This window comes from Pantoea sp. Ft-CA_14, from assembly GCF_024520875.1.
Taxonomy (GTDB): Bacteria; Pseudomonadota; Gammaproteobacteria; order Enterobacterales; family Enterobacteriaceae; genus Pantoea; species Pantoea agglomerans.
Genome location: NZ_JALNPM010000004.1, coordinates 286,633 through 344,303, shown reverse-complemented (window position 1 = coordinate 344,303; position 57,671 = coordinate 286,633). Strand labels below are relative to the sequence as shown.

At 55.8% G+C, this 57,671-nt stretch carries 51 protein-coding genes and 1 riboswitch (1 of these 52 running past the window's edge); of the genes, 30 read left to right on the top strand and 21 right to left on the bottom strand.

What is annotated here, in order from left to right:
• Positions 1-106: 106 nt before the first annotated feature.
• The 3 genes from aceB (at position 107) to aceK (ending at position 4,835) form a co-directional block, all read left to right on the top strand.
• Positions 107-1,705 carry a malate synthase A gene (aceB, locus tag NR195_RS09425; RefSeq protein ID WP_256844443.1) on the top strand — a complete coding sequence of 533 codons (1,599 nt, stop codon included), beginning with the start codon at positions 107-109 and terminating at the stop codon, positions 1,703-1,705.
• 17 nt (positions 1,706-1,722) lie between these two features.
• Positions 1,723-3,024, top strand: coding sequence for an isocitrate lyase (gene aceA, locus NR195_RS09420; RefSeq protein ID WP_010672196.1), 1,302 nt, complete (start codon positions 1,723-1,725; stop codon positions 3,022-3,024).
• Between the two features lie 62 nt (positions 3,025-3,086).
• Positions 3,087-4,835 carry a bifunctional isocitrate dehydrogenase kinase/phosphatase gene (aceK, locus tag NR195_RS09415; RefSeq protein WP_089414673.1) on the top strand — a complete coding sequence of 583 codons (1,749 nt, stop codon included), beginning with the start codon at positions 3,087-3,089 and terminating at the stop codon, positions 4,833-4,835.
• On the opposite strand, the gene iclR is transcribed toward aceK, so the two are convergent.
• Complete coding sequence (iclR, locus tag NR195_RS09410) at positions 4,810-5,637, bottom strand: glyoxylate bypass operon transcriptional repressor IclR (protein WP_010252683.1); 828 nt, start codon at positions 5,635-5,637, stop codon at positions 4,810-4,812. The genes aceK and iclR overlap by 26 nt on opposite strands.
• A 193-nt stretch (positions 5,638-5,830) precedes the next feature.
• On the opposite strand from iclR, the gene metH reads away from it, so the two are divergent.
• Positions 5,831-9,514: a methionine synthase gene (gene metH / locus NR195_RS09405; RefSeq protein ID WP_256844448.1), complete on the top strand. Its 3,684-nt coding sequence runs from the start codon at positions 5,831-5,833 to the stop codon at positions 9,512-9,514.
• Positions 9,515-9,800: 286 nt separating this feature from the next.
• Here metH and NR195_RS09400 read toward each other — a convergent pair whose 3' ends face one another.
• The 5 genes from NR195_RS09400 to pgi form a co-directional block, all read right to left on the bottom strand.
• Entirely contained in the window at positions 9,801-11,891 is a 2,091-nt protein-coding gene (locus NR195_RS09400) for a YjbH domain-containing protein (protein ID WP_033770826.1), read from the bottom strand.
• Positions 11,891-12,634, bottom strand: a complete 744-nt coding sequence (locus NR195_RS09395) for a capsule biosynthesis GfcC family protein (RefSeq protein ID WP_256844442.1) — start codon at positions 12,632-12,634, stop codon at positions 11,891-11,893. Before NR195_RS09395 ends, NR195_RS09400 begins: the two co-directional genes overlap by 1 nt.
• On the bottom strand, positions 12,631-13,278 hold the full coding sequence (locus NR195_RS09390; protein WP_010672200.1) for a YjbF family lipoprotein: 648 nt from the start codon (positions 13,276-13,278) through the stop codon (positions 12,631-12,633). Before NR195_RS09390 ends, NR195_RS09395 begins: the two co-directional genes overlap by 4 nt.
• A gap of 197 nt (positions 13,279-13,475) precedes the next feature.
• Positions 13,476-13,724, bottom strand: coding sequence for an exopolysaccharide production protein YjbE (yjbE, locus tag NR195_RS09385; protein WP_061901861.1), 249 nt, complete (start codon positions 13,722-13,724; stop codon positions 13,476-13,478).
• 565 nt (positions 13,725-14,289) lie between these two features.
• A complete protein-coding gene (gene pgi / locus NR195_RS09380) occupies positions 14,290-15,936 on the bottom strand; it encodes a glucose-6-phosphate isomerase (RefSeq protein WP_122459479.1) in 1,647 nt (548 codons plus the stop codon).
• Between the two features lie 391 nt (positions 15,937-16,327).
• Positions 16,328-16,520, top strand: a riboswitch (Lysine riboswitch).
• Between the two features lie 113 nt (positions 16,521-16,633).
• Between pgi and lysC the strand changes: the two genes are divergently transcribed.
• The 3 genes from lysC (at position 16,634) to panS (ending at position 20,020) form a co-directional block, all read left to right on the top strand.
• Positions 16,634-17,986, top strand: a complete 1,353-nt coding sequence (gene lysC / locus NR195_RS09375; RefSeq protein ID WP_022625207.1) for a lysine-sensitive aspartokinase 3 — start codon at positions 16,634-16,636, stop codon at positions 17,984-17,986.
• A 240-nt stretch (positions 17,987-18,226) separates the two neighbouring features.
• Positions 18,227-18,919, top strand: a complete 693-nt coding sequence (aqpZ, locus tag NR195_RS09370) for an aquaporin Z (RefSeq protein ID WP_187515195.1) — start codon at positions 18,227-18,229, stop codon at positions 18,917-18,919.
• A gap of 183 nt (positions 18,920-19,102) precedes the next feature.
• Positions 19,103-20,020: a ketopantoate/pantoate/pantothenate transporter PanS gene (panS, locus tag NR195_RS09365; RefSeq protein ID WP_022625209.1), complete on the top strand. Its 918-nt coding sequence runs from the start codon at positions 19,103-19,105 to the stop codon at positions 20,018-20,020.
• A 95-nt stretch (positions 20,021-20,115) separates the two neighbouring features.
• Here panS and NR195_RS09360 read toward each other — a convergent pair whose 3' ends face one another.
• From NR195_RS09360 to NR195_RS09335, 6 genes are all read right to left on the bottom strand, one after another.
• Positions 20,116-21,741, bottom strand: a complete 1,626-nt coding sequence (locus NR195_RS09360; protein WP_010672204.1) for a Na/Pi cotransporter family protein — start codon at positions 21,739-21,741, stop codon at positions 20,116-20,118.
• Positions 21,742-21,849: 108 nt separating this feature from the next.
• Entirely contained in the window at positions 21,850-22,842 is a 993-nt protein-coding gene (locus NR195_RS09355; protein WP_256844441.1) for an ABC transporter ATP-binding protein, read from the bottom strand.
• Positions 22,843-22,844: 2 nt separating this feature from the next.
• Positions 22,845-23,630: an ABC transporter permease gene (locus NR195_RS09350; protein WP_031593877.1), complete on the bottom strand. Its 786-nt coding sequence runs from the start codon at positions 23,628-23,630 to the stop codon at positions 22,845-22,847.
• Positions 23,631-23,641: 11 nt separating this feature from the next.
• Positions 23,642-24,487, bottom strand: coding sequence for an ABC transporter permease subunit (locus NR195_RS09345; protein ID WP_010252254.1), 846 nt, complete (start codon positions 24,485-24,487; stop codon positions 23,642-23,644).
• On the bottom strand, positions 24,484-25,296 hold the full coding sequence (locus tag NR195_RS09340) for an alkaline phosphatase family protein (protein WP_158149653.1): 813 nt from the start codon (positions 25,294-25,296) through the stop codon (positions 24,484-24,486). Before NR195_RS09340 ends, NR195_RS09345 begins: the two co-directional genes overlap by 4 nt.
• A 20-nt stretch (positions 25,297-25,316) precedes the next feature.
• Complete coding sequence (locus NR195_RS09335; RefSeq protein WP_010252250.1) at positions 25,317-26,378, bottom strand: ABC transporter substrate-binding protein; 1,062 nt, start codon at positions 26,376-26,378, stop codon at positions 25,317-25,319.
• 206 nt (positions 26,379-26,584) lie between these two features.
• On the opposite strand from NR195_RS09335, the gene NR195_RS09330 reads away from it, so the two are divergent.
• The 4 genes from NR195_RS09330 to ubiA all read left to right on the top strand — a co-directional run bounded on the left by NR195_RS09330 (position 26,585) and on the right by ubiA (position 29,268).
• Positions 26,585-27,292, top strand: a complete 708-nt coding sequence (locus NR195_RS09330) for a UTRA domain-containing protein (RefSeq protein WP_010672207.1) — start codon at positions 26,585-26,587, stop codon at positions 27,290-27,292.
• A 71-nt stretch (positions 27,293-27,363) separates the two neighbouring features.
• A complete protein-coding gene (gene psiE, locus NR195_RS09325; protein WP_010252246.1) occupies positions 27,364-27,774 on the top strand; it encodes a phosphate-starvation-inducible protein PsiE in 411 nt (136 codons plus the stop codon).
• Positions 27,775-27,860: 86 nt separating this feature from the next.
• Entirely contained in the window at positions 27,861-28,373 is a 513-nt protein-coding gene (ubiC, locus tag NR195_RS09320; RefSeq protein ID WP_010672208.1) for a chorismate lyase, read from the top strand.
• Between the two features lie 10 nt (positions 28,374-28,383).
• Positions 28,384-29,268 (top strand): 4-hydroxybenzoate octaprenyltransferase, encoded by an 885-nt coding sequence (gene ubiA / locus NR195_RS09315; RefSeq protein ID WP_256844440.1) that lies wholly within the window; start codon positions 28,384-28,386, stop codon positions 29,266-29,268.
• A 63-nt stretch (positions 29,269-29,331) separates the two neighbouring features.
• On the opposite strand, the gene plsB is transcribed toward ubiA, so the two are convergent.
• Positions 29,332-31,755, bottom strand: coding sequence for a glycerol-3-phosphate 1-O-acyltransferase PlsB (gene plsB, locus NR195_RS09310; RefSeq protein ID WP_132499376.1), 2,424 nt, complete (start codon positions 31,753-31,755; stop codon positions 29,332-29,334).
• Positions 31,756-31,883: 128 nt separating this feature from the next.
• On the opposite strand from plsB, the gene NR195_RS09305 reads away from it, so the two are divergent.
• The 4 genes from NR195_RS09305 (at position 31,884) to NR195_RS09290 (ending at position 34,775) form a co-directional block, all read left to right on the top strand.
• Positions 31,884-32,252, top strand: a complete 369-nt coding sequence (locus NR195_RS09305; RefSeq protein ID WP_010252234.1) for a diacylglycerol kinase — start codon at positions 31,884-31,886, stop codon at positions 32,250-32,252.
• A gap of 105 nt (positions 32,253-32,357) precedes the next feature.
• On the top strand, positions 32,358-32,972 hold the full coding sequence (gene lexA, locus NR195_RS09300; protein WP_010252231.1) for a transcriptional repressor LexA: 615 nt from the start codon (positions 32,358-32,360) through the stop codon (positions 32,970-32,972).
• Between the two features lie 100 nt (positions 32,973-33,072).
• Positions 33,073-34,395, top strand: a complete 1,323-nt coding sequence (gene dinF, locus NR195_RS09295) for an MATE family efflux transporter DinF (RefSeq protein ID WP_010672211.1) — start codon at positions 33,073-33,075, stop codon at positions 34,393-34,395.
• Positions 34,396-34,562: 167 nt separating this feature from the next.
• Positions 34,563-34,775, top strand: a complete 213-nt coding sequence (locus NR195_RS09290; protein WP_033770834.1) for a CsbD family protein — start codon at positions 34,563-34,565, stop codon at positions 34,773-34,775.
• A gap of 73 nt (positions 34,776-34,848) precedes the next feature.
• Here NR195_RS09290 and zur read toward each other — a convergent pair whose 3' ends face one another.
• Complete coding sequence (gene zur, locus NR195_RS09285) at positions 34,849-35,370, bottom strand: zinc uptake transcriptional repressor Zur (protein ID WP_010252202.1); 522 nt, start codon at positions 35,368-35,370, stop codon at positions 34,849-34,851.
• 450 nt (positions 35,371-35,820) lie between these two features.
• Here zur and NR195_RS09280 point away from each other — a divergent pair, with 450 nt between their 5' ends.
• The 3 genes from NR195_RS09280 to pspG all read left to right on the top strand — a co-directional run bounded on the left by NR195_RS09280 (position 35,821) and on the right by pspG (position 38,614).
• Positions 35,821-37,068: a conjugal transfer protein TraF gene (locus NR195_RS09280; RefSeq protein ID WP_089414667.1), complete on the top strand. Its 1,248-nt coding sequence runs from the start codon at positions 35,821-35,823 to the stop codon at positions 37,066-37,068.
• 107 nt (positions 37,069-37,175) lie between these two features.
• The gene (gene dusA, locus NR195_RS09275; RefSeq protein WP_010672214.1) at positions 37,176-38,168 is read left to right on the top strand and encodes a tRNA dihydrouridine(20/20a) synthase DusA; all 993 of its coding nucleotides are present in this window, start codon (positions 37,176-37,178) and stop codon (positions 38,166-38,168) included.
• A 179-nt stretch (positions 38,169-38,347) separates the two neighbouring features.
• Positions 38,348-38,614 carry an envelope stress response protein PspG gene (pspG, locus tag NR195_RS09270; RefSeq protein WP_010252199.1) on the top strand — a complete coding sequence of 89 codons (267 nt, stop codon included), beginning with the start codon at positions 38,348-38,350 and terminating at the stop codon, positions 38,612-38,614.
• 210 nt (positions 38,615-38,824) lie between these two features.
• Here pspG and NR195_RS09265 read toward each other — a convergent pair whose 3' ends face one another.
• The gene (locus tag NR195_RS09265) at positions 38,825-39,808 is read right to left on the bottom strand and encodes a quinone oxidoreductase (protein ID WP_033787548.1); all 984 of its coding nucleotides are present in this window, start codon (positions 39,806-39,808) and stop codon (positions 38,825-38,827) included.
• Positions 39,809-39,904: 96 nt separating this feature from the next.
• On the opposite strand from NR195_RS09265, the gene dnaB reads away from it, so the two are divergent.
• From dnaB to NR195_RS09235, 6 genes are all read left to right on the top strand, one after another.
• The gene (dnaB, locus tag NR195_RS09260; RefSeq protein ID WP_010252197.1) at positions 39,905-41,311 is read left to right on the top strand and encodes a replicative DNA helicase; all 1,407 of its coding nucleotides are present in this window, start codon (positions 39,905-39,907) and stop codon (positions 41,309-41,311) included.
• Between the two features lie 129 nt (positions 41,312-41,440).
• On the top strand, positions 41,441-41,920 hold the full coding sequence (locus NR195_RS09255) for an Lrp/AsnC family transcriptional regulator (protein WP_010252196.1): 480 nt from the start codon (positions 41,441-41,443) through the stop codon (positions 41,918-41,920).
• A gap of 240 nt (positions 41,921-42,160) precedes the next feature.
• On the top strand, positions 42,161-42,775 hold the full coding sequence (locus NR195_RS09250) for a YitT family protein (RefSeq protein ID WP_003855751.1): 615 nt from the start codon (positions 42,161-42,163) through the stop codon (positions 42,773-42,775).
• Between the two features lie 40 nt (positions 42,776-42,815).
• Positions 42,816-44,009, top strand: coding sequence for an amino acid aminotransferase (locus tag NR195_RS09245; protein WP_010252191.1), 1,194 nt, complete (start codon positions 42,816-42,818; stop codon positions 44,007-44,009).
• Positions 44,010-44,130: 121 nt separating this feature from the next.
• A complete protein-coding gene (locus NR195_RS09240; RefSeq protein ID WP_256844439.1) occupies positions 44,131-44,550 on the top strand; it encodes a secondary thiamine-phosphate synthase enzyme YjbQ in 420 nt (139 codons plus the stop codon).
• Complete coding sequence (locus NR195_RS09235; protein ID WP_010252186.1) at positions 44,550-44,873, top strand: MmcQ/YjbR family DNA-binding protein; 324 nt, start codon at positions 44,550-44,552, stop codon at positions 44,871-44,873. Before NR195_RS09240 ends, NR195_RS09235 begins: the two co-directional genes overlap by 1 nt.
• A 52-nt stretch (positions 44,874-44,925) precedes the next feature.
• Here the strand turns inward: NR195_RS09235 and NR195_RS09230 are convergent, their stop codons facing one another.
• Complete coding sequence (locus NR195_RS09230; RefSeq protein ID WP_003855747.1) at positions 44,926-45,990, bottom strand: NAD(P)-dependent alcohol dehydrogenase; 1,065 nt, start codon at positions 45,988-45,990, stop codon at positions 44,926-44,928.
• A 233-nt stretch (positions 45,991-46,223) separates the two neighbouring features.
• Positions 46,224-49,052 (bottom strand): excinuclease ABC subunit UvrA, encoded by a 2,829-nt coding sequence (gene uvrA, locus NR195_RS09225; RefSeq protein WP_010252182.1) that lies wholly within the window; start codon positions 49,050-49,052, stop codon positions 46,224-46,226.
• A gap of 224 nt (positions 49,053-49,276) precedes the next feature.
• Between uvrA and ssb1 the strand changes: the two genes are divergently transcribed.
• Entirely contained in the window at positions 49,277-49,840 is a 564-nt protein-coding gene (gene ssb1 / locus NR195_RS09220; protein WP_256844438.1) for a single-stranded DNA-binding protein SSB1, read from the top strand.
• 71 nt (positions 49,841-49,911) lie between these two features.
• Here ssb1 and NR195_RS09215 read toward each other — a convergent pair whose 3' ends face one another.
• On the bottom strand, positions 49,912-50,433 hold the full coding sequence (locus NR195_RS09215; RefSeq protein ID WP_256844437.1) for an isochorismatase family protein: 522 nt from the start codon (positions 50,431-50,433) through the stop codon (positions 49,912-49,914).
• A gap of 120 nt (positions 50,434-50,553) precedes the next feature.
• On the opposite strand from NR195_RS09215, the gene NR195_RS09210 reads away from it, so the two are divergent.
• Both NR195_RS09210 and NR195_RS09205 read left to right on the top strand, forming a co-directional pair.
• A complete protein-coding gene (locus tag NR195_RS09210; RefSeq protein WP_187515192.1) occupies positions 50,554-51,381 on the top strand; it encodes an AraC family transcriptional regulator in 828 nt (275 codons plus the stop codon).
• Positions 51,382-51,458: 77 nt separating this feature from the next.
• A complete protein-coding gene (locus NR195_RS09205; RefSeq protein WP_022625222.1) occupies positions 51,459-52,418 on the top strand; it encodes a DMT family transporter in 960 nt (319 codons plus the stop codon).
• A gap of 924 nt (positions 52,419-53,342) precedes the next feature.
• On the opposite strand, the gene NR195_RS09200 is transcribed toward NR195_RS09205, so the two are convergent.
• Positions 53,343-53,738 (bottom strand): transposase, encoded by a 396-nt coding sequence (locus tag NR195_RS09200; protein ID WP_003855733.1) that lies wholly within the window; start codon positions 53,736-53,738, stop codon positions 53,343-53,345.
• A gap of 525 nt (positions 53,739-54,263) precedes the next feature.
• On the opposite strand from NR195_RS09200, the gene NR195_RS09195 reads away from it, so the two are divergent.
• Positions 54,264-55,520, top strand: a complete 1,257-nt coding sequence (locus NR195_RS09195) for an oligosaccharide flippase family protein (RefSeq protein ID WP_010252170.1) — start codon at positions 54,264-54,266, stop codon at positions 55,518-55,520.
• Positions 55,521-55,528: 8 nt separating this feature from the next.
• Entirely contained in the window at positions 55,529-56,479 is a 951-nt protein-coding gene (locus NR195_RS09190) for an ATP-grasp fold amidoligase family protein (RefSeq protein ID WP_010252168.1), read from the top strand.
• 54 nt (positions 56,480-56,533) lie between these two features.
• Here the strand turns inward: NR195_RS09190 and NR195_RS09185 are convergent, their stop codons facing one another.
• Positions 56,534-56,815 (bottom strand): YjcB family protein, encoded by a 282-nt coding sequence (locus NR195_RS09185; RefSeq protein ID WP_010252166.1) that lies wholly within the window; start codon positions 56,813-56,815, stop codon positions 56,534-56,536.
• Positions 56,816-57,069: 254 nt separating this feature from the next.
• Positions 57,070-57,495, bottom strand: coding sequence for a superoxide response transcriptional regulator SoxS (soxS, locus tag NR195_RS09180; protein ID WP_010252163.1), 426 nt, complete (start codon positions 57,493-57,495; stop codon positions 57,070-57,072).
• Between the two features lie 100 nt (positions 57,496-57,595).
• Between soxS and soxR the strand changes: the two genes are divergently transcribed.
• Positions 57,596-57,671, top strand: partial view of a redox-sensitive transcriptional activator SoxR gene (gene soxR, locus NR195_RS09175; RefSeq protein ID WP_256844436.1) — the 5' portion only. It continues 410 nt past the right edge of the window; 76 of the gene's 486 nt are visible here — the first part of the coding sequence; its start codon is at positions 57,596-57,598; the stop codon falls past the right edge of the window.

The window sequence follows — 57,671 nt, the reverse complement described above, 5'->3', positions numbered from 1 at the left end:
TTTTGATTTAAAAAAATAACTGCTTATGCTCTGATCCTGTAGCTCACAAAATAAACACCGTGTGGATCCGCTGCTTTCGATCCTTTGAATACAGGAGAACGCCAGCATGACAGACTCAGTGATCAGACATACCCTGATTTTCGGCCAGCCCTTTAGCCATGCAGAACAGCAACTGTTAACGCCCGAGGCTGTTTCTTTTTTAGAGTCTCTGGTCGCACGCTTTGCACCGCAACGCGAAGAGCTGTTATCGGCTCGCCAGCAGCGTCAGCAGCAATATGACCAGGGCTATCTGCCAGACTTCGATATGGAAACGGCTTCCATAAGAGCCAGTGAATGGCGTATTCAATCTATTCCGGCAGATTTAGAAGATCGTCGGGTCGAGATCACCGGTCCACCCGATCGGAAAATGGTGATTAACGCCCTGAACTCAAACGTTAAAGTCTTTATGGCCGACTTTGAGGATTCGCTCTCTCCGGAGTGGTCAACGTTGATTGAAGGGCAGCTGACACTGCGCGAAGCAGTACAGGGCACCCTGAGTTATACCAGCGACAAAGGCAAAATTTATCAGCTCGGCGCTACCCCTGCGGTACTGATGTGCCGGGTGCGTGGTCTGCATCTGTCAGAAAAACATGTCAGCTGGCAGGGGAAGGCAATTCCGGGCGGGCTGTTTGATTTCGCGCTCTATTTCTTCCACAACGTCCGGCCGTTACTGGCCAAAGGCAGCGGGCCTTATTTCTATCTGCCGAAAACCGAGAGCTGGCAGGAGATCGCCTGGTGGCGTGAGATCTTCAGTTTCAGCGAGGATCAGTTTGATCTGCCGCGTGGCACGATCAAAGCCACTGTCCTGATCGAAACCTTACCCGCCGTGTTTCAGATGGATGAGATCCTGTGGAATCTGCGCGATCACATTGTTGGCCTCAACTGTGGCCGCTGGGATTACATCTTCAGCTATATCAAAACCCTGAAACAGCATGCGGATCGCGTGCTGCCGGATCGCCAGTCCGTCACCATGTCTCAGCCGTTTCTGGACGCTTATTCGCGACTGCTGATTAAAACCTGTCATCGGCGGGGTGCTTTTGCGATGGGCGGGATGTCAGCGCTGATCCCCGCTAAAGATCCCACGCGCAATGCCTGGGTACTGCAGCGCGTGACGGAAGATAAGCAGCGGGAGGCAGGTAACGGGCATGACGGCACCTGGATTGCTCATCCTGGTCTGGCAGAGACCGCGATGGCGGTCTTCAACGCTGCGCTGGGCGACCGGCCAAACCAGCTGCAGGTCATGCGGGAAGAGGATGCGCCGATCACTGCGGAGCAGCTGCTGGCGCCCTGTCAGGGTGAGCGCACCGAAGCCGGTATGCGCGCCAACATCCGTGTTGCGCTGCAATATCTGGAAGCGTGGATCAGCGGTAACGGCTGTGTCCCGATTGACGGACTGATGGAGGATGCCGCCACCGCTGAGATCGCACGCACCTCAATCTGGCAATGGATTCATCATCAGCAAATGCTGAACAACGGCCAGCAGGTCACAGCTGAACTGTTTCTGCGCTGGCTTAACGAAGAGCTGCATCTGCTGCAAAACGCGCTGGGCGAAGCCCACTTCAGCGCCGGTCGCTATGACGACGCGGCGCAGTTGATGGCTCAGATCACCACCGAGCGCGAGCTGGTTTCCTTTCTTACCCTGCCAGGCTATCGCCTGATCCCCTGAACAGAGGAGTTATTGCCATGACACGTACTCAACAGATCGATCAACTGGAACAACTCTGGCAGACCGCACGCTGGCAGGGCATTACCCGCCCTTACAGCGCAGCAGAGGTCGTCAATCTGCGCGGCTCGGTCTTGCCCGCCTGTACGCTGGCAGAGCGCGGTGCGGAAAAATTATGGGCGTTGCTGAATGGCGAGGCGAAGAAAGGGTATATCAATAGCCTGGGTGCGCTGAGCGGCGGGCAGGCACTGCAGCAGGCCAAAGCGGGCATCGAAGCGATCTACCTTTCTGGCTGGCAGGTAGCGGCGGATGCCAACGTGGCGGGGCAGATGTATCCCGATCAGTCCCTCTACCCGGTGAACTCGGTGCCGGAAGTGGTGACGCGCATTAATCAGACCTTTCAGCGCGCCGATCAGATTCAGTGGTCCAGCGGCATTGAAGCGGGGGACAGCCGGCACACCGATTTCTTCCTGCCGATTGTGGCCGATGCTGAAGCTGGTTTTGGCGGCGTGCTGAATGCGTATGAGCTGATGAAGGCGATGATTCAGGCGGGCGCGGCGGCCGTCCACTTCGAAGATCAGCTGGCGGCGGTAAAAAAATGCGGTCACATGGGCGGCAAAGTTCTGGTACCGACTCAGGAAGCCATTCAGAAACTGGTAGCGGCACGGCTGGCTGCCGATGTGATGGGCGTGCCAACCGTGCTGCTGGCACGAACTGATGCCGACGCTGCTGACCTGATTACATCAGATTGCGATGAATACGATCGTCCCTTTATCCAGGGCGACCGGACGGCAGAAGGCTTCTTCCGCACCCACGCCGGCATTGAACAGGCGATCAGTCGCGGGCTGGCCTATGCACCTTATGCTGACATCCTGTGGTGTGAAACCTCAACGCCGGATCTGGCGATGGCGCAGCGCTTTGCCGACGCCATTCATGCGCGTTTCCCCGGCAAGCTGCTGGCCTACAACTGTTCACCGTCGTTCAACTGGAAGAAGAACCTCGATGACCGCACCATCGCGAAGTTTCAGCAGGCGCTCAGCGACATGGGCTATCGCTTCCAGTTCATCACGCTGGCGGGCATCCACAGCATGTGGTTCAACATGTTCGATCTGGCCCACGCCTACGCCCAGGGCGAAGGGATGCGTCACTATGTTGAAAAGGTTCAGCAGCCTGAGTTCGCTGCCCGCGATCGCGGTTACAGCTTCTCTTCGCATCAGCAGGAGGTGGGCACCGGCTATTTTGATCAGGTGACTAATATCATTCAGGGCGGTAAGTCCTCGGTCACCGCGCTCACCGGTTCGACCGAAGAGCATCAGTTCTGACCCTTTTCCTCTGACTGATTTCCCGTCCGCAAACCGCGGGCGGGCGTTTACCGGAGCTGATTATGCCGCCACGCGAATCATTGATCGCCCACACTATCCTGCAGGGTTTTGATGCACAGTATGGTCGCTTTCTCGACATCACTGCTGGCGCGCAGCAGCGATTTGAGCAGGCGGAATGGCAGGCGGTGCAGCATGCCATGAAGGCCCGTATTCACCTCTATGACCATCACGTCAGCCTGGTTGCCGATCAATTGCGGGTGCTGAACGGCGCGGACAGCTGGGATGAGATGTTCTGGCTGCGGGTTAAGGACCACTATCAAAGCCTGCTGCCCGGCTATCCACGGCATGAAATTGCCGAAAGCTTCTTTAATTCCGTCTACTGCCGGTTACATGGACATGCCGATCTGCAGCCGGACCGGCTGTTTATCTTCAGCTCTCAATCCCTGACCGCGCCGGTCACACCTTTGCGCCCGTTATCGCGCCGTTATCAGCCGGAGCGGGGCTGGCTGGCACTGGTGGATCAGGTGTTGAGCGATTTACCGCTGACGTTGCCGTGGCAGCAGCGCGCTCGCGACGTCGGCTGGATTGTCCGCCACCTGCAGTCGCATTTTCCCCGGCTGAACCAGGGCTGGCTCGAGGTTAACAGTGAACTCTTCTATCGTAACAAAACTGCCTGGCTGGTGGCGCGCCTGCATCTGCCGGAGGGCATCTTGCCCTGTCTGCTGCCGATCCAGCGCAGTGAAACGGGCGAACTGTGGATCGACACCTGTCTGACCGATGTGAATGACGCCAGCATTGTGTTTGGTTTTGCCCGCGCCTATTTCATGGTTTATGCGCCGGTGCCTGCGGCGCTGGTTGCCTGGCTGCAACCGATACTGCCTGGCAAAACCCTGGCGGAGCGCTATATGGCGATTGGCTGCCAGAAGCACGGTAAAACCGAGAGCTATCGCGAATATCTTCAGGCGTTGGCAGAAAATGAGACGGCCTTTGAGATCGCACCCGGCGTGCGCGGCATGGTGATGCTGGTCTTCACGCTGCCGGGCTTTGACTGGGTGTTCAAGGTCATCAGGGATCGCTTCGCGCCGCAAAAAGAGGTGACGGAAGCACAGGTCCGCGCCTGTTATCAGCAGGTCAAAGAGCACGATCGCGTGGGACGTATGGCGGATACGCAGGAGTTCGAACAGTTTGCGCTGCCGCTGTCGCGCATCTCTCCGGCGCTGCTGGCAGAACTCCACGCCTGCGTGGCGGAGAAGCTGCATATCGAAGGCGATCGCCTGATTATTCGTCACCTGTGGCTGGAGCGCCGTATGCAGCCGCTCAATCTCTACCTGGCCCAGGCGAATGCCGCAGAGCGACGTCACGCGATTGAAGAGTATGGCAATGCCATCCGACAGCTGGCGGCGGCCAATATCTTTCCCGGAGACATGCTGTTTAAAAACTTCGGCATCACCCGCCATGGCCGGGTGATTTTTTACGATTACGATGAGATTCGCCCGATGCAGGAGCTGCACTTCCGGGATGTGCCCGCGGCGCGCTATGAGGAGGATGAACTCAGCGCCGAGCCCTGGTACAGCGTCGGGCCGGACGATGTCTTCCCGGAAACCTTCCGCTATGCGTTATGCAGTGAAGCCGCTACCGGCGCATTGCTGTTGCAACTGCATCCGGAGATATTCGACGCCCGCTGGTGGCGCGCGCAGCAGCAGCGCATCGCCCAGGGTCATGTGGAAGAGGTGATCGCCTGGCGGCAGACGCAGCGTTTCAGCGTCTGCTACGGCGCAGATAAAGTTAACGACCGCTGTACGCCAGCGTAACCTGGCGCGCTTCGCGGATGACCAGTGCACCTAATTCAGTAATCCGATCGTCTGTCATGCGGGCGATGGGGCCGGAGATGGAGAGCGCGGCAAACGCCTCGCCATGTTCGTCATAGATTGGCGCGGCGACACAGCGTAGTCCAAGCGCATGCTCTTCATCATCAAATGAGAAGCCCGCTTTGCGCACCAGCGCCAGATTCTCTTTCAGACTCTGCGGCGACATCAGGGTTTTCGGCGTGTAGTAATGCAATCCTTTCTGATGCAGCAGGGCGGTGACCTGCTCATCGCCCAGATGGGCCAGAAACGCTTTGCCTGCGCCAGACGCATGCATCGGCAGCTTGCCGCCAATCGGCGCGGACATTCGCATCAGCTGGGTACACTGCACCTGATCAATGATCACCGCCTGGTGATCGCTGAGATCCAGCACCGCCAGATTCACCGTTTCACCGGACTGCTCCATCAGGCTACGCAGCACCGGGTGTACCAGCGCCAGCAGGTTACGGCTCTGCAGGAAACTGCTGCCGACCACGAAGGCGTGTGCGCCGATCGTCCACAGCCCGAGATCGCCCACCTGCCGGACAAAACCCTGCTGCTGCATGGTGCTGAGCAGGCGATGCGTGGTGGAGTTAGGCAAACCTGCCTGCTGCGCCAGCTCGGTCAGCGCTACGCTGCCATGTGAGTCAGCAATCAGCTCCAGCAGCGTCAGGCCGCGGGTCAGCGATTGCACCTGACCGCCCGCGGGTGCGGCGACAGGGGTGCCACGGGGTTTCTTGCCGCGCTTAACAGGAACCGGGGTTGCCATCATTGTTCTCCTTTTACATTGTGGAAATCATTTTCGTTTTAATCGCGCGCTTTGCAAACGCTGGTTTTCTGGTCAGACCTGTACAGCCGTGACCTGAAAATCTCTCAGTCGAGGTTACTTTGTCGCCTGACCAGCTTGTGCCAGAATGAAAAACGGGCTTTTCCGCCAGCAGACTGACGTGAATGGGGCAACAGTGAGCAATAAAATCGACGCGTTAAAACAGCAGCTCGCACAACGCATTATGGTGCTGGATGGGGGGATGGGCACCATGATCCAGAGCTATAAGCTGGAAGAAGAGGATTATCGCGGCAGCCGTTTTGCTGACTGGCCTTGCGATCTCAAAGGCAATAACGATCTGCTGGTGCTGAGTAAACCGGCGGTGATCCGCGAGATCCACGACGCCTATCTGGCGGCGGGTGCGGATATCCTCGAAACCAACACCTTTAACGCCACGTCGATTGCGATGGCGGACTACCAGATGGAACGTTTATCGGCGGAGATCAATTTTGAAGCGGCCCGCCTGGCGCGAGCCTGCGCCGATGCGTGGACGGCGAAAACGCCGGATCGTCCGCGTTATGTTGCGGGTGTGCTCGGCCCGACCAACCGCACCTGCTCGATCTCACCCGACGTCAACGATCCTGCCTACCGTAACGTTACTTTTAATCAGCTGGTGGAGGCGTACCGCGAATCGACCCGCGCGCTGGTGGAGGGCGGTTCCGACATCATCATGATTGAAACGGTGTTCGATACGCTGAATGCCAAGGCGGCTATCTATGCGGTGCAGACCGAGATGGAAGCGCTTGGCGTGGCGCTGCCGCTGATGATCTCCGGCACTATCACCGACGCCTCCGGCCGAACGCTCTCCGGCCAGACCACCGAAGCTTTTTACAACTCGCTGCGTCACGCCGAACCGCTCTCTTTTGGCCTGAACTGCGCACTGGGACCCGACGAACTTCGTCAGTATGTGGCGGAACTGTCGCGCATCGCTGAAGGCTACGTGACCGCCCATCCCAACGCCGGTCTGCCCAATGCCTTTGGCGAATATGATCTGGATGCGGAAGTGATGGCGCAGCAGATTGGTGAATGGGCCACCGCCGGATTCCTGAACATTATCGGCGGCTGCTGTGGCACCACACCGCAACATATCGCTGCCATGGTGGCGGCGGTTGAAGGCGTTGCACCGCGTCAGTTGCCGACGATCCCGGTGGCCTGCCGTCTCTCCGGTCTGGAGCCGCTTAACATCACCGCAGAGTCACTGTTTGTTAACGTCGGTGAGCGCACCAACGTCACCGGCTCGGCAAAATTTAAACGGCTGATCAAAGAAGAGAAGTATAACGAAGCGCTGGAAGTGGCGCTGCAGCAGGTGCAGAGCGGCGCGCAGATCATCGATATCAACATGGATGAAGGCATGCTCGACGCCGAGGCGGCGATGGTACGCTTTCTGAATCTGATTGCTGGCGAACCCGATATTGCCCGCGTGCCGATCATGATCGACTCCTCAAAATGGGAGGTGATTGAGAAAGGGTTGCAGTGCATTCAGGGCAAAGGGATCGTGAACTCAATTTCGATGAAAGAGGGTGAAGCGGCCTTTATTCATCATGCGCGTCAGGTCCGGCGTTACGGCGCGGCGATGGTGGTCATGGCGTTTGACGAAGTGGGTCAGGCGGATACCCGCGCCCGAAAAATTGAGATCTGCCGCCGTGCTTACCGGATCCTCACCGAACAGGTCGGCTTCCCGCCGGAAGATATAATCTTTGACCCCAACATCTTTGCGGTCGCCACCGGCATCGACGAACACAACAACTACGCCATGGATTTCATTGGTGCCTGCGAAGATATCAAGCGCGAGCTGCCCCATGCGATGATCTCCGGCGGCGTCTCAAACGTATCGTTTTCATTCCGTGGCAACGATCCGGTGCGTGAAGCGATACATGCCGTCTTTCTCTATTACGCCATCCGTAAAGGCATGGATATGGGCATCGTCAACGCAGGCCAGCTGGCGATTTATGATGATTTGCCGGCAGAACTGCGCGAGGCGGTAGAGGATGTGATTCTTAACCGGCGGGATGATGGCACCGAGCGGCTGCTGGCGCTGGCGGAGAAATACCGTGGCGGCAAAAGCGATGGCTCGCAGGAAAAACAGCTCGCGGAATGGCGCAGCTGGGACGTGGTGAAACGGCTGGAGTATTCGCTGGTCAAGGGGATCACCGAGTTTATTGAGCAGGATACCGAAGAGGCGCGCCAGCAGGTACCACGGCCGATAGAGGTGATTGAAGGCCCGCTGATGTCCGGCATGAACGTCGTCGGTGACCTGTTCGGTGAGGGCAAGATGTTCCTGCCGCAGGTGGTGAAATCGGCGCGCGTGATGAAGCAGGCGGTGGCGTATCTGGAGCCCTTTATCGAAGCCAGCAAAGAGGCGGGGCGCAGCAACGGTAAAATCGTGCTGGCCACGGTCAAAGGCGACGTACACGACATCGGGAAAAATATTGTCGGCGTGGTGCTGCAGTGTAATAACTACGAAATCATTGACCTTGGCGTGATGGTGCCGGGTGAAAAAATTCTTAAAACGGCGCGCGAAGTGAATGCGGACATCATCGGCTTATCAGGCCTGATTACGCCGTCGCTGGATGAGATGGTCAACATGGCGAAAGAGATGGAGCGTCAGGGCTTTACCTTACCGCTGCTGATTGGCGGCGCGACCACCTCGAAGGCGCATACCGCTGTCAAAATTGAGCAGCATTACAGTGGCCCGACGGTCTACGTGCAGAACGCCTCACGCACCGTTGGCGTGGTGTCGTCGCTGCTTTCCGCCACGTTAAAAGAGGATTTCGTCGCCCGAACCCGCAAAGAGTACGAGACCGTGCGCATTCAGCATGCACGCAAAAAGCCGCGCACGCCGCCGGTCTCGCTGCAGGCGGCGCGCGATAACGCCACCTCAATTGACTGGGAGAGTTACACGCCACCCGTGCCGCATCGTCCCGGGGTCAGTCAGGTGGAGGCCAGCATTGAAACGCTGCGCAACTACATCGACTGGACGCCATTCTTTATGACCTGGTCGCTGGCGGGCAAATATCCCCGCATCATGGAAGATGAGGTGGTGGGTGAAGAGGCGCAGCGTCTGTTTGCCGATGCCAATGCGATGCTCGACAAATTAAGCCAGCAGTCGCTGCTGAAGCCACGTGGCGTGGTCGGTATTTTTCCGGCTAACCGGGTCGGCGATGATATTCATCTCTACAGTGATGAGCGGCGTGATGAGATTTTGTGTGTGAGTCATCACTTACGCCAGCAGACCGAAAAAACCGACTTCGCCAACTACTGTCTGGCGGATTTTGTGGCCCCGAAATTGAGCGGCAAAGCGGACTATCTCGGTGCCTTCGCGGTGACCGGCGGGCTGGAAGAGGATGCGCTGGCGGAGGCGTACGATCGTCAGCATGACGACTACAACAAGATCATGGTGAAAGCGCTGGCTGACCGTCTGGCGGAAGCCTTTGCCGAATATCTGCACGAGCGGGTACGTAAGGTGATCTGGGGCTTCGCGCCTAACGAAAATCTCAGCAATGAAGAGCTGATTCGGGAAAATTATCAGGGGATACGTCCGGCGCCAGGCTATCCGGCCTGCCCGGAGCACACTGAGAAAGCCGCCATCTGGCGTCTGCTGGCGGTGGAAGAACAGACCGGCATGAAGCTCACCGAATCCTTTGCCATGTGGCCGGGCGCGTCAGTCTCTGGCTGGTACTTCAGCCATCCTGACAGCCGCTATTTCGCCGTAGCGCAGATCCAGCGTGACCAGGTGGAAGATTATGCGGTACGCAAAGGGATGTCGTTAACGGAAGTTGAGCGCTGGCTGGCGCCGAATCTCGGCTACGACGCGGACTAAATAAAAAAGCGGCCTGAGGGCCGCTTCAGACTGCTGACAAATCCAGCTCCGGTTAAATCTGGCAGCAATGAAGAAACTCAACGCGCAGGGAACCCGGTCAGAGGAGGAAAGCGTCCCGCGCCAGGGACGGCGCGGGCCGAGCGGCCAGGGATGGCATTAGCGCCTTTCCGATCTGACCGGGTTCCCTGAGCAGGCGCGATCTCATTGCTATGCTTTGCTTCAGGCGTATGCTCCCTGAGCCTGCTTTCTGTTAACCGCATGAAACGGCCCTGAGGCCGCCATCTGCTTAGTTAAAGCGAGCGTCGCGATCGGACGTCAGATCATACAGCTGGTACTTGCGACCCAGCATCTGACCGCCATCACGCGTCAGCGGCACCCAGTTCACCTGCGCGCGACCGCGCGTTGGCGTCACGGTGAACAGATCCATTGGGATGGAGATATAGAAGCCTTTGGTGAAGTCGCCTTCGCCATACTCTTCAGACGAGACGTTGGTTTTGGTGGCATAGACACCCACCATCACGCCGCTGTCGAAGCGCTTCGACACATCGACCGTCACACCTTTATCTTTCGCCAGATACTGACCGACGCTGGTTTTCACCAGTACATCCTGCATGAACCATGGACGCCAGTAACCCGTCAGGTTGCCGGTTGAGGCTTTATAGCGATTGAACTGCATCATGTTGTCCCAGTCACGCTGACGGACATAGTTGGCATCGACGCCCACCGCCCAGTTCGCATCGACCGGACGATAGAGCAGCTCGCCGCCCACGCCGCCGTACATCGTCTCCAGGTACCCGCCGTAAACCTGACCATAGAAGCCGTTACCGAGGTGGCCCATATAGTTTGCCTGCAGATCGTTGACGTAGACGTTGTTCTCAACGTAGTCGCGGATATGGGTACGCACGCGCGGCAGCGAAGAATCCGCCGGTGCGCCGTTGTAGTTGAACTTGTCGTAGTTGTTGGCGAGGTTACCAAACAGACTACCGCCCACCAGCAGGTGATCCGTCAGCCAGTAATCAGCGTTAGCCATTACGCCGACCTGATACATATAGAAGCTTTCCGGGCCGCCCACCGACTGATTCAGTACCGGAGAGAGGCTGTAGTTCAGGCGATCCTGACGGATAAACATACCCTGCTCGGTGCTACCCGGATCGACCGGTTCTTTGCGGGTCTGTTGCAGTGGCTGCTCATGGCCCAGCGGATAGCCTTCCAGATTGTTACGCAGGCTGGCGACCTGTGTCTCAGTCGTCACCTGTGGCATGTTAAAGCGCGACTCGGTGACATTGATGGTGTCGATGCCGTCAGGCAGGTGGTTCATGATGATGCGGTTCGCGCGATCCACCCCTTCACGGGTATCGCGATACTTCGTCTGCTCGCCTGACACATAGATCGTGTGACCCTGAGTCTGAATACGCGGACCATCGAGACCGGCATTGTATTTCAGATCGGTCAGCTGAGTGCCCACCACCGTCGGCTCCAGCAACTTAGGTTGCGGCTGCGGATTGTAGGAAGGCTTCTCGCTGTCGATGTGCGCCTGACGCAGATCGTTGAAGTTGGTGCGAATGGTGACACCAAACATAAAGGTGTTACCGCGTTCGTAGCTGGCGTTGATGTCAGCCCAGTCGGTTACGCGATAAATAGCGCCGACGTTGAGCTTGCTGCGCTGCTCAAGGCGGCCAGCAAAGTCATTCTGGTAGTCGTTGCCCTCATACTCCATTTTAAGGCGCAGCGGCTGCCAGGGCGTCTGATACTCCACGCCGCCAAACAGCGCCGTCGGACCGTGGAACATCTGCGAGCCGTTGATTGAACCCGCTTCGCCCACCTGCGGACGCTGGCAATAGCTGTCGCTGTATGAGCAGAAGGGGTTCTTCACGGTGCCGCTGTTGCCGAGATAGCCCCAGCCAAGCCCCAGGGTAAAGTCGAACGGTCCCCATGCTTTGGTCGCCACCAGGTATTCGCTGTCGAACAGACCGGTACCGCCCAGATCGCGGGTTCCCACCGCCACTTCCGGCAGCCAGAAGCCCTCCTGCCACAGACGGAGTTTCAGGTCGAAGGCTTTATCTTTATAGCTCTGCGTGCCGCTGAATTCTGAGACCGCACTGTACTGACGGGTGCGCACGTCGGTATACCGCACAGTGGTCTCCAGCCAGGGAAAGAGCTGCAGTGACGCGGAGTAGTATCGGTACTGATCGTTGTCGCGCGCGTTGAGGCTGAACTCGCCCTCTTTGGCCATGCGCGCCGTCGGCACCTGCATCAGACCCACGCCGCCGAAATCGGATTGTGAAGGGCCCACCGGCTCGGGCCAGGTGTCAGCCTGCGCCTGACAGGCTGCCGCCACGGAAACAGCCAACAGGCTGAAGAGATAACGTTTTTTCATCAGTCTGGTATCCGGTGAGTCAGTACGGAAAGGATGCGTTCATTAAGGTCTTCATAGCTGCCTGGCAGGCTCCATGACGAAAAGCCGAGCCAGATAATGCTGCCTGGCTCCACTTCCGCGTGGCGATGATTCCAGTAGGCAACCGGCACCTGCTGTGTGGCGCCTGAAGGTGCAATCACGGTGACAAAATTGCGTTCTGCCCCGGAGAGTGCGTCATGACCATCCAGATAGTCGCGTACTGATTTACCCGGCTGCCAGCTCACTTTGCCTGCGCCGCTCAGCGCGCCGAGCAGCAGCACAGAATCTGAGGGGGCCTGCAGATAGAGGTCATAGCTGCCTTCCAGCCGACGGTTGTCAGCCGGATGCAGACGGATCCAGTCCGGTTCGAGCGACGTGAACTGGCGACCTGCTACTTTGATGGCGCTCAGCTGGCGGATCACTTCATCAATGGCCGCCGCCCGATCGCCGCTGCTGTCGGCACGCCACGCACGTAACGCGCCCAGCGTCTGTTGATAGTGCTGCTGTGCCACTGCGCTGGCGCCGCGCTCGGCAATAAAGGTCGCACGCCAGTCAGTGTTGACCTGCAGTGGAGGCAGAGTCACCAGCTGGGAGAGATCCGCGACCTGGCTCAGCTCAGCCTGACCGCCGTTGTGCGGTGCATGAACGATAACCTGCGCAGTTGCCTGCGCTTCTGCGGCGCTGAACAGGCTCAGCCCGGCCAGCAAAAAAGTGATTTTTTTCATGATTTCGCCGGCTTCAGAATAGTGATATCTACAGGGAAGGCGTCTGCCGCCAGCATCTGATGGGCCTGCACCACATCGCCGCTGCTGTTATCGATCCAGAAGGTGTTTTCCCACTCGCGGTTACTGCTGTCGATGCTCACCTGCTCATGCCAGACGCGGCACGGAATGCGGTTGCCCGCCACGGTCAGGACTTCGTCGGTGCCGCGCTGGAAGGTTGAACGCACAGTCGCGCCGCGAACCTTGCCCTGTTCGGTCCACTGCACGATGCGGGTCCAGCCTGCACCGTTGCTGATATGCAGGCTGTCAGCGAGCGGATCCTGTTGCAGATTGCTGACGCTCAGCAGGTTATCCGGCAAGCCCAGGGTTTTAACCAGGCGGCCATGCTGTGTCACCAGCATCGCCTGATCCTGTGTCACCCATTTTTGCTGACCTTTCTCGTTGTAGCCGAGCACTACAAAAATGCGCGGACCTTCATTCAGGCGAGCATAGAGACTGGCATAGGGAAGATTGTTGACCTGTTGATCGGTAACGGTCACGTCGTCCGGACCGTTAACCGCAAGCAGCAGAGTCTGTTCAAGACCTTTTTGCGTTTGTGTACAGGCCTGCAGCAGCAGGCAAGCGAGCAGCAGAGGAAGTTGGCGCACTGTGTGTCCCTGATAAGTCATGCCAAAGTAAAAAATAACCACACAGGCGTGTGGTTATGTTTAAAGGTGCTCTGCCCGTCCCGTTCCGGCTGCAGAAATACAGGTTACGTGGCTCAGCGTCCTCACTCACCGAAGTCAGTGGTTCAGCCTCTGCCCGTTTGCTGCAGATCAGCAATCAGACGGGGGTCGGGCATCCATCAACGAGTGGTGCTCGTCGTGGTCGTGGTTGTTGTACCGGTATTTGCACCGTCACCACCGCCAGAAGCGGCAATGCCGAGCCCGACCAGCGCGCCAAGTGCACCGATACCCACAGCGGTCGACGTGCCAGCAGAGATTGCTCCCGCCTGCGCGCCAGCTGCGGTACCAGCTTCTTCCGGCGCAGCAAATGCGCTGGAAGAGACGGCAACCAAGATCAAGGCTGCACCGGCAACCATAGTTTTTTTCATAACAGCGTTTCCTGCATTGAGTGAATGAAGGATCTCTGTCCGCTGAGGTTGCAACGCAGTCAGACTGCGGCAAAATCGACGGACAGTCCCATTGCGGGCGCGTTCAGTATAGGGCAACAAAATACCAGAGTTCAGCACCGGAAAAACCAGGGTGAATAGCGGGGTGGGCGCGTGATTTAATTAGCTGGATTGGGGATAACTACTTTTTATATCGGAATATTTCGGGCTGATGCCAGATATTTCGCTGCTGGCGAATCAATTGCAAAGCGGAATGTTCTTTTTTATTAATATCTGGTACGGAATAAGAATAATCAGAATTTACTCAGGATTGCTGAAACTGAATATGATTATGAATCAATAGCTAACAATAGAGATTGCCCCATTTCAGGACCATTTTATACTTTATGCTGGCCCGTTCAGCGCATCGATGTTCAGAATTATCTTAGGTTGTTTTAAGACTTTTCCCTGACAACCCATGCTCTCCGACGATATAAACAGCCCATTCAGATGTAAAAACAGACAAAAAAAGGGCGGCAAAGTGGCCGCCCGATGAAATTAACGCCGATTAACGCCAGGCTTTATAGCGGTTAATTAAGGCATTAGTGGAGCTGTCGTGAGTGGTCACTTCGTCCTCGTTTTCCAGTTCCGGCAGAATACGGTTCGCCAGCTGCTTACCTAATTCCACACCCCACTGATCGAAAGTGAAGATATTCAGGATGGCACCCTGAGTGAAGATTTTGTGCTCATACAGGGCAATCAGCGCGCCCAGGCTGTAAGGGGTAATCTCACGCAGCAGGATGGAGTTAGTCGGGCGGTTACCTTCAAACACCTTGAACGGCACGATATGGGCCACAGACTCTGCAGATTTACCGGCATCGGTAAACTCTTTCTCTACGACGTCGCGTGACTTACCAAACGCCAGCGCTTCAGTCTGGGCAAAGAAGTTAGAGAGCAGCTTCGGATGGTGATCCGCGAGCGCATTATGGGTAATAGCCGGCGCAATAAAGTCGCACGGAACCAGCTTGGTACCCTGGTGGATCAGCTGATAAAACGCGTGCTGACCGTTGGTGCCGGGTTCGCCCCAGATGATGGGGCCAGTCTGGTAGTCCACCGGATGACCGGCACGATCCACATACTTGCCGTTTGACTCCATATTGCCCTGCTGGAAATAGGCGGCAAAGCGGTGCATGTACTGGTCGTAAGGCAGAATCGCTTCGGTTTCAGCACCAAAGAAATTGTTGTACCAGATGCCAATCAGCGCCAGCAGTACCGGCAGGTTCTGCTCAGCCGGCGCAGAGGCGAAGTGCTGGTCCATGGCATGTGCGCCGCTCAGCAGCTGCTCGAAGTTATCGAAACCAATCGAGAGAATGATCGACAGGCCGATCGCTGACCACAGTGAATAACGGCCGCCAACCCAGTCCCAGAATTCAAACATGTTGTTGGTGTCGATACCAAATTCGCCCACCGCTTTGGCGTTGGTCGACAGCGCAGCAAAGTGTTTCGCTACGTGCTGCTGGTCGCCCGCCGTTTTCAGGAACCAGTCGCGCGCGCTGTGGGCGTTGGTCATGGTTTCCTGGGTGGTGAAGGTTTTCGATGCCACCAGGAACAGCGTGGTTTCCGGGCTGAGGTCTTTCAGCGTTTCGGCGATGTGGGTGCCGTCAACGTTAGAGACAAAATGCATGTTCAGATGGTTTTTGTACGGGCGCAGCGCTTCAGTCACCATAAACGGGCCGAGGTCAGAGCCGCCGATACCGATATTCACCACGTCGGTGATCGCTTTACCGGTATAGCCTTTCCATTCGCCGCTGATGATGCGCTCAGAGAAGCCTTTCATCTTATCCAGCACCGCGTTGACCTCTGGCATCACATCTTTGCCATCCACCAGAATCGGCGTGTTACTCCGGTTACGCAGCGCGACGTGCAGCACCGCACGATCTTCGGTGCGGTTAATCTTCTCACCCGAGAACATAGACTTAATAGCACCGCTCAGGTCGGTCTCTTTGGCCAGCGCCTGTAACTTATCGAGGGTTTCCTGGGTGATGCGGTTTTTAGAGAAATCCACCAGCATCTGATCATCAAAGGTGGCAGAGAATTTGGCAAAACGATCGGCATCCTGGGCGAACAGATCGGCAATTTCTACCGACTTCATCTGCTCAAAATGCTGTTGCAGCGCTTTCCAGGCTGCGGTTTGTGTCGGATTGATATTTTTCATGGCAACACTCTTGTTGATATTAAGAACCGTCATTCCATCGGAGGCACATCATGCCCGTTTAGCGTTTCAGTATGACCACAGTTGTAACTGAAAGGAAAAATTTTGTCAGCGCGCGCCGGAGAGGCGATCTGAACGCCGCTGTTTATCGCCAGCATTCACTGGCGCGAACAGCCAGCGGACCGCAGAGGCAACGCGCGGTAAAGTGTGACGCGAAAGTCTGCGCAAAACGTTGTGCCGTATCAGGGATTGCTGCATGGGCTGAACCCATTAAGCACTGTAGCCGCTGCGACGCAGAGTCATTTGTTTTCTGATGCGGCGCTCCGGGCATCGCTGACATTGACAGCAGGTCCAGAAAAGGCTAGATCTATGCGCCTACTTGCGCACCTGTGCGCAAGCCAGAAGAGGCGCGTCGCCCAGGCAGTGTGTTGGAGGAACCGTATCCGGTGAAAACACATGATGGGGAGCGACGCCGAGGTGGGTCAGCACGCGGTGTGCTGCCTGTCGGCTACAGGGGCTGAATCCTCTGGGTTGTCACCAGAAACGTCTGCAGTCGACGTTTCGCAAGGTGGGGCGCTTCTGGGTGACTCGTCTATCCGATCTTGTCCGCCCGTTTCTGCTCTTTCCTTGTGCCTGGCTGAAAGAATGTTTCTCGACCCTTTCATCGGCGAGAACAAGATAACCTGACACGAGGTCCTACATGTCTCAAACACTGATAGTGGCAAAATTCGGCGGCACCAGCGTAGCCGATTTTGAAGCGATGAACCGCAGCGCCGATGTGGTGTTGCAGGACGCCAGCACGCGTCTGGTGGTGCTCTCTGCTTCGGCGGGCATTACTAATCTGCTGGTTGCGCTGGCTGAAGGCCAGCAGGCTCCCCAGCGCGCTGTGCTGCTTGATGATATCCGCCGTATCCAGTACGCCATTGTTGATCGCCTGCAGCGTCCGGAAGTGATCCGCGATGAAATTGATCGGATGATTGACAATATCAGCATGCTTTCCGAAGCCGCCTCACTGGCCACCTCGAATGCCCTGACCGATGAACTGGTCAGCCACGGTGAGCTGATGTCATCACTGCTGTTTGTGGAAATTCTGCGTGAACGCCAGGTTAACGCGGAGTGGTTCGATGTCCGCAAGGTAATGCGTACCGACGATCATTTTGGCCGGGCAGTACCGGATGTACAGGTGCTGGCGGAGCAGGCGACGGCGCAGTTACAGCCGCGCATTGAGCAGGCATTGGTCATTACTCAGGGTTTCATCGGCAGTGAAAGCGAAGGGCGCACCACCACCCTGGGTCGCGGCGGCAGTGATTACACCGCCGCGCTGCTGGGCGAAGCGCTGAACGCGGCGCGTGTGGATATCTGGACGGATGTGCCGGGCATCTACACCACCGACCCGCGCGTGGTGCCGACGGCGAAGCGTATTGATGAAATCACTTTTGAAGAAGCCGCTGAAATGGCGACGTTCGGTGCGAAAGTGCTGCACCCGGCGACGCTGCTTCCCGCTGTACGCCGGGGTATTCCGGTATTTGTCGGTTCCAGTAAGGATCCGGCAGCCGGTGGGACCCGCGTCTGCAATGAAACCCGCAACCCGCCGCTGTTTCGGGCGCTTGCGCTACGCCGTAAGCAGACGCTGTTAACGCTGCACAGCCTTAACATGCTGCATACGTTTGGTTTCCTTGCCGAACTCTTCAATATTCTGGCGCGTCATAACGTCTCGGTTGACCTGATCACCACCTCCGAAGTGAGCGTGGCACTGACGCTCGACACCACCGGATCGACCTCAACCAGTGCCAGCCTGCTGACCCAGGCTTTACTGACTGAACTCTCGTCGCTGTGCCGGGTTGAAGTGGAAGAAGATCTGGCGCTGGTGGCGATTATCGGTAACCAGCTGTCAAAAGCGTGCGGCGTCGGCAAAGAGGTGTTTGGTGTGCTCGACCCGTTCAACCTGCGGATGATTTGCTACGGTGCCAGCAGCTACAATCTCTGCTTCCTGGTGCCGGGCAACGATGCGGAAAGCGTGGTACGTACGCTGCATCGCAATCTGTTCGAGTAGGCTTCTGTGGCATTCAGGCCGCGTCAGCGCGGCCTGAAAAGCGGCAAAAAAGGTTCATATCTCCCTCATTACTCCCCGGCACGCGACTTCCGATAAATCCCATTAATACAGAAAGTTACAGCCTGTTATTGCCAAATGGCAATCCCTTTCTCTGCGCATTTCGTGCACCTGCATTGCGCTCCCTTTCTACAGATTTATAATCCCGCCGCTGAATCAATTCACCCAAATTTAGGAAATATCATGAAAAGGTTAGTCGCAGAGGCGCTGGGTACCTTCGTGCTGGTGGCCGGCGGTTGTGGAAGTGCCGTGCTGTCAGCTGCGTTCCCGGAGCTGGGAATTGGCTTCATGGGCGTGGCGCTGGCTTTCGGGCTGAGCGTGCTGGTCATGGCGTATGCGGTCGGTCACATCTCAGGCGGGCACTTTAACCCGGCGGTGACCCTGGGATTAGTGGCAGGCGGACGTTTTCCCGCGTCTCAGGCTATCCCTTACATCATCGCGCAACTGGCTGGCGGCATTGCCGCTGGCGCGGTGCTCTATCTGATCGCCAGCGGTAAAGGCGACTTCAGTGCAGCGGCCAGCGGATTTGCGGCGAATGGCTACGGTGAACACTCGCCGGGCGGCTTCAGCCTGCAGTCAGGTATGATCGCCGAAGGGGTGATGACCGCTATCTTCCTGATTGTGATCATGGGTGCCACCAGCGAGCGCGCGCCGAAAGGCTTTGCACCTATTGCGATTGGCCTGGCGTTAACCCTGATTCATCTGATCAGCATTCCGGTGACGAATACCTCGGTTAACCCGGCACGCAGCACCGCGGCAGCCCTGTTCCAGGGTGACTGGGCGATCTCTCAGCTGTGGATGTTCTGGTTAGTGCCGATTATCGGTGCCGTGATTGGTGGTTTGATCTACCGCGGTTTAGAGGAAAAAGCAGCGTAATTTCGTCAATAATCAGCGGATCGGCAGCAGTCGATCCGCATTTTCCCGCCTCGCCCCATCTTCGCCTTACGCCATGATAATGAAATGTTATGATCCGGCCTTCATCACGGCAGTCGTTCCTGCATGATGACTCTCTATGGCAAATCTGCATAAAACATAACATTCTTATAAGGAAGTCTGGCTATGCTCGCCACGTTAACCCGCCTGTTCCCGCTCTGGGCCGTGCTGTTGTCTGTCGCCGCTTATTACACTCCAGGTACGTTTCTCGGCATCGGACCCTGGGTCACTTATCTGCTGATGCTGATTATGTTCGGCATGGGTGTGACCCTGAATATCGACGATTTTAAACGGGTCCTGACCCGACCTGCGCCGGTGATTGCCGGAACCTTTCTGCACTATCTGGTGATGCCGTTAGCCGCCTGGGGGCTGGCAAAACTGTTTCATATGCCGCCAGATCTGGCTGCCGGTATGATTCTGGTCGGCTCAGTTGCCAGCGGCACCGCCAGCAACGTCATGATCTATCTGGCGAAGGGGGATGTGGCGCTGTCGGTGACCATCTCGTCAGTCTCTGCGCTGGTGGGTGTGTTCGCCACGCCGCTGTTAACCCGCTTTTATGTTGATACCCACATTCAGGTTGACGTGGCTGGCATGCTGCTGAGCATCGTGAAGATCGTCGTGATCCCCATCTCCCTGGGACTGATCATTCATCACAGTATGAACAGCGTGGTTCGCCGGGTGGAACCCTGGCTGCCTGCGTTTTCGATGGTCTGTATTCTGCTGATCATCAGTGCGGTGGTGGCGGGCAGTCAGGCCTTTATTGGATCGGTGGGTCTGATGGTGATCGCGGCGGTGATCCTGCATAACGCGATTGGCCTGCTTGGCGGCTACTGGGGCGGTAAGCTGTTTGGCTTCGATGAGTCAACCTGCCGTACCCTGGCGCTGGAGGTCGGCATGCAAAACTCCGGTCTGGCGGCGACGCTGGGCAAACTCTACTTCTCACCGCTGGCGGCATTGCCAGGCGCGCTGTTCTCGGTGTGGCACAACCTGTCAGGTTCACTGCTGGCGGGTTACTGGTCAGGAAAGCCGATTAAGAAGAAGTAACAGTGGCGGCGCATTATTACACTGCGCCGCATCTCACTGCTGCCGCGCCGGACGATCGCCGCTCCGGCGCGGCAGGTTATTCACTCCGCTCAGTTTTATTCATAGTCACGTTCATCGTCGGGCTGTTCCAGCACCGTGTAGGCCACACTACAAAACAGTGAATTCAGGCGCTTCATGTCGCCCAGTAAACCGAGATGCAGCGAACTGGTCTCAATACTCTGCACGTTCTTCTGGTGCAGGCGGTCAACATGCGCATGAGAGTAGCGGCGGATCATCAGACGGAAGCGATGTTTAGCGCGACGCAGACGTTTAGCGCTGGTGATATCGTGTGACAGAAACACCGACAGACTCATTCTGAGGTTAGCGATCAGCAGCTCATGCAGCTCCTGCAGCTCTTTTAATCCCTCGGCAGAGAACGCGCGGCCCGCTGCCAGCGATTTGTCAGCGACATCGCCGCTCATCCGCTCGATGATGTCCCCGGCCTGCTCCAGATTTAGTGACATTTCAATGATTTCACCCCAGCGACGAGAGTCCTCTTCGGGGAGGTCCTCTTTTGGCATCCGCGCCAGATAGAGTTTGATGGCGGTATAGAGCACATCGACATCATCATCCAGCCTGCGCACCGTGCGTTCCTCGCGGGATTCGCCATGTACCACCTTATTAAACGCCTCCAGCATCTGCTCCAGCACGTCACCCATGCGCAACGCTTCGCGGGCGGCATTCACCAGCGCCAGCGCCGGCGTATCCAGCGCGCTGCGATCGAGGTGCTTCGGCTTGAGGTGCAGCGCGTTATCCACGTCGTCGGCAATCATACGGCGACAGAGGCGCGCCATCAGGTCAGCAAACGGCACCATCGCCACGCAGCGGATCAGGTTGTAAAACACATGGAAGAAAATCACTAACTCTTCATCGTTGACCGGCAGCTTATCCAGCCACTCCGCCACAATATCGACAAACGGCAGGATGAACACGCAGCCGATCAGCTTGAACAGCAGGCTGCCGAGCGCCACGCGCTTGCCCGCGGCATTCGAGCCGCTGGCGTTGATCATCGCCAGCAGGCCGCTACCGAGATTGGCACCAATCACCAGACAGAGCGCCACCTTGAACGAAATCACGCCGGTGGCGGTGAGCGTCGCGGTGATCAGCACCGCGGCCAGGCTGGAGTAACTGATGATGGCGAACACCGCACCCAGCAGCGCATCGAGCATCACGTCGCCGGTCAGGCTGGAGAAAAGCACCTGGACACCGGCGGCCTGGGTAATCGGGCGAGCCGCTTCGACAATCAGCTGCAGCGCCAGCAATATCAGGCCCAGGCCGATACTGGCCCGGCCTAACTGACCCGCACGGGTCTGCTTGCGGCTGAGGAAGAACACCACGCCAAAGAAGATAAACAGCGGTGAGAGCCAGGAGAGATCAAACGTCAGGATACGCGCCATAATCGCGGTGCCGACATCCGCGCCAAGAATCACCACCAGCGCGGGCGTCAGGCTGACCAGATTCTGCGCCACAAAAGAGGTCACCAGCAGCGTGGTGGCGTTGCTGCTCTGCACCAGCGTGGTCACGCCAATGCCCGCCAGAAACGCCATCGGTTTTTTTTCTATGCTGCGACTCAGGACGCGGCGCAGATCGGCACCGTAGACCCGCATGATGCCGGTTCGTACGATATGCGTGCCCCAGACCAGCAGGGCCACCGCAGAGAGTAAATTAAGCAGGGTTAACACGTGGTGTCGCTCCTCGAATGTCAGGCTCAAAGCACAGACTGCCAGCCTGACGGAAGAGAGCAATCTGTGAAGGGGATTGCCGTGCTATGCGTGATTTTTTCCTGTGTTTTAAGCCACCTGGCGCAAAGTCGACATCTCCAATTGTAGACCAATCTTCCTGCCAGCGGGATGCAAATCCGCCGCCGATCGGTTAAGCACATCAACCGAAAGTTCCACATCATGCGCCCGGATACGATAGCGGATCACGTTGCCCAGCAGGCTGTGGCTGAGGATTTCCGCAGGAATGCCCTGGCCCGGCGCGGTGAACAGCATTGATTCCGGGCGAATGGCCACCTGGCTGTGGAAATGCTGACCGGTCAGTCGCGTCGCCTGCTCAGCGCTCAGCAGGTTGTAGTTGCCAATAAATCCGGCGGCGAAGAGATCGACCGGTTGGGTATAGAGCGCTTCGGCATCGCCATTCTGCACGATTTTGCCCCGGTTCATCAGCACGATACGATCGGATAGCGTCAGCGCCTCCTCCTGATCGTGGGTGACGAACAGGGTGGTGAGATTCAGCTCGCGCTGGATGCGCCGGATTTGATCGCGCAGATGGCGGCGAATACGCGCATCCAGCGCCGACAGCGGTTCATCCAGCAGCAGCAGACGCGGACGCGTCACCAGCGAACGTGCCAGTGCCACGCGCTGACACTGCCCGCCTGACAACTGGTGCGGATAACGGCGTGCATAATCATTGAGTTCAACCAGCTCCAGCACCTCCAGCACCCGCTGGCGAATCTGCGCTTCGGGCAGTTTCTGCATCTTCAGGCCAAATGCGACGTTCTTCTCTACCGTCATGTTGGGAAACAGCGCATAGCTCTGAAACACCATACCGATGGCGCGCTTCTGCGGGGCCAGCGGCACGATATCTTTGCCCTCCAGCCTGATTTCACCGCTGTCGACGCCGGTTAATCCCGCCAGACAACGCAGCAGCGTCGATTTACCGCAGCCGCTGGGGCCGAGCAGGGTGACAAATTCCCCTTCAGCGGCGCTGAAATCGATCTGCTCAAAAATGGGCGTGGGTCCATAGGACTTGTTCAGCTCTCTGACCTCAAGGTAACTCATATTCAGCCTCGTTCGGGATTCAGGGCGTTGGCCAGCCAGGTAACCAGCAGCACCACAAAGAAGTAGGAGATCACCAGCGCGCTGGTGAAGTGACCGCTGCCGTTACGCATGTTGAAGAGGTAAACCTGCAGGGTTTCATAGCGGTTGCCGACCAGCAGGTTAGCGAAGACAAATTCGCCAATCAGGAAGGAGAAAGAGAGCAGCACGGCAATCAGCATCCCTTTGCGCAGGTTGGGCAGCACGACCCACAGCGCCGCCTGCCAGGTGCTGGCACCCAGCAACTGCGCGGCATCAATCAGCTCTTTGAGGTTGATCGCCTGCATATTGTTCGCCAGCGCCCGGTAGATAAAGGGTAACGCGATAGTGAAATAACAGCCGATTAAGATCCACGGCGTGCCGGTCAGCATCAGCGGTGACGAAGAGTAGAGTTGCAGTAATCCTACTGACGACACCACCGGTGGCACGGCGAAAGGCATCAGGATCAGGACGTTCATCACCGCATCCAGTCGAGGAAAATAGTAAGCGATTACAAACATGGCAGGCAGCACCAGCACCAGCGAGAACAGCAGCGCACCCAGGCAAATCAGCAGCGAATGGCCCAGCGCCGTCAGAAATCGCGGGTCGCTCCAGAGCTGGATGAACCACTTCAGGCTATAGCCCTGTGGCAGAATGGTGTTACTCCAGTCGGACGACAGTGCATAAAGCAGTGTGGCCAGTAAAGGCAGTGCCAGCAGGGTAAAGAGTAACCCGACCATTATCCGGTGATAGAGGTGCTCAGCACGTGACATGGCGGCTCCTTTCATGGCTGTTTCGCATTGAGATAGCTACGGCGCACCAGATACTGCTGCACCAGGGTGATCAGCGCCATAATCGCCACCAGCAGCATCGCCAGCGCACTACCGGTGTTGGGATCCAGCGAGATATCGCCGGAGACCAGCGCGGCAATGCGCACCGGCACCACGTTGAAATTACCTGTGGTCAGGGCATAAATCGTGGCGTAAGCGCCCAGCGCATTCGCCAGCAGGATCACAAAGGTCCCGAGCAGCGCCGGAAACAGAATCGGCAGGCCGATGTGCCACCAGTAGTGCCAGCGGCTGGCACCCAGCAGCGCAGCGGACTCCTGCCACTCTTTTTTCAGCCCGTCGAACGCCGGGTAGAGCAGCAGCACGCCCAGCGGGATCTGGAACCAGGTGTAGACCAGCACCATGCCATTGCGCGAGAAGAGTCTGAAGCTCTCAACCAGACCATAATGGCGCAACAGCAATGTCAGGCAGCCGTTCAGCCCCAGCAGAATCACAAAGGCAAACGCCAGCGGGACACCGGCAAAGTTGCTGGTCATATTGGTAAAAGCGATGAGAAAGCGCTGCAGTCGCCCGCCCCCGAGCTGATGCAGTGAATAGCCGGTGACCAGTGCAATCAGTAAGCCGTAGACGCTTGACCAGAGTGAGATATCCAGCGAAAAACGAAACGCCTGCTGGTAGAAGGGCGAGGTGAGAATGTCCTGATAGTTATCCCAGCCCCACTGGCTGTTCATCTCACTCCAGAAGCTGTTAATGGCGATCCACAACAGCGGTGCCAGCTGAAAGGCGACCCAGAACAGGGTGAACGGTAACAGCAGCAGCAGCGCGACTCCTTTTCCTCTCATCTCTTCGACTCCGCCAGCAGGCCGCGACAGACCGGCTTGTCATGTGCCACCTCAAGCAGTTCACACAGCGTGCCGCACAGATCGGTCTGCTGCGGTGCCAGGTCAGGCTGCAGCGAGAAAGCCCGGCCAAAGACAAACAGCGGCACCGTGGTCTCTTCCGGCAGAATACCGCCGTGGGAGCGATCGTCATTCATGCCGTGATCGGCGGTCACCATCACCTGATAGCCCTCAGCCAGCCACAAGGGCATCCACTGCGACAGCAGGCCGTCTGCGATGCGTGCCCGGTTGCGGTACTGTGGCGAAGAGAGGCCCGATTTATGACCGGCATCGTCGATATTCATCGGGTGGATTAGCAGAAAATCGGGATCGTGACGCAGCCGCAGGCTCTCTGCATCTTCAAACAGATGCGAGTCGGGATAGCTATCGTCAGAATAAAAATGGCCATACTGAATGGGCAGGTCCGGCGCGTCAGTGTGACGATCGCGCGCCGGAACGAACGGCGTTCGGTTATAAAGCTCACTCACCCAGTGGTAGGCCGCCGCCGCAGTCGTCAGTCCCGCCGCTCGCGCAAAGTGAAAGATGCTACGCTCGCGGCTTAACCGGCTGACGCCATTATGAATAATGCCGCTTCTGACCGGCGGAATACCGGTCAGAATGCACTCATAAAGCGGGCGTGACAGCGAGGGTAATTCACAGGTCATACGGTAATAAAACCCGTTGCCCTGCGAACATTCGGCATGCAGGTAACCCATTGCATGTTGTGCGACCTGATTGCTCAGGCCGTCCAGCACTACCAGAATGGTCTTCATTCCGTTCTCCCTGCCGCGAATTACTGCTGCATGTTGATGATGACGTTTTCCTGCCACAGGCGCGGCAGCATTTTCGACGATTTATCCCAGGCAGCCTGATCCTTCACCGGACGGGCATTTTTATATTCAGATTGCGGCAGCAGGCGAGCCTGAACGTCCGCTGGCAGCGTCAGATGTTCAGCACGGATCGGACGGGCATAGCCCTTCGCCAGATTGATCTGTCCCTGGTCTGAGAAGATATATTCGCGCGTCAGTTTTGCGGCGTTAGGGTGTTTCGCATATTTGTTGATGACGGTGGTGTAGCCGGAGGTCACGGAGCCATCAGACGGGATCACCACTTCGTAGCGGTTTTTGTCGATCTGGTCCCGGTAGTTAAGGGCGTTAAAGTCCCACACCACCGCCATCTGCACTTCGCCTTTTTCGATATTGGCAATCACCGGATCGGTAACGCCAAGACGACCCTGTTTGGCCAGATCGGCAAAGAAAGCCAGCGCCGGTTTCAGGTTCTTCTCATCGCCACCTAAGGCGTAGTTTGCCGCCAGTACGCCGTTAGCCGCCTGAGCTGCCACGCCGACGTCACCGATAGTAACCACATACTTACCTTTTTTCAGATCGGCCCAGCTGTGGGGGATATCTTTAACCTGCTGCTTGTCGATCAGGAAGGCGATGGTGCCGGTATAGGCCAGCGCCCAGTGGCCATCTTTATCTTTTGCCCAGGCCGGAATCTGATCCCAGTGAGTGGGTTTATAGGGCTGGGTCACACCTTTAGCGACAGCGATCGGGCCAAAGGCGGCACCCACGTCACCGATGTCAGCGCTGGCGTTCTCTTTTTCTGCATCGAATTTCGCCAGCTCCTGCGCCGATGACATATCGGTATCGCTGTGCTTAAGGCCATATTTGCTGCTGATGTCGTTCCAGGTATCTTTCCAGTTAGCCCAGCTATCCGGCATCCCGACGCTGTTGACCTGGCCTTCACTGCGTGCCGCTTTTTCCAGTGCGGCAAGGTCGTTATCGGCGGCCTGCGCAACGGGCAGGGTGAGCACTACAGCACTGGCTACTACAGAGGCGATAAACGCTTTCATCTCAGTTGCTCCGGGTGTAAGTTGATGGGCCTGGCTGGTCTAGTCCAGCAAGAACCGAGCCAATGTAGCCCCTGTATATGAACGATTTATGACAGGGCGGCGCTGTGCGGGGGATGGGCGATGAAAGATGTGACCCGTTCGCCTGTCACAGGCGCGTTTACCTGAACAGTAAGAGTGCGGAGTCGCACCAAAATGAGGCTACTGTTGTGGAGTCGATAGCACTCAAAACGGCGGATGCGATCGCCAGCGTCCTGCTGACGCGTATTCAGGCCGGAGAGTTCAGCGCCGGGCGACTGCCGGCGGAGCGTGCCTTAAGCGAAGCGTTCAGCACGACCCGGATTACCCTTCGGGAAGCACTGGGCAAGCTGGAAGCCCAGGGGATGATCTACCGGGAACTGCGTCGCGGCTGGTTTATCGCACCGCCGCGGCTGATCTATAACCCGCTGCATCACAGCCACTTTCATGCCATGGCAATGGAGCAGGGACGGCAGGCGGCTACCGAGGTCATCGCCGCCGAACAGGTCGCGGCGCACGACAGCGTGGCGACGGCGCTGCGGCTGGCATCCGGTTCGGCGGTGTACTGCATCCGCCGTTTGCGGCGCATCGACGGGCGTGCGGTGCTCTATGTTGAACACTACCTCAATCCGCGTTTTTTCCCTGGTCTGCTTGATGAAGATTTGACCCGCTCACTGACCGATCTCTATGACCAGCGCTACGGCATTCGTTACGGCGGCGCGCGCTTCACCATCCTGCCCGGCCCGCTGCCGGAGGTCGCCGCACCCATGCTGAATGTGGCACCGGGCAGCCCTGGTTTGTTGATCACCCGCATCAATCGCAACCAGCAAAAAGAGGTGATTGATTGCGACTGTGAATACTGGCGTTACGATGCGCTCTGTGTTGATGTGGAGGCCTGAGGAGTTATTGTGATTTGCGTCACACTCGCGCATGATACCGCGCGCTAACAACTCCTTTTTTAAGGCGCAACATGAGTGACAAAAATCCTTTGGCCCGCCACCTTGCAACGGTACTGCAATGGGTGCTGAATCTGGGTCTGCTGAGTCTGGCGATCATCCTGATCGTCTTTTTAGGCAAAGAAACTATCCATCTGGCAAACGTACTGTTTAACACCAGCGAGCAGTCATCCTCCTATCTGTTGATTGAGGGGATTGTCATTTATTTCCTCTACTTCGAATTTATTGCGTTGATTGTTAAGTACTTTCAGTCGGGATATCACTTTCCGCTGCGCTATTTTGTCTATATCGGTATCACGGCAATTATCCGCCTGATTATCGTCGACCATAAAAATCCCTTCGATACGCTCTGTTACTCTGCGGCGATTCTGATTCTGGTAATCACTCTGTGGCTGGCAAACAGCAACCGCCTGAAACGCGAGTAATCCTCCTGCCGTCTGTCATGACGGCAGGTGTTCGCATCGCGTCTCTGCGCTAAACTAGCGTCCTGAAAATTATTGGGAGTGGTGCTATGTCGCAAGACGCGCTCAGCTTATTACGTGCGCTCAACTGGCTTTCTCCGTCGCAGGCAACCCTTGCGCCGCCATTGCTCGACTGGCTGATGGAGGAGGATTCAATGACGCGCCGTTTTGAACAACATTGCCAGCGGGTCACGGTTCAGCCGCTGCGTGAAGGCTTTATCGACGCCAGCGAGTTGGGTGATGAAAAGGGCTTGTTGCCAGACGATCAACGCTTCTGGCTGCGTGAAGTGTTGCTGTTCGGCGACGATAAGCCCTGGCTGGCTGGCCGTACGCTGGTGCCGGAAAGCACCCTCAACGGGCCAGAAGCGATGCTGCAGCAGCTGGGCACCCGGCCGCTGGGCCGCTATCTCTTCTCATCTTCAACGCTGACCCGCGATTTTATTGAGCCGGGGCAGGTGGAGGGATTGTGGGGACGACGTTCACGGCTGCGTCTCTCGGGCAAACCGCTGCTGCTGACTGAACTGTTTTTACCGGCATCGCCGCTCTATCGCGATCTGGTCTGAGGATCCTGTGGTGCAAAATAGCTTAAGTATAAATAAATGGCGGGCCTACACGCGCCTGATGCGTATCGATAAGCCGATCGGTACGCTGCTGCTGATGTGGCCAACGCTCTGGGCATTATGGCTGGCTGACATGGCGATCCCGCCGCTGCCGGTGCTGGCGGTGTTTGTTGCCGGTGTCATCGTGATGCGTGCGGCCGGTTGTGTGATCAATGACTACGCCGATCGCAAAGTAGACGGTCATGTCGAACGCACGAAGCATCGGCCACTGGCCAGCGGCGCGGTGAGTGCAAAAGAGGCTAAGCTGCTGTTCGTGATACTGGCTCTGGCGGCTTTTGCGCTGGTGCTGACCATGAACATGATGACGATTATGCTCTCAGTGGTGGGGCTGGCGCTGGCCTGGGTCTATCCCTTTATGAAGCGTTATACCCACCTGCCGCAGGTAGTGCTGGGTGCCGCCTTTGGCTGGGCCATTCCCATGGCATGGTCCGCAGTTAGTGAGTCCTTACCTCTGGTCTGCTGGCTGGTATTCATCGCCAACATCTGCTGGACGGTCGCCTATGACACTCAGTATGCGATGGTGGATCGGGATGATGACCTGAAGATTGGCGTGAAGTCGACCGCGATTCTCTTTGGCCGTTTCGACAAGCTAATCATTGGTCTGCTGCAACTGGCGACGCTGCTACTGATGGCGCTGGTTGGCCTCATGCTGCATCTGAACAGCGCCTTCTACTGGACGCTATTACTGGCCGCCGCGCTGTTTGTTAATCAGCAGAAGCTGATCGCCGGGCGCGAGCGGCAACCCTGTTTCCAGGCTTTTCTCAATAATAACTATGTCGGGATGGTGCTGTTCCTCGGTGTACTGATGAACACCCCGCCGTTCAGCCAGCTGTTCTGACAGGGGATTCAGGCACAAAAAAGGCGACCCCATGAGGTCGCCTTTTTACTATGCGCGCTGGGGTCAGTCGTGCGCCACAGCGGTTTCAATCGTCATACGGACATCGCTGGTGACCAGGTCTGCCAGCATATGCCAGGTCGCCAGGGTCTGCGCAACATCGGCATCACCGCTGTCGCTGATATACCCTTCATCGCGCAGGGTCAGGACCAGTGAGGTAAAGACCGCTTTGTCGAAGAATTCCGGGGCATTGATACCGTGCAGCACCGACAGACGCTGTGCCAGCGTCCGGCTCTCTTTCTCCAGCGTGCCGCGGTTAATCGTCGGCTTGGCGCTGAGAATGGAGAACGTAATGGCATAACGCTGCAGCGTTTCACGCACACCGGCGGCCAGCAGTTGTAGCGTGCGATAGCGCGCTGAGGAAAAGCGTAATTCACCGGCTTCGAACGTAATCAGGCCCTGACGCGCCAGCTCCTGACTCAGTTCGGTCAGCAGTTGCGGCAGTTCATCGGTCTGCCAGCGCAGGAACAGCTCACTCTTCAGCATCGGGTAGATCAGACTCACCTGACGCAGCAGTTCTGCTTCGCTCAGCGTTTGATGCTGCTGAACAATGGCGGCAATCAGCGACGGCATCACCAGCATGTGATGAATATTGTTGCGATAGTAGGTCATCAGTACCGCCTGCTCACGCGGCAGAATGATGATGTCGCCAATGCTGTCCTTTTCACTCTCAAACTTATTCATACCCATGGCGTGATCCAGCAGCGCTTCCGCTGAAAGATCGGGTACGGTCGCATTTGGCGAGTAAGGCACGTTGCGCAGCAACTGGGTATAGCACTCCAGTTGTTCAATCAGCTGTTCACGGGTTAGTGAGCGCTGACGTGACGCCAGTAGGGCGGTGACACAGAGGTTCATGGCGTTAGCGGCGCCCGCTTCATTGATACGCACCATCAGGCTGGCAGCAATATCGTTGACGGTTGGGGTTAACCAGCTGGGACGCTGCGGCTCAATCGGATCGATGGCATCGCGCCATTCCGGCACCCGCTTATTGAGATAGTTGACCAGCGGCAGGGGTTCGCCAAAGTTCACGTAACCCTGACCGAGATTGCGCAGCTTGCGTAAGCCGCGCACCATCTGCATGAAGCCCTCTTTCTCTTTCGCCGCGCCGCGCAGTTCTTTAGCGTAAGTGCCCACTTCCATCACGTGCTCATAGCCGATGTAAATCGGCACCAGCGTGATGGGGCGATTTCCGCCGCGCAGCATCGCCTGCAGCGTCATGGCTAAGGTGCCGGTTTTAGGGTCCAGCAGGCGACCGGTTCGTGAACGGCCTCCTTCGACAAAGTACTCAACCGAATAGCCGCGGGTGAACAGCTCGCCGAGATATTCGCGGAATACCGTGGCGTAGAGCTTGTTGCCTTTAAAGGTACGACGAATAAAGAAAGCGCCCAGGCGACGGAAAATCGGGCCGGCTGGCCAGAAGTTGAGATTGATACCGGCTGCGATGTGCGGCGGCACCAGACCCTGATGATAGAGCACATAGGAGAGCAGCAGATAATCCATGTGGCTGCGATGGCACGGCACATAGACAATCTCGTGGCCATCCTGCGCCAGCTGGCGAACTTTTTCTCCGCCATTGACGTTGATGCCCTGATAGAGCCGACTCCAGAGCCAGCCCATCACGCGGTCAGTTACGCGGATGGCTTCATAGGAGAAGTTTGCCGCAATCTCCTCCATCATCTCGACGGCATTCTGCTGCGCTTTCTCATGGGAGATTTTTTTGCTGCGAGCTTCATCTTCTACTGCTTTTTCAATCGCTTTGGATTGCAGCAGACGAGTAAACAGATCCTGACGCGCCGGCAAGCGCGGGCCAATCGCCGCCAGCCGCTGGCGGGCAAAATGAATGCGCGCCACGCGAGCCAGCTTCTGGGCGATCGACTGATCCGTACCGTGTTCAGTTGCCATGCGGCGCAGCGACACAGTCGGCGAGAAGCGGACAAAACTGTCGCGCCCGTGCCAGATAACGGCAAAGAACTTCTGCACCCCGTTCAGCACCCGCAGGTGTGGCGTTGCTTCGCCCTGGACTTCACGTCCTGGTGCGCGGCCAAACATCACCGTGACCGGCAGCATCTGAATATCCAGCTTAGGGTTATTGCGATGCAGGTCCAGGTAATCGTGAAAAATTTTCACGGATTCAACGCTGGGCACAAAATAGGGGAAGACGCGAGGGCCATTGTGGATAAAGACGTGGCGCGGCAGCAGAGAACCATCAATCTCCAGCGGAGTGAGCGGGTCGGGCAGATGATGCCGCAGACACTGTGCGCGTAAAGTCAGTAAGTCGGCCTTCGAATCGTAAGGCAAAACATACATAATAGGTCGGGTCGGATCCAGACCATGTTCAGACACGGGATCGGCCGGAATGGCCTTACTTTTTACCAAAAACGACAGTGGTAAATTAAGCAGTTTGTAATAGAGTTTACGCCAACCTGACATAGACAACATGAAGCCTCTTGTTAGCAAAGCGCCGCAAGCATACCAGAAAGCGCAGCGAAGATCTGTGGTGGTGCCAATTGCACGCAGCCCAGACATTGACGTCAATCCGATGAAAGGGTTCCCACATCATGGCAAATAATGCCACCGGACTTATCAGAATAGTAAAAGCTGCAGGTTACTCATGGCAGGGACTGCGTGCCGCCTGGCAACATGAAGCGGCGTTTCGGCAGGAAGCGCTGGCTGCGCTGGCCGCTATTGTTATCGCGTGCTGGCTGGATGTCGATGTGGTCTCCCGCATCCTCATGATTGGGGCGGTGGTGCTGGTGGTCATTGTTGAAATCCTCAATAGCGCCATTGAGGCAGTGGTCGACCGCATCGGTCAGGAGCATCATCCGCTGGCGGGCCGGGCAAAAGACATGGGCTCGGCGGCGGTGCTGATCAGCATCTTACTGGCACTCTTCGTCTGGATCGCGCTGCTCTGGACACATTTGCGATAAGCCTTCCATAACGCGTCTGAGGGCGCGTTTTCCCTGACAATCGGTTTCCATTTCACCAATACCTGTATATACTCACAGCGACTGTATAAACAACCAGGGGGCGGGATGAAAGCATTAACCAGCAGGCAGCAGCAGGTCTATGACCTGATTCGCGACCATATTTCTTCAACGGGCATGCCGCCTACGCGTGCCGAGATCGCCGCGCAGCTGGGCTTCCGTTCGCCGAACGCGGCAGAAGAGCATCTGAAAGCGCTGGCGCGCAAAGGCGTCATCGAGATCGTTTCCGGTGCATCGCGCGGCATTCGACTGTTAATGGAAGAAGAAGCCTCAGAAGGGCTACCGCTGATTGGCCGGGTTGCTGCCGGTGAGCCGATCATGGCGCAGGAACATATCGAAACCCACTACAAGGTCGATCCGGGCCTGTTTAAGCCGTCTGCTGACTTCCTGCTGCGCGTCAGCGGAATGTCGATGAAAGATATCGGGATTATGGATGGCGACCTGCTCGCGGTGCATAAAACCCAGGATGTGCGTAACGGCCAGGTTGTGGTTGCCCGCATTGATGATGAAGTCACCGTTAAGCGCTGGAAAAAGCAGGGTGCTATCGTGCATCTGCTGCCGGAAAACAGCGATTTTGACCCGATTGTTGTCGATACCCGTGCGCAGTCACTGACCATAGAAGGTCTGGCTGTTGGCGTGGTGCGCAACGGTGAGTGGCTCTGATTCTTCTGCCAGCGTGCATTCGCCTTCTCTGATGCTATTCTGTCTGCCCTAATTTTGTCGCTGCCTCTTTTGCGCAGCGACACTGAGCACGGAACGGCGAATGCGCTTTATTACGGCAACCGATAAAAATCTCTGGCGGCTTGCGCTGCCGATGATCCTTTCAAATATCACCGTTCCCTTACTGGGAGTGGTCGATACTGCAGTAATTGGTCATCTCGACAGCCCTGTCTATCTTGGCGGGGTTGCGGTCGGGACTACAGTGACCAGCTTCCTCTTTATGCTGCTGCTTTTCCTTCGAATGAGTACCACTGGCCTTACGGCGCAGGCATTTGGCGCTGGCGATAAAATGGCGCTGGCACGCGCGCTGACTCAGCCGCTGATCATTGCGCTGCTGGCGGGCGTACTGTTCATCGCTTTGCGTTATCCGATTATTCAGCTGTCGACCCATCTGGTTGGCGGCAATCCCGATGTACTCGAACAGGCGGCACTGTTTATTCAGATTCGCTGGCTCAGTGCGCCTGCCACGCTGGCAAACCTGGTCATTCTGGGCTGGCTGCTGGGCGTGCAGTATGCACGCGCGCCGGTGATCCTGCTGGTGGTGGGCAACCTGGTTAACATCGTGCTCGATCTCTGGCTGGTGATGGGGCTGCACTGGGGTGTCGCGGGGGCGGCAACCGCCACGGCGCTGGCGGAATACATTACGCTGGTTGTCGGCAGCATCATGGTCTGGCGGGTGTTAAAACTGCGCGGAATTACGCTTAGCCTGCTGAAGCAGAGCTGGCGCGGTGACAGCGGCCGGCTGCTGCGACTGAACCGGGACATCATGCTGCGCTCTCTGATGCTGCAGCTCTGTTTCGCCTCGCTGACCGTACTGGGTGCCCGGCTGGGCCCGGATGTGGTGGCGGTTAACGCAGTATTACTGATGTTCATCACTTTTACGGCTTACGCGCTGGATGGCTTTGCCTATGCGGTTGAAGCTTTTGCGGGTGAGGCGCATGGTGCAAAAGATGGCAGCAAGCTCCTGCGCGTCTGGCACTCTGCCTGTCGGCAGGCGGTAGTGGTGGCGCTGTTCTTCTCGCTGATCTATGCCATTTTTGGCCCGCAGATCGTTACCCTGCTGACCTCTCTTCAGTCACTCCAGCAGACAGCGGACCGCTATCTGGTCTGGCAGATGATAATGCCGCTGATCGGCGTCTGGTGTTATCTGCTGGATGGCATGTTCATCGGAGCGACGCGCGGGCGTGAGATGCGTAACAGTATGGTAGTTGCCGCAGCAGGCTATTTTCTGACGCTGCTTAGCGTACCGGTGCTGGGTAACCATGGTCTGTGGCTGGCGGTCACGGTTTTCCTGGCGCTGCGCGGCCTGTCGCTGTGGCTCATCTGGCGTAAGCACTGGCGTCAGAACAGCTGGTTCGATGCCTGAGTCAGCCGTGGCTGCACGCAAGCCGATACGGATTATTCTGTATTATTCCACGGTTAATAAATTGGCTACTACAATTAACTCTATGCAGCGCAGTTAACCAGCGCTTTGTATCGTTATTTTGTTAAGTAGCAAGATAATCATTAAAACCCGAGGATTGGAGGTCTGCCATGAATAAAGACGAAGCAAGCGGCAACTGGAAGCAGTTCAAAGGCAAAATGAAAGAGAAATGGGGCAAGCTGACCGACGATGATATGCAGGTTATCGAAGGTAAACGCGATCAGCTGGTCGGTAAAATCCAGGAGCGTTACGGCTCTACCAAAGATGAAGCCGAGCGCGAAGTAAGCGACTGGGAAGGTCAGAACAAAGATCACCGCTGGTAATCAGACAATAGCTTGATAATCAGCTGAATGTGTTCCGGTGGGCCCTCACCGGAACCGCACAAGGATGTGCCGATTACCCGCGTTTCCCCCGCTTTTTACCCTCATCCTGATGGTCATGCTCGCAGCTTTCATGGTGCGTACAGGCTTCAACCGCAGCACAATTTTCACATAAACCATGCGCTTCAATCACGCTATGGCGTAATGCAAACTGCGCTTCACCTGCCAGACCAGCAATAATCTTCTCTACGCCCTGCGCCTGCTTCTCTGTAACGGCGGCACAGCGGTCACAGACCAGCATCACCGATGTATGTGCTGGTGCCTCAAAATGGTGACACATGACGTAGCTGTTGTTGGATTCCACCCGATGAATGAAACCCTGCTCCAGCAGGAAATCGAGCGCCCGGTAAACCGTGGGTGGCTTGGCCTGCGGCTCGCTGACCCGGAGTTGATCCAGCAGATCGTAGGCGCTGATCGAGCCAGGCTGCTCGGCCATCAGGCGCAACACTTCAGCACGCTGCGAAGTCAGACGCACACCGCGCTGCAGGCACATCTTTTCGGCCTGAATCAAAATTTGCTGCGACGTCATGTTTGTCATGAAAATTCTCCGCTGGATAAGTGATGTTATTTTATCACACATAGTTTCGCGGCGCTGAGGTTGGTTTTCGTCTGAAAAAACAGCATCATTTGCCTGATAAAGCAGCAGAATCAGAATTTAAGCCGTCTTCTATCTCAAATCTGACGACAAATCAGATCCATTCCGAATCAACCTGAAGCGGAATTTGTTGGCATTTTGCTTTGCATCTCACTGAGTTAAGAAGTAATGTTCAGAAAGACTTAAGAAAATTCTGGCATTATTTGAAATATCCCAATGCAGTTTGAACAATTACAACGGTTTTTTGATTGGAAAACGTCCAATCCTTTGAATTAAGACACTGTTTCCTTTGAATTCACAGCAATAACGCGTTAGCCAGGGTTCACAATAGGGCTAACAAACTATTCAGTCATTGAATGTTTCAATGACAATTTCTCAGGTGATGGCAGGCAAATGGTGAAAAAATCCGCTCAACGTTCAGCGCTAATCTACACAGCTGTAACGACCGCGCTTTTCCTTTCTTCTTCCGCCATGGCGGCAGGGACCTGGTATGATGCACGTAATGACGCCATGGGCGGCACCGGCGTAGCATCTTCTCTTTATGGCTCCGCAGTGCTGGCGAACCCGGCATTAATGACGCGCGCCAAACCCGACGATAGCGTCAGCATTATTTTCCCTTCAGCCGGTATTCAGGTCACCGACAAAGATAAGCTGATCGATAAAGTCGATGATATTACGGACACCGTTGATCGCTATCGCACGGTGCTGGGTAACCTCACACCAGCGGATTTCTTCCGTGCTAACTCTGAATTGCGCGCGGCCTCAGGTGATGTGGCAAATAAGCTAAGCGATTTGCGCGGTAACAAAGCAGACGGTTCTGCCGGCGCGGCTGTTGCCGTTACCATCCCTAACGAAACTCTGCCTTTCGCCTTTATCACCAAAGCCTACGGGACAGCGCACGTCCGCGCTAACGTGGTACAGAGTGATATTGACTACCTGCGCAGTATAGAAAACGGGGCGTTTCCTCGTCCTGGCGATCAAAATAACCTGCGCTCCAGCGCGAATGGCTTAGCGGCGCTGGTCACCGATTATGGTGTTGCGGTGGCGCATGAGTTCACCATCGCTGGTCAGCCAGTATCGGTAGGCGTCACACCGAAAGTGCAGAAAACCTGGCTCTATAACTACACCGCCAGCATTTACAACTACGACAAAAGTGACATCAATAACAGCCAGTATCGCAGCACCGACACCGGCTTTAACGTTGATGCCGGTCTGGCGACCACCTTTGCTGAAAACTGGACGCTGGGTGTAACCGGACAGAACCTGGTTTCACGCGATCTGCAGACCAAAGAGGTCAATGGTTTCCGCGACACCTACCAGATTCGCCCGCTGGTCACCACCGGTCTGGCCTGGGATAAAGGTCCGTTTACCGTGACGGGCGATGTGGATCTGACTGAAACCAAACGCTTCAAAACTCAGGATAACAGCCAGTATGCGGCAGTGGGCGCGGAATACCGCGTACTTGACTGGCTGCAGCTGCGTGCAGGTTATCGTGCGGACATGCGTTCTAACGACGAAAATGTCGCTACGGCCGGTTTTGGTCTGTCACCGTTTAACAAAGCCGTACATCTGGATCTGGCGGGCTCTGTAGGTGCTAACAACACCTGGGGCGCGATGATGCAGCTGGGCTTTAACTTCTAAGCGCGTTATTCAGACTGTTCGGGGGCGGGCGATGCACTATCGCCCGCCCTTGTGTTATCCTTGCACAGAATTCCATCACCCCTTAATTACCGGATTGTCTGCGCTTCATGCCTAATTTCTCTTCGCAACGTTTCTCAATCGCCCCTATGCTCGACTGGACCGATCGTCACTGTCGCTATTTTCATCGTCAGCTGACCGGTGACACGCTGCTCTACACCGAAATGGTGACTACGGGCGCAATCATTCATGGCAAAGGGGATTACCTGGCTTACAGTGAGGCTGAGCATCCGGTCGCGTTGCAGCTTGGCGGTAGCGATCCGGCGGCACTGGCGCAGTGCGCGAAGCTGGCAGAGCAGCGCGGTTACGATGAAGTGAATCTTAATGTCGGCTGTCCCTCTGATCGGGTGCAGAATGGCCGTTTCGGCGCCTGCCTGATGGCCGAGGCGAATCTGGTCGCAGATGCCGTTAAAGCGATGCGCGACGTGGTTTCAATTCCGGTCACGGTGAAAACCCGCATTGGTATCGATGAGCTGGACAGCTATGAATTCCTGACCGATTTTATCGGCACGGTGGCGGGACGCGGTGAGTGTGAGACATTTATCATTCATGCGCGTAAAGCCTGGCTCTCCGGCCTCAGCCCGAAAGAGAACCGCGAGATTCCACCGCTGGACTATCCCCGCGTCTATCAGCTGAAACGCGATTTTCCGCAACTGACTATCGCCCTCAATGGCGGCGTGAAAACCCTGGAAGAGGCACAGATCCATCTGCAACACCTTGACGGCGTGATGATGGGACGTGAAGCCTACCAAAACCCCGGCATTCTGGCGCAGGTCGATCAGACATTGTTTGGTCGCCAGCATCCGGCGGCTAACCCGGTTGAAGTGGTGCGCGCCATGTATCCCTATATTGAAGCGGAACTGGCGAAGGGGACGTATCTGGGACATGTCACGCGCCATATGCTGGGTCTGTTCCAGGGGATCCCGGGCGCCCGCCAGTGGCGACGCCATCTGAGTGAAAATGCCCACAAACCCGGTGCCGATGTCCGTGTGCTGGAGGCGGCGCTTGCGCTGGTCGCCGATAAAATCCCGCAGGAAGCCTGACGCCTCATCTGAACCCGAAAAAACCAGCTCTGTTTGCTGGTTTTTTTACGCCACTATGTGGTTTTTCTCACCAGGTTGCGCTCTTCTGTTTATCTCTTATCAGAATAAAATCAATGAGTTAACTGTTGGCACGTTTTTTGTAATAGCTATAACAATCAATCTCAAAAAGGAGCGCTGACGTGGAAATTTTATTCGTATTGGGGTTTTTCCTGATGCTGTTGCTGACCGGCGTTTCGCTGTTAGGCGTGCTGGCGGCACTGGTGGTCGCAACCATCGTGATGTTTGTCGGTGGACTGTTTGCAATTGTTATTAAAGTGTTGCCGTGGCTGGTGCTGGCGGTGATTGCGGTCTGGCTGCATCGTGCCTTTTTTGGCGACAGCGATGAGCGAGCACGTCGCAAGCTGCGGCGTAAGATCAACAGGTTAGACCGCAAAGGCTGGCGCTAAATGCGGTGAAGATCACAGTGTGAGAGATTGGTCAGGGCTGATCTGCAATTAAACATATTTTTTACTTATGTTTTCTGGCAGGATGCCTGTCGTCAAATCGATGTGCCATCGACTCGACACGAATTCATCGCCGCTGTCCCTACACCAGCGCGAACAAAAAATAAAAAAAGAGAAGGGCTTCCCGCGGGAGGCCCTTTTTGTTGCTCACTATTATGGAATTAAGAGGCAGGATCCCTGCGTGGCGCGGCTCTCCAGCATCTGGTGCGCTTTGCTGGCCTCTTTCAGCGCAAACTTCTGCTGCTCCGGTACATCAACTTTAATTGCGCCACTCGCCAGCAGCGAGAAAAGCTCGGCACTGGCGGTTTCCAGCTCCTGGCGGTTGGTGATATAGCCAAACAGTGAAGGGCGGGTCACAAACAGCGAGCCTTTCTTATTCAGAATGCCGAGATCTATCCCGGTAACCGGACCCGAAGCATTGCCAAAACTGACCATCAGCCCATGACGGCGCAATGAGTCCAGCGATGCTTCCCAGGTATCTTTGCCCACGGAGTCATAAACTACGCCCACTTTTTTCCCATCGGTCAGTTCGCTGACGCGTTGCGCAATATTCTCTTCGCGGTAGTTAATCGTCGCCCAGGCGCCGGCGTTTTTCGCCATCGCTGCCTTTTCTGCTGACCCGACTGTGCCAATCAAATGGGCACCCAGCGCTTTTGCCCACTGACAGGCAATTAACCCGACGCCGCCCGCTGCGGCATGAAACAGAAAGGTCTCACCGGCGCTGATTTTATAGGTCTGGCGCAGCAGATATTGTGTGGTCAGCCCTTTCAGGTAGCTGGCTGCGCCCTGCTCAAAGCTGATCGCCTCCGGGAGATGCATCAGGCGATCTTCCGCCACGTTGTGCACTTCGCTATAGGCCCCCATCGACGCCAGACAGTAGACCACGCGATCGCCGGGCTTAAATAATGTCACGCCACGTCCAACCCGCGACACCACGCCTGCGGCTTCTGTACCCAGGCCAGAGGGAAAAGCGGCGACCGGATAAAGCCCGCTGCGAACATAGGTATCGATGTAATTAATCCCGATAGCGCGATGTTCTACCTGCACTTCATGTTCGGCCGGGTCAGCAGGTTTAAAATCTGTCCACTCTAAAACGTCCGGGCCGCCATGTGCGCTGAACTGAATACGCTTTGCCATTCTGACTCCTGTGATTGTTTCATCATGAGGGTGAGGCACGCACCCCAACTAAGGTATACTTGCGCGTCCCCACAGAAGATCGGTAATGCATTCACTATGGCAGGAAATAAACCCACCAACAAATCGAACGAAACGCAGGATCGCCAGCTCGCAGGCGTGAAAATGCCCCCGCATTCGCTGGAAGCGGAGCAGTCGGTGCTCGGTGGGTTAATGCTGGATAACGAGCGCTGGGACAATGTCTCTGAGCGCGTCGTCGCGAATGATTTTTTCAACCGCTCGCATCGGCTGATTTTTTCAGAGATGCAGCGGCTGCTGGAAAACAGCAAACCTATTGACCTGATTACGCTCTCCGAATCGCTGGAAACCCGTGGCGAGCTGGAGATGGCGGGCGGCTTCGCCTATCTGGCGGAACTGGCGAAAAACACCCCGAGCGCGGCGAACATCGGCGCCTATGCTGACATCGTGCGCGAACGTGCGGTGGTGCGTGAGATGATCGCCGTCGCTAACCAGATTGCCGATGCCGGTTATGATCCGCAGGGGCGTAACAGCGAAGAGCTGCTCGACTTCGCGGAGTCGAACGTCTTTAAAATTGCGGAAGCCCGCGCGGATAAGGATGCTGGCCCGAAAAACATCGAGCAGATTCTGGAATCGACCGTTTCCCGTATCGAATCGCTCTATCAGACACCGCACGATGGCGTCACCGGCGTCGATACCGGCTATCAGGATCTGAATAAAAAGACCGCGGGCCTGCAGGGTTCTGATCTGATTATTGTTGCCGCACGTCCTTCGATGGGTAAAACCACCTTTGCGATGAACCTGTGCGAAAACGCCGCCATGCTGCAGGAAAAACCGGTGCTGATCTTCAGTCTGGAGATGCCCAGCGAGCAGATCATGATGCGTATGCTGGCGTCACTCTCCCGCGTCGATCAGACCCGCATCCGTACCGGGCAGCTGGATGATGAGGACTGGGCGCGTATTTCCGGCACCATGGGTATCCTGCTGGAGAAGAAGAACATGTACATTGATGACTCTTCCGGCCTGACGCCCACCGAAGTGCGTTCGCGCGCCCGCCGCATCTACCGTGAAAACGGTGGATTAAGCATGATCATGATCGACTATCTGCAGCTGATGCGCGTGCCGTCGCTGTCGGACAACCGTACGCTGGAAATTGCTGAGATCTCCCGCTCGCTGAAAGCACTGGCCAAAGAGCTGAACGTGCCGGTTGTGGCGCTGTCGCAGCTTAACCGCTCGCTGGAGCAGCGAGCCGATAAACGTCCGGTCAACTCGGATCTGCGTGAATCGGGCTCGATCGAGCAGGATGCGGATTTGATCATGTTTATCTATCGCGATGAGGTTTACCACGAAAACAGCGATCTTAAAGGGATCGCGGAGATCATTCTGGGTAAACAGCGTAACGGCCCGATCGGTACAGTACGCCTGACCTTTAACGGTCAGTGGTCACGCTTCGACAACTACGCTGGCCCGCAATACGACGACGAATAATCCCCGGTTTGTGCTGTCATGCACGATCTGTGCATGACAGCACCCATCATCACAAAATAGTGTTGGACAACCTCTCGGGTTATCGGGTTATCTGTAACAAAGCGACGCCCATCACGCTGTGGAAACGGAATGACTCACGTAGACGATTACGACCTTAAAATCCTGACTTTATTACAATCCAACGGCCGTCTGACCAATCAGGAACTCAGCGATCTGGTCGGCCTTTCTGCCTCACAATGTTCCCGCCGTCGTATCAATCTGGAACAGGCTAATCTGATCCTGGGTTATCATGCCCGGCTGTCGCCCGATGCCATCGGGCTTGGCATGGTGGGATTGATTGAGGTGCGTTTAATTAACCACACCGCAGAATATGTTGAGAGCTTTCACCGGATGGTGGAGCAGGAACAGGCGATCGTGGATGCCTATAAAACCACCGGCGATGCGGACTATCTGCTCAAAGTGGCGGTGGCCGATCTTAATTCCCTTAGTGCGTTAATCAGCCAGTTAGTCGCGGGCCACCAGAGCGTTTCCCATGTGAAAACCTCGGTAGTGCTGGGACGCATGAAAGAGAACGGGCTGATGATGCTGCCTGAGCAGAAGACGCGCTAAAAAGGTGCGCGCTGTGCGCTTTTGGTGCACACTTGCGGCAATTAATGCGAAGAGCGCGCATAGAGTCAGAATTTAACGCATAGGTTGACGGTATCAGCCGGCATTTATGCACAAAGTTCTTTTTTAAAGCGCCTTAGATATCAATGGGATATCGCTGGCACCCGGTTTACAGCAGTTCAGTGCTGTGGCGATGGTGCGTTTTTTGCATCGAAACCGCATCCTTTGCACTGAGAAAACCCCATGGATAACATCGCAGAACCCTCCCGCGTCCCGCATTCGCGCATTGAAGATGCGCTGGCGATGGTGCTTGGCACCCTGATGGTCTCGTTCGGCGTCATTATGCTGAAACAGGCGGGGGCGCTGACCGGCAGCACCGCAGGCATCGCCTTTCTGATCAGCTACCTGTCGCCGCTTTCGTTCGGCAGCGCGTTCTTCCTGATCAATATCCCTTTTTACTGGCTGGCGGTAAAACGCATGGGCTGGGAATTTACGCTGAAAACCTTCTGCGCCGTCGGTCTGGTGTCGCTGTTTACCCAGCTGCACCCGCTGTTCGTCCACTTTTCTGACCTTAACCCCTTCTATGCGACACTGTTCGGTAACGTCATCATGGGAATCGGGTTTATAGTGTTATTTCGTCATAAGGCGAGCCTGGGCGGCATCAATATTCTGGCGCTGTGGCTACAGGATCGCTTTGGGATCCGCGCGGGGAAACTGCAAATGGCCGTCGATACCTGCGTCGTGCTGGCGTCACTGTTTGTGGTGAGTGGCCCCATCCTGCTCGCGTCGATTGCGGGTGCGGTGATCCTGAATCTGATTATTGCAATGAACCACCGTCCGGGACGCTATCGGGTTTAATCCGCATCTTTCCTCTGGACCAATCATGGAGACCTACACCGTGTTTCAAAACGTTGATGCCTATGCTGGCGATCCGATTCTGTCGTTGATGGAAGCCTTCAAACAAGACCCACGCGAACACAAAGTTAACCTGAGTATCGGCCTCTATTACGACGAAAAGGGCATCATCCCGCAGCTGAAGGCTGTAGCCGCTGCCGAAGAGCAGATCTATGCTGAGCCGCATCAGGCATCACTCTATCTGCCAATGGAAGGGCTGAACAGCTACCGTAGTGCGATTGCACCGCTGCTGTTTGGTGCCGATCATCCGGTGTTAAACGCGGGCCGTATCGCCTCTATTCAGACGCTGGGCGGTTCTGGCGCGCTGAAAGTGGGCGCGGATTTCCTTAAGCGCTACTTCCCGCAGTCTGCGGTCTGGGTCAGCGATCCGACCTGGGAAAACCACGTCGCGATTTTTAATGGTGCAGGTTTTGAGGTAAATACCTATCCCTGGTATGACGCAGAGACCCACGGCGTGCGGTTTGATGCCTTTATCAGCACCCTGAAAACCCTGCCAGCGCAGAGCGTCGTGCTGCTGCATCCCTGCTGTCATAACCCGACCGGTGCTGACCTGACCGATGCGCAGTGGGATCAGACCGTTGAGGTGCTGAAAGCACAGCAGCTGATTCCTTTCCTGGATATCGCCTATCAGGGCTTTGGGGCCGGCATGCAGCAGGATGCCTATGCGCTGCGTGCAGTCGCGGCGGCGGGCCTGCCAGCCCTGGTGAGCAACTCCTTCTCCAAAATTTTCTCGCTCTATGGCGAGCGCGTGGGCGGTCTCTCTATCGTCTGTGACAGCGCCGAAGAGTCAGCGCGTGTGCTGGGCCAGTTAAAAGCCACGGTTCGCCGCAACTACTCCAGCCCGCCGAATTTCGGTGCGCAGGTTGTCGCGCGCGTACTCAACGATGACGAGTTGAAAGCCAGCTGGCTGGCTGAAGTGGAAGCGATGCGCTTACGCATTCTGGACATGCGTCAGTCGCTGGTGGACGTGCTGAGCACTGCACTGCCAGGTAAAAACTTCGACTACCTGCTGAAGCAGCGTGGCATGTTCAGCTACACCGGCCTGAGTGCGCAGCAGGTCGATCGTCTGCGCAACGAATTTGGCATCTATCTGGTGGGCAGCGGCCGCATGTGTGTGGCCGGTCTGAACAGCAAAAATGTGCATCAGGTGGCTGAAGCGTTTGCCGCCGTGATGTAACGGCCGCCAGGCTGTAAAAAAAACCGTCAGGGTGCTCTCTGGCGGTTTTTTTATGGGTCAGGGTTTACCTTTCGGCGACATGCTGCACACTTAAACGGGGTAACCGTTTCAGGAATAAGCTATGTGGCATCAACAAACTATTACGCTGAGCGCGAAGCCGCGCGGGTTTCATCTGGTCACCGATGAGATCGTGAACTCGCTCTCCGGACTGCGTGATATCAAAACCGGTCTGCTGCATCTGCTGTTGCAGCACACCTCGGCGTCGTTAACCTTAAATGAGAATTGCGACCCGACGGTGCGCAGCGACATGGAGCAGCATTTCATGCGGCACGTGCCGGAGAATGCGCCTTATCTGCACGACTACGAAGGGCGTGATGATATGCCGGCGCACATCAAATCGTCGATCTTAGGGGTTTCGTTGTTATTACCGGTTCAGCGGGGACGTCTGGTGCTGGGCACCTGGCAGGGTATCTGGCTGGGCGAGCATCGCATTGAGGGCGGTGCCAGGCGGATTGTCGCCACTTTACAAGGGGAATCGTAATGAATAACTCAGACTTACTGACCTATTGCATGAGCAAGCCGGGCGCGGAGCAGAGCGTCCACAGTGACTGGAAGGCCACGCAGATTAAAAGCAACGGCGTGCTGTTTGCGATGGTACATGAGGCGAAAGGGCGACCAGCGGTATCGCTGAAATCGACGCCTGCGCTGGCCGAATTACTGCGCGAAGAGCATAGCGATATTATTCCCAGCGAGCATCTGAACAAGTCACACTGGAGCACGCTGTTCCTGGACGGTTCGCTGAAAGATTCGCAGATCTACTATCTGGTCGATGCCTCATTCCAGCAGGTTGCAACGGCCCGCTAAACGGCAATAAAAAACCCTCTTACCTGAGCAAGAGGGTTTCAGAGGCAACGTGTTACGCGGCAGGCTGTTCGCGCAGGGTATTGATGTCGATAACGAAGCGGTATTTCACATCGCTTTTCAGCATGCGCTCATAGGCTTCATTGATCTGGTCCATCGCGATCAGTTCAATGTCTGACGTAATGCCGTGCTCACCACAGAAATCGAGCATCTCCTGGGTCTCTGCGATACCGCCGATCAGTGAACCGGCGATACTGCGACGCTTGAAGATCAGGTTAAATACCTGTGGTGCCGGGTGATCGTGCTCCGGTGCACCCACCAGCGTCATGTTGCCATCCAGCTTCAGCAGGGTGATGAAGGGGTTGAGATCGTGCTGAGCCGCAACAGTGTTCAGAATGAAGTCGAAGCTGTTGGCGTGCTGCGCCATCTGCTCCGGATCTTTGGAGATCACGACTTCATCGGCACCCAGACGTTTGCCATCTTCAATTTTGGAAGGCGAGGTGGTGAACAGCACCACATGTGCGCCCATGGCATGGGCAATTTTCACGCCCATATGGCCCAGGCCGCCTAAGCCTACGATACCCACTTTCTTGCCCGGGCCGACATTCCAGTGGCGCAGCGGCGAGTAAGTGGTGATACCGGCACACAGCAGCGGTGCCACGCCCGCCAGCTCGAGGTTCTCGGGAATGCGCAGCACAAAGCTCTCATCAACCACCATCGACGTTGAGTAACCGCCGTAGGTAATGGCGCCGGTTTCACGATCTTCACCGTTATAGGTGCCAACAAAGCCGTTTTCACAATACTGCTCCAGACCCTGCTGACAGCTCGGACAGCTGCGGCACGAATCGACCATGCAGCCTACGCCGACCAGATCGCCGACTTTGTATTTCTGCGTCTGCGGGCCAACGGCCGTGACGCGACCGACAATTTCATGACCCGGAACCACGGGAAAAATGGTGTTTTTCCACTCATTACGGGCCTGATGCAGGTCTGAGTGGCAGACGCCACAGAACAGCACCTCAAGCTGAACGTCATGGGCGCGCAGCTCACGCGGCTTAAAATCGAACGGTGCCAGTTTGGATTTTGCATCCTGAGCAGCATACGCATGCGTAATATTCATGGTGTCTCCAGTTTCGATGTGTCGTGAGTGTTATTCGATGAAGTGCAGCAGCGTTGATGTGCTGCGAAAACAGGGCGACGCCAGGGGCGTGCCAAAGAGGAACCGCTTAAGGATAGTCAGCGTGGGGAAAAGCGTATATGCCTATACATGTCTGAATCTTGCCTGATTCTGCAATTTTCTGGCTGAATCGACAGGGGAGAGTAAAAGGCCCGCACGCGGCGGGCCTGACAGAATTACTTCTGTAACAGTGGCTTCAGGAAGCGCGCGGTATGTGATTTCTCACATTCCGCCACGGTTTCTGGCGTACCAGCTACCAGGATTTCACCGCCGCCGCTGCCGCCTTCCGGACCCAGGTCGACAATCCAGTCTGCGGTTTTGACCACATCGAGGTTGTGCTCAATCACCACGATGGTGTTGCCCTGATCGCGCAGCTTATGCAGCACTTCCAGCAGCTGCTGGATATCGGCAAAGTGCAGGCCGGTGGTCGGTTCATCCAGAATGTAGAGCGTCTGACCCGTGCCACGCTTCGACAGCTCACGCGCCAGCTTCACGCGCTGGGCTTCACCGCCGGAAAGGGTGGTCGCGGACTGACCGAGGCGGATGTAGGTGAGACCCACATCGATCAGCGTCTGCAACTTACGCGCCAGCGCCGGCACCGCATCGAAGAACTCACGTGCCTCTTCGATGGTCATCTCCAGCACTTCGTGAATGCTCTTGCCTTTGTACTTCACTTCCAGCGTTTCACGGTTATAGCGTTTGCCTTTGCACTGATCGCACGGCACATAAATGTCCGGCAGGAAGTGCATTTCGACTTTCAGCACGCCATCGCCCTGACAGGCTTCACAGCGTCCGCCACGCACGTTAAAGCTGAAGCGGCCCGGATTGTAGCCGCGCGAACGCGCTTCCGGCACGCCCGCAAACAGTTCACGCACTGGGGTGAAGATGCCGGTGTAGGTGGCCGGGTTGGAGCGCGGTGTACGACCAATCGGACTCTGGTCGATGTCGATCACTTTGTCGAAGTGCTCCAGTCCCGCCACGTCACGGTAAGGTGCCGGTTCGGCGATGGTCGCGCCGTTCAGCGCCCGCTGGGCAATCGGGAAGAGCGTATCGTTGATCAGGGTCGATTTACCCGAGCCGGAAACACCGGTAATACAGGTGAACAGCCCGACCGGCAGCGTCAGCGTGACATCCTTGAGGTTGTTGCCGCGTGCGCCGGTAATCTTCAGTACTTTGGCCGGGTCGCCTTTGACGCGCTCCTCTGGCACTGCAATGCCACGCTTGCCGCTCAGGAACTGGCCGGTCAGTGACGCTTCCTGCGCCATGATCTGATCAACCGTGCCTTCAGCCACCACCTGGCCGCCATGTACGCCGGCACCCGGACCGATATCGATCACATGGTCAGCGGCACGAATCGCATCTTCATCATGCTCAACCACGATCACCGTGTTACCGAGGTCGCGCAGATGAATCAGGGTGCCGAGCAGGCGTTCGTTGTCGCGCTGGTGCAGGCCGATTGAAGGCTCATCCAGCACATACATCACGCCGACCAGACCGGCACCGATCTGGCTGGCCAGACGGATACGCTGTGCTTCACCACCGGACAGGGTCTCGGCGGAACGCGACATCGAAAGATAGTTCAGGCCGACGTTGACCAGGAAGCTCAGGCGATCGCCAATCTCTTTCAAAATTTTCTCGGCGATCTGCGCACGCTGGCCGCTGAGTTTCATGTTTTCAAAGAAGGACATCGCATGGCCGATGCTCATCTCAGAGATGGTCGGCAGCGTGGTGTTCTCCACGAAGACATGACGCGCTTCACGACGCAGACGGGTTCCTTCACAGCTGGCACAGGCGCGGTTGCTGATAAATTTCGCCAGCTCTTCGCGTACCGCTGAGGACTCGGTCTCTTTGTAGCGGCGCTCCATGTTATTGAGCACCCCTTCAAATGGATGACGGCGCACCGAGGTGTCGCCGCGATCGTTGATGTACTTAAATTCGATGCTCTCTTTGCCTGATCCGTACAGAATCACTTTCTGTACGTTTTCTGGCAGGCTGCCGAACGACGCTTCGATATCAAAATCGAGGTGTTCCGCCAGCGAACGCAGCATCTGGAAGTAGTAGAAATTGCGGCGATCCCAGCCGCGGATTGCACCGCCCGCCAGCGAGAGTTCAGGATTCTGCACCACGCGGTCAGGGTCAAAATATTGCTGTACGCCAAGGCCGTCACAGGTCGGACAGGCGCCCGCCGGGTTGTTAAACGAGAACAGGCGCGGCTCCAGCTCGCTCATGCTGTAACCACAGATCGGGCAGGCGAAGTTAGCCGAGAAGAGCAGCTCTTCTGCGGCGCTGTCATCCATGTCCGCCACGATGGCCGTCCCGCCGGAGAGCTCCAGCGTGGTCTCAAACGATTCCGCCAGGCGGGTTGCGAGATCTTCACGTACTTTAAAGCGGTCAATCACCACTTCAATGGTGTGCTTCTTCTGCAGCTCGAGTTTTGGCGGATCGGAGAGGTCACACACTTCGCCATCAATACGCGCACGGATATAACCTTGCGTCGCCAGATTCTCCAGCGTTTTGGTGTGCTCACCCTTACGATCTTTCACCACCGGCGCCAGCAGCATCAGGCGACGGCCTTCCGGCTGGGAGAGCACCTGATCGACCATCTGGCTGACGGTCTGCGCCGCCAGCGGCACATCATGATCCGGGCAGCGCGGTTCGCCAACGCGGGCAAACAGCAGACGCAGGTAATCATGGATCTCGGTGATGGTTCCCACGGTCGAGCGTGGGTTGTGCGAGGTGGATTTCTGTTCAATGGAAATGGCGGGCGACAAACCTTCGATATGATCGACGTCCGGCTTCTCCATTAACGAAAGAAACTGGCGCGCATACGCAGAGAGCGACTCCACATAGCGGCGCTGACCTTCCGCATACAGCGTATCAAACGCCAGTGAGGATTTACCGGAACCTGACAGGCCGGTTACCACAATGAGTTTGTCGCGTGGGATGGTCAGGTTGATGTTTTTCAAATTATGGGTGCGGGCACCACGAACTTCGATCTTATCCATTCACCTTTCCCGGATTAGCAGCACTCACCGCGCCTTGCCGACACGGCCAGAATAAACGTGTCATTATGGCACAAAAAATAGACTGAATAAATATCCAGTACTCTTAGCCTCTGGCGCGCAGAGTATTAAAACTGGAACCCCGCTCGAAAGTGGGAAACAGACCGCAGGACGTGTTAGAATTGATAGATTAGACTGTATGCATTAACTCATCGGGAGACAGCAACATGGCCAGTCGTGGCGTTAACAAAGTGATTCTTGTCGGGAATCTGGGTCAGGATCCGGAAGTACGTTATATGCCAAATGGTGGCGCTGTTGCCAACATTACGCTGGCTACGTCGGAAAGCTGGCGCGACAAGCAGACCGGTGAAAACAAAGAGATCACTGAGTGGCACCGTGTGGTGCTGTTTGGCAAACTGGCTGAAGTCGCGGGTGAATACCTGAAAAAAGGATCGCAGGTCTATATCGAAGGCCAGCTGCGCACCCGTAAATGGCAGGATCAGGGTGGCCAGGAGCGTTACACCACCGAAGTCGTGGTCAACGTTGGTGGTACCATGCAGATGCTGGGTGGCCGTCAGCAGGGCGGTAATGCCGGTGCAGGCGCTCCAGCCGGTGGTGGCACGCAGGGCGGTGGCAACAACAATGGCTGGGGTCAGCCGCAGCAGCCGCAGGGCAACAATAACCAGTTCAGTGGTGGCGCGCAGTCCCGTCCGCAGCCACAGCCACAGAGCGCGCCGGCCAGCAACAACAACGAACCACCAATGGATTTCGACGACGATATTCCGTTCTGATTCCGTTGGCCAGAGAGTACAAAAAAAGCCCGCTTTGCGGGCTTTTTTTATGCGCGGCGTCTGGCGGCCAGCTACGACCATTCCGCCAGAATCGCCTCCGTGCTCAGCACACGTGGCACGTTGCCGGGGATCAGCAGTGAGGCCCACACATCATTGTGCTGGTTAATCAGTGCTTCGGCGCTGACCCAGCGGCGATCTGCCGTGGTGTGCGCATCGGCGGCAACGGTAATCGCATAGCCCGCACTGGCACCGACTTTTATCGTGGTATCCAGGCAGTAGTCAGTGGCACAACCGCACACCACAAATTCCTCTACCGCCAGCCTCTTTAACAGCGCGGCCAGGTCGGTGTGCCAGAAGCTGTCGCAGGCAGTTTTAGTCATATAGTGTGCGCCAGCAGGCTGAGCGATTTCCGGCAGCAGCTCGAAAGCCGCATTACCCTCGCACATCTCGCCTTCGCGGTGCTGGATAAATATTGTGATATCGGCGCGTTCGGTCAGCCGGTTAATCTGTGCAATCCTTCCCGCTGTGTCGAAGCGTGGCGTGCTGAAGACGCCATTCTGCATATCAATGACCACGACTACCCGCTGTGCCATGCTTAATCCCATCTGGTTTGAAAAAAGCAGTGTTACCTGAGGCATTGCGGAAAGCAATCTTTTGCATTTTCCCCCCTGTCACAGGCATGCTAAACCGACTGGTTAAATAAGGAGAGAGAAGTGGAAGGTGTTCCGGCGAGTTTTCACTGTGAGAAAGACCGCGCCCGGTTTCAGCAACTCGCCGAGCTGCCCGGTGTGGAACTCTATCAGGCCCACATCTCCCGCTACGCATTTGAACCCCATACCCATGAAGCCTTTGGTATCGGCACCATTGAAGCGGGCGCGCAACGCTTTCGCTACCGCGGCACCGAATATACTGCGCCGGAGAACTCGCTGGTCATGATGAATCCGGATGAGCTGCATACCGGTGAGTCAGCGTGTGAAGAGGGCTGGCGCTACCAGATGATCTACATTCAGCCGCAGCTGATGGATGAACTGACCGGCGATCGCGGCTGGTGGTTCAACGAGGCGCTGTTGACCGATCCGCGCGTGGCGCGGCCGCTCTCCCGCACGCTGGCGACACTCTGGCAGGCGGAATCACCACTGGCGCGCCAGAGCCTGCTGGCTGAACTGCTGTTGCAGATTCGTCCGCTGGCACGCATGTCCTCACAGGGCAGACCGGATGCACGGCATCGTTTTGATCAGGTAAGAGACTTTCTGCGCGCGAACCTCGCAGAACCGGTGCGGCTGGATGAGCTGGCGGCGCTGGCCTCGCTTTCGCCGTGGCACTTCTTACGCGCCTTTCGTCAGCACTATCACGTTACGCCGCATCAGATGCTGATGGCTTTCCGGCTTTACGACGCCAAGCAAAGGCTGGCACAGGGTGAAGCGGCTGCCAGCGTTGCGGCGGCGGTGGGATTAACCGATCAGGCCCATCTGACCCGCGCCTTTGCAAACCGTTATGGCATCACGCCGGGCCGCTATCAAAAGCAGGTGCGCCAGCCCTGATACCACCGCAATCTGCTACAAGCATTCCCCGCCCGAACCCGCCACACTGAACGAAAAAGCTATATAAGGAAGAAATTATGTTTGCTGGTGTCATGTTTGCCGTCACCGCCGGACTGCTGTGGGGGCTGATCTTTGTCGGGCCGCTGCTGGTGCCTGACTATCCTGGCGCGCTGCAATCGGCGGGACGTTATGTGGCGTTTGGGCTGATTGCGCTGCCGCTGGCCTGGCACGGTCGTCATCGCCTGCGCAAGCTGGCCCGGGCTGACTGGCGTGAAGCGGTAAAGCTCTCGCTGGTGGGAAACCTCTTCTACTATGCGTTTCTGGCGAACGCCATTCAGCGCACTGGCGGACCGGTCTCCACCATGATTATCGGCACGCTGCCGGTGGTGATCGCTGTGACGGCCAATCTCTGTTACGGCCATCTTGAAGGACGCCTGCCGTGGCGGCGGCTGTTTCCGGCACTGGTCATGATGGCGGCCGGATTACTCTGCGTGAATGCGGCGGAGCTACAGAGTCAGGGCCACACCCTTGATCTCAGCCGTTATCTGACCGGTATCGCGCTGGCGCTGCTGGCTGTGGTCTGCTGGACCTGGTATCCGCTGCGCAATGCCCGCTGGCTGCGTACACATCCCGAACTGCGGCCCTCGACCTGGGCAACAGCGCAGGGAGTCGTGACGCTGCCGATGGCGCTAATCATGTACGCGCTGGTCAGCGCGCAGCTTGCCTGGCAACAGCCGGCTTTTGCACTGCCGTTTGGGCCGCGTCCTGCAGTGTTTATCTCCCTGATGCTGGCGATTGGTCTGCTCTGTTCCTGGCTCGGGACCTTATGCTGGAACGCTGCCAGCCAGCGTCTTCCCACCGTACTGATGGGGCCACTGATTGTTTTTGAGATCCTTTTCGGCCTGTTGTGGACTTTTCTCTGGTATCAAAGCTGGCCACCCCTGCTCACCGTGACGGGGATTATTTGTCTGATGGCTGGTGTCCTGTGGGCAATGCGCATTAAACCGCAGCCTCTCGTCGTCGCGGTTAAAGAGTAAACCGCGAAGATTGCCAAAAGACCTCTGCCGCGCGGATAACACGCCGCGCGGCTTTTTAAGATTAAACCCTACCCCGATTTGCTCGCTCTCCGGCAGATTTGTGCCGCGAAATCGATTTCATGCCTCTGCGTAATCGTGCCTTTACCCCAGAAAGCCTCTTTCATCCCCTGTTTGTCAGTGAAAAAACGGGACTGATGGTCTCCTGAACATAGCCATGTTTAGCGCTGGCAGCAGGTAACTGTTCAGATATCGGTCGTTAATCAGGAAAAATAGCGCAGCATTATGGACGTTATGCTTTTATCAGCGGCTTTTTATTGCGGTATGGTCCTGAGAAAGGGAGGCAGAAAACCACTATTAACTTCACTCAGTGATGAATGAGTAAGAAAACTCCGCCGCTGCGTTAATAATTAAAGATTAATCTCTGGCATCAATGATGCGCAATGAAGAGAGCGAAAAGATAGACACATAACGTTAGTGATAAGGAGCAATAAACTATTTATCCTGGATTAATCCTGGAGAAAGTATATGCCATTAACCCATTCCCCGGAATTAAACGCAGCCGCAAAAATTTGAGTCAGGTCCAGCATTAACTCAAATATACGGTGATTGTTTTTTGCGCGATGTTTAAATTGGCTTAATGATATTGAGACGATTTAGTTCCGACGATTAGCTGGGCTTACGTAAGAAAGGGAGGGCCCAATCCCGCGTAAACGAGATTGGGAAGGGAAGAATAGCCGTAGAATGCGAGACGTTTGCTGTTGTGAATCAATTTTACCGCAAAAAAAGAAGCTTAGCCGTGAAGCCATTCATTAGTTATAAATGGAGCGGAAAAGGGTGCCGCAATTGTCCTGTTAAATGATCTTCATCTCTTCTGGTAAGAACAAATCTCAGCGTTAAGTCTAAAAAGCGCGGTAGCATTGGGGTTTAGCGGTTCTCCGTGCCTGACGGATAATGGTATACGCTGCGACTGATATCTAATAAGCGGCAGCTGCGACGGGTGCCAATGTCAAAGGTGGCCTGCAGGAAATCCACAGCCTGACGTTTTTCATTAGTGGTAAAGAAGTGCTTCAGAACACTCTGCAGCATCTCTTTGTCCGAGTTGAGCGTCTGCAGTTCACGCGTGATGTTCTGCAGTTTTTCTTCCAGCTCTTTGATTTTTCTGCCTTCTTCCGAAGACAACCCAGAAAACTTCTTCTTCCAGCTGTAGAACGTGGCTTCAGAGATGCCTAACTCTTCACAAATCTCTCTGACTTTCACGCCCGATTCAGAAGCTTTAATGGCATTTGTGATTTGATCTTCGCTGTATCGTGACTTTCTCATAAATGCTCTTACCTTTCTTATCGATTAATGGATGAGAATGACTTTAATAATTTCTGGCACTGTAAGATTCTATTAAGGCAGTATTAAAGTGCGCGAATTGAATTGCGAAGCCTAAATTAAGATATTTAGAATAAATATCATCATGGGATAAATCTTATTTTATTCTTATCCGGTGGGCGTGCCTTCCTGGAGGGGGATTTTTGTTATAAATTCATCGCATCCAAAATACGAAAAAATTCTACGTACATTGGATATTTAGCCTGACCGACTTGATTAATATGGCGGGAAGGGCTCTTAAAGGTTGTTTTATTTTCAGCCTGAAATCGTTTCCATCTGAAGTGATTCGCGCCATTTATAATAAGAATTATCCTGAATTAACACTCAGGATCATGATTTACATCTCAATTTTCGGACCAGCTTGGTCTGAAGTCTTACATTTTCGCCAGGCCCACTGAGCGCTTATTAATTCGTTACAGGGATGTTGTACCGAAGCGGTTGTAGTTGAGTAATACTAAGGAAGAGTCGATGAAATTGAGCGTAATGTCTAATGCCGCCTGGATGATGTCTGAGAAGATCATCTCCGTTTTTGGCGTCATTTTTGTGACGTCTTACGTGGCGAAATCCTTTGGCCCAACGGTGTTTGGCCAGATGGCGTTTTCTACTTCACTATTTGCGATGGTGCAAACCGTTGCAATCTTTGGCACCGAAACCATTCTGTTTAAACGCGTCAGCAAAAATGCGTCAAAAGGCCTGCGCCTGATGACCATCGCCCGTACGATGAGAATGGTGCTGTTGCTGGTCACTTCGGTGCCAGTCTTAATCTGGGTCTGGTACAACATGCAGGAAAATTTCCTGGCGTTTGCACTGGCCTCATTTGTTGCCTCGGTTTTTGTCACCCAGGACACCTTCAGCGTTTATAACAACGCGCGTCTTGCCTCGCGTCTTAACACCATCGCCAACGCCGTGGGCATGCTGCTGAGTTTCGGCATCAGCTTCACCGTCGCCTGGCTGCGTCTTAATCCGCTCTGGCTGACGCTGTCGATTGTCGCAGTGACTCTGGTGCCTTATCTGATTAAGCGTCACAACTTCTATCAGGACCATCAGGATCAGATGCCACCGCGCGAAAAGCGCACGGCCTATCTGCGTTATCTGATGTATGCCGGTCTGCCACTGGCGATCTCCAGCATCTTTATCTCTGTGCAGGTAAAAGCGGCGCAGATGTTCCTGGCAGGCACGGCACCCGCGCGCGACCTCGGGCTGTTTGCGGCGGCGAATACCATTTCCGCCTCATGGATTTTTATCCCGGTGGCGCTCATTACCTCCTGCTTCACTGAAATCTTCAGGGAGCGCGGCGAGGTCGCCATTAAGCTGGCTGCGCGGCTCAATGGCTATGTTATGGCGGTTTCATTGCTGATGCTGCTGATCATTTCGCTTTATGGCGAGCGGATCATCATTGCGTTGTACGGCCCGGAATTCACACAGTCAGGAAGTCTCATTACGTTGCTGTCGATAGCGACCAGCTTTTCGGCAATGGGGACCGTAGCGTATCGCTACATGGTCAAAGAGGGAGGATTTAACTACTTGCTGAGGAAAATCATCTGCCTGATGGTCATCAGTTTGCCGCTCTCCTGGTGGTTGATCCAGGGTCACGGCATCATGGGGGCCGCGTGGAGCGTTTTCCTTTCAGAACTTTTGTCCCTGACCGTAATGAATTACTTCTTTAAAAACGGCGTCATTCAAAAGATTCAGGTTTCCTCACTCAACTACAAAACATACAAATGAGGTCAGATATGCTCAAGTTGAAAGAAGAACTCAGAAGAAGTGTGCAGTATTTTATTAAGAAGATGCCCTGGGCTTATCAGGACCGCATCTACTACTTCCATAAGTTCAGAAAGCTGCCCAATCTGCGTCAGCCAAAAGTGTTCAACGAGAAGGTGTTGTACCGTAAGTTTATCTTCGGCGATTACCAGAGCTATGGTCGTCTGTCAGATAAGTACTCGGTGCGCGAATTCATTGCTGAAAAAATCGGTAATGAATACCTGATCCCGCTGGTACACGAAACCACTGACCCGACCACGCTGAACAGCTTACCCTGCTGGAAGGGGACGGTGATCAAGCCGAACCACGCCTCCAACATGGTAGAGATTCTGCTGGAGGAGCCAGACGCACTGCGCAAGCAGCAGATCATTCATGACTGCTATCGCTGGCTGAAGACCGACTTCGCCAACGAAGCGCGTGAGATTCACTATCGCTACATCAAGCCACGTATCCTGGTTGAGAAGTACATTGGTGATGGCAAAAGCGCGCCCATTGATTACAAGTTTCATATGTTCAACAAGCGTGATGGCAAGTTCGAATATGTGCTGCAGGTGATCTACAACCGCTGCCAGCCGCTGCTGTCGATGAATTTCTACGTGAATAACCTCAATGAGGCCTATCACAAGATTCGCGATACCGGTCTGGATGTCTCACCGATTATGCCGTCACTGGAACATGCGCTCGAACTGAGCAAGAAGCTGGCCAGTGATTTCGACTACGTGCGTGTGGACTGGTATATCCATGACGAGCGGATCTACTTTGGCGAACTGACCTTCACCCCAGGTGCAGGACTGGTCACCGGATTAGATCGTGGTTTAAATCAGATGATGGGAGATATGTGGATTCAGGACCGCCGCGGAACGCAGAGCCCGGGCGTTACAGTGCAGGATGTTAATATCCCTGCCATGTTGAAGAAAATTTAAGCACACACAGCAATATAAAAAACCCCGCTAAGCGGGGTTTTTTATGCGCAAAAATCAGGGCATCGGCCAGTCAGCAGGCGCCTGGCTCATCACATCGATAAAGGCATGCTTTGAGATTTCCAGAAAGTTATGCACGTTATCCATGCTCAGGGTAATGCCCATCAGACCGGTAACAAACCAGCAGGTCATGCCTAAACCAATCCCGCCACACATAAATGCCATCACGTGACGGCTATCCTGACGAAGTTTGGTTTTCAGGGTGCTGGCAAAAAACATCATGATTGCGCTCAGCAATTCCCAACGCATAACAAGTAAACTGGCGGTTAACGTAGCCATCGGCCGGACCTCAATATCAGTAAGTATTCCTGACAATCTGCGGACATCACCGGCGGCGGAAAAGTGTGTCAGGGGGTGCTTTTTCGCCGTCAACCCAGGTTCAAAGTGTGACTTGGGTCACATTATATCACCCGATTTTAAATTTTGAACAAAATTTGACTCTGGTATGGTAGCGGCGTGAGGGAATAGTGAGCAGTAGAAGAAGAACGGCGGGGAAATCAGTCAGATGCGCCCGGGCGGGCGCATCTGAAGGGTCAACGAACCGGACAGCACTCGCCGGTCGTGCGCTGGGTGAAGCTACTGATACCGTCATTGCAGCCAAAACTCAGCAGGCGAGGGCGCTGAATCGCCTGGCGGCGCATGGTGTGGCGGTAAGCGGTAGGCGTCTGTGAAAACTGACGACGAAACACACGGGAGAAGGTCTGCTGCGAGTCATAGCCATACTGCATCGCGATATCAAAAACCGGCCGCTGTGTCTGTGACAGCGCTTCCGCTGCCAGCGTCAGACGGCGCTCGCGAATATAGCCACCCAGCGTCTGTTTCGTTACCGAACGGAACATACGCTGCAGATGCCATTTCGAATAGCCCGATTTTGCGGCAACCTCATCGATCGACAGGCTCTTATCCAGGTTCTGGTCAATCCAGTGCGTCAGGGAATGAATGATCTCTTCTTGCATCATGGTCTCATCCTTCTGGTGCTTAATAAGCGGTAATGGGAGTTTAGTGGTTTTGATGGAGAGCGAGTATAATTCCTCAAGTTAACTTGAGGTAAAGAGCCTGATGAAAAAAGAACGCAACTATCCGAAACCGGTCTTAACACCGGGTGAAGTGGCGCGCCGCAGCGGTGTGGCGGTTT

Excerpts from the sequence above, each read along its gene's own strand:
- NR195_RS09290 (WP_033770834.1), top strand. The coding sequence starts at position 34,563 with ATGAATAAAGACGAAGCAAGCGGCAACTGGAAGCAGTTCAAAGGCAAA.
- iclR (WP_010252683.1), bottom strand. The coding sequence starts at position 5,637 with ATGGCAACCCCGGTTCCTGTTAAGCGCGGCAAGAAACCCCGTGGCACC.
- aceK (WP_089414673.1), top strand. The coding sequence starts at position 3,087 with ATGCCGCCACGCGAATCATTGATCGCCCACACTATCCTGCAGGGTTTT.
- NR195_RS09280 (WP_089414667.1), top strand. The coding sequence starts at position 35,821 with ATGGTGAAAAAATCCGCTCAACGTTCAGCGCTAATCTACACAGCTGTA.
- NR195_RS09190 (WP_010252168.1), top strand. The coding sequence starts at position 55,529 with ATGCTCAAGTTGAAAGAAGAACTCAGAAGAAGTGTGCAGTATTTTATT.
- aqpZ (WP_187515195.1), top strand. The coding sequence starts at position 18,227 with ATGAAAAGGTTAGTCGCAGAGGCGCTGGGTACCTTCGTGCTGGTGGCC.
- aceB (WP_256844443.1), top strand. The coding sequence starts at position 107 with ATGACAGACTCAGTGATCAGACATACCCTGATTTTCGGCCAGCCCTTT.
- NR195_RS09345 (WP_010252254.1), bottom strand. The coding sequence starts at position 24,487 with ATGAGAGGAAAAGGAGTCGCGCTGCTGCTGCTGTTACCGTTCACCCTG.
- lysC (WP_022625207.1), top strand. The coding sequence starts at position 16,634 with ATGTCTCAAACACTGATAGTGGCAAAATTCGGCGGCACCAGCGTAGCC.
- lexA (WP_010252231.1), top strand. The coding sequence starts at position 32,358 with ATGAAAGCATTAACCAGCAGGCAGCAGCAGGTCTATGACCTGATTCGC.
- NR195_RS09335 (WP_010252250.1), bottom strand. The coding sequence starts at position 26,378 with ATGAAAGCGTTTATCGCCTCTGTAGTAGCCAGTGCTGTAGTGCTCACC.
- NR195_RS09200 (WP_003855733.1), bottom strand. The coding sequence starts at position 53,738 with ATGAGAAAGTCACGATACAGCGAAGATCAAATCACAAATGCCATTAAA.
- zur (WP_010252202.1), bottom strand. The coding sequence starts at position 35,370 with ATGACAAACATGACGTCGCAGCAAATTTTGATTCAGGCCGAAAAGATG.
- NR195_RS09305 (WP_010252234.1), top strand. The coding sequence starts at position 31,884 with ATGGCAAATAATGCCACCGGACTTATCAGAATAGTAAAAGCTGCAGGT.
- NR195_RS09215 (WP_256844437.1), bottom strand. The coding sequence starts at position 50,433 with ATGGCACAGCGGGTAGTCGTGGTCATTGATATGCAGAATGGCGTCTTC.
- aceA (WP_010672196.1), top strand. The coding sequence starts at position 1,723 with ATGACACGTACTCAACAGATCGATCAACTGGAACAACTCTGGCAGACC.
- NR195_RS09235 (WP_010252186.1), top strand. The coding sequence starts at position 44,550 with ATGAATAACTCAGACTTACTGACCTATTGCATGAGCAAGCCGGGCGCG.
- NR195_RS09230 (WP_003855747.1), bottom strand. The coding sequence starts at position 45,990 with ATGAATATTACGCATGCGTATGCTGCTCAGGATGCAAAATCCAAACTG.
- NR195_RS09250 (WP_003855751.1), top strand. The coding sequence starts at position 42,161 with ATGGATAACATCGCAGAACCCTCCCGCGTCCCGCATTCGCGCATTGAA.
- NR195_RS09255 (WP_010252196.1), top strand. The coding sequence starts at position 41,441 with ATGACTCACGTAGACGATTACGACCTTAAAATCCTGACTTTATTACAA.
- psiE (WP_010252246.1), top strand. The coding sequence starts at position 27,364 with ATGAGTGACAAAAATCCTTTGGCCCGCCACCTTGCAACGGTACTGCAA.
- dusA (WP_010672214.1), top strand. The coding sequence starts at position 37,176 with ATGCCTAATTTCTCTTCGCAACGTTTCTCAATCGCCCCTATGCTCGAC.
- panS (WP_022625209.1), top strand. The coding sequence starts at position 19,103 with ATGCTCGCCACGTTAACCCGCCTGTTCCCGCTCTGGGCCGTGCTGTTG.
- pgi (WP_122459479.1), bottom strand. The coding sequence starts at position 15,936 with ATGAAAAATATCAATCCGACACAAACCGCAGCCTGGAAAGCGCTGCAA.
- NR195_RS09355 (WP_256844441.1), bottom strand. The coding sequence starts at position 22,842 with ATGAGTTACCTTGAGGTCAGAGAGCTGAACAAGTCCTATGGACCCACG.
- ubiC (WP_010672208.1), top strand. The coding sequence starts at position 27,861 with ATGTCGCAAGACGCGCTCAGCTTATTACGTGCGCTCAACTGGCTTTCT.
- NR195_RS09205 (WP_022625222.1), top strand. The coding sequence starts at position 51,459 with ATGTTTGCTGGTGTCATGTTTGCCGTCACCGCCGGACTGCTGTGGGGG.
- soxS (WP_010252163.1), bottom strand. The coding sequence starts at position 57,495 with ATGATGCAAGAAGAGATCATTCATTCCCTGACGCACTGGATTGACCAG.
- NR195_RS09395 (WP_256844442.1), bottom strand. The coding sequence starts at position 12,634 with ATGAAAAAAATCACTTTTTTGCTGGCCGGGCTGAGCCTGTTCAGCGCC.
- NR195_RS09400 (WP_033770826.1), bottom strand. The coding sequence starts at position 11,891 with ATGAAAAAACGTTATCTCTTCAGCCTGTTGGCTGTTTCCGTGGCGGCA.
- NR195_RS09185 (WP_010252166.1), bottom strand. The coding sequence starts at position 56,815 with ATGGCTACGTTAACCGCCAGTTTACTTGTTATGCGTTGGGAATTGCTG.
- NR195_RS09240 (WP_256844439.1), top strand. The coding sequence starts at position 44,131 with ATGTGGCATCAACAAACTATTACGCTGAGCGCGAAGCCGCGCGGGTTT.
- uvrA (WP_010252182.1), bottom strand. The coding sequence starts at position 49,052 with ATGGATAAGATCGAAGTTCGTGGTGCCCGCACCCATAATTTGAAAAAC.
- yjbE (WP_061901861.1), bottom strand. The coding sequence starts at position 13,724 with ATGAAAAAAACTATGGTTGCCGGTGCAGCCTTGATCTTGGTTGCCGTC.
- dnaB (WP_010252197.1), top strand. The coding sequence starts at position 39,905 with ATGGCAGGAAATAAACCCACCAACAAATCGAACGAAACGCAGGATCGC.
- NR195_RS09340 (WP_158149653.1), bottom strand. The coding sequence starts at position 25,296 with ATGAAGACCATTCTGGTAGTGCTGGACGGCCTGAGCAATCAGGTCGCA.
- ssb1 (WP_256844438.1), top strand. The coding sequence starts at position 49,277 with ATGGCCAGTCGTGGCGTTAACAAAGTGATTCTTGTCGGGAATCTGGGT.
- dinF (WP_010672211.1), top strand. The coding sequence starts at position 33,073 with ATGCGCTTTATTACGGCAACCGATAAAAATCTCTGGCGGCTTGCGCTG.
- NR195_RS09195 (WP_010252170.1), top strand. The coding sequence starts at position 54,264 with ATGAAATTGAGCGTAATGTCTAATGCCGCCTGGATGATGTCTGAGAAG.
- plsB (WP_132499376.1), bottom strand. The coding sequence starts at position 31,755 with ATGTCAGGTTGGCGTAAACTCTATTACAAACTGCTTAATTTACCACTG.
- NR195_RS09265 (WP_033787548.1), bottom strand. The coding sequence starts at position 39,808 with ATGGCAAAGCGTATTCAGTTCAGCGCACATGGCGGCCCGGACGTTTTA.
- NR195_RS09350 (WP_031593877.1), bottom strand. The coding sequence starts at position 23,630 with ATGTCACGTGCTGAGCACCTCTATCACCGGATAATGGTCGGGTTACTC.